Source organism: Nocardia sp. NPDC004260, from assembly GCF_053603155.1.
In genome coordinates this window covers 1-57,082 of sequence record NZ_JBSGEZ010000042.1, presented here as the reverse complement: position 1 = coordinate 57,082, position 57,082 = coordinate 1, and the positions used below count along the sequence as shown (strand labels likewise).

The window sequence follows — 57,082 nt, the reverse complement described above, 5'->3', positions numbered from 1 at the left end:
TGGGCTCGCGGTAGCCGTCGGCGGGCGCGAGGCTGGGTGAGGCGGCGAGCAGGCGCTTGGTGTACGGGTGGTGCGGCGTGGCCAGCAGTTCGGCGGTGGCGCCGCTTTCCACCACCTCGCCGCCGTTGAGCACGACCAGCCGGTCCGCGCGTTCGGCGGCGACGGCCAGATCGTGGGTGATCAGCAGCACCGCCGTGCCGCGCGCCGCGATCTGCTCGGCGAGCCGATCCAGTACCCGGCGCGCGACCGTCGCGTCGAGCGCGCTGGTCGGCTCGTCGGCGATGACCAGGTCCGGTGCGCAGGCCAGCGCCGAGGCGATCAGCACCCGCTGGCGCTGCCCGCCGGAAAGCTCGTGCGGGTACTGGGTGGCCCGTAGTTCGGGCCGGTCCAGTCCGGCGTCGGTCAGCAGCTCGATCGCCCGCGCCCGTGCCGCTTTGCGGTCGGCCAGTCCGTGTACCAGCAGCGATTCGGCCACTTGGTCGCCGATCCGCCGGACGGGGTTCAGCGACAGGCCGGGGTCCTGCGGGACGAAGCCGATGCGCGCTCCCCGCAGCCGCCGCAGCGCGCGTTCGGAGCCGGTGTCGACCACGGCGCCGTCGAAGGTCACGGTGCCACCCGCGATCTCGGCGTTCGCGCCGAGCAGGCCGATCACGGCGTGGGCGAGCGTGGACTTGCCGGAACCGGACTCGCCGACCAGCGCCACCACCTCGCCGCGGGCCACGGTGAGTGACACACCGTCGAGCGCGGTGACCGGGCCGGTGTCCGAGCGATAACGAACCCGCAGGTCCTCGACGTGCAGCAGTGGAGATGCCGGGGCGCTCACGCGCGTTCTCCCTTCCCGATCGCGCGGCCGAGGCGTTGCGCGGCGAGCACGACGGCGATGATGACGAGACCGGGCAGGGTGGTCATCCACCACGCGGTCGCGAGATAGTTGCGGCCCTCGGAGATCAGCGTGCCCCACTCCGGCGTGGGCGGCTTCGCGCCGTAGCCGAGGAAGCTCAGCGCCGACACGGCCAGCACCGCCATGCCGAATTCCACTGCGGCCAAGGCGAGTACGGGCTGGATGGAATTGGGCAGCACGTGCCTGGCCAGCACCGTGTACCAGCGCGCGCCCGCGGCGTGGGCGGCTTCCACGTACACCGCCTGGCGCACCCGCAGCACTTCCGATCGCATCACGCGGGCGAAGTTGGCCACCAGCGAAATGCCCACCGCCAGCGCCACGTTGCGGGTGCCGAAGCCGAGCGCGGTGACCAGCGCGAGCGACAGCAGCAGCGAGGGCACCGACAGCAGCACGTCGACCAGCCGCATGACGATGGCGTCCACCACGCCGCCGATCGCGCCGGACAACAGCCCGAGCAGCGCCCCGGCGACCAGCGCGATGCCCACCGCGGCCAGGGTGGCGGTCAGCGATAGCCCGGCGCCGTGCACCATCCGGGTGTACAGATCGCGCCCGAGATTGTCGGTGCCGAACCAGTGCCGAGCGCTGGGGCTCTGCAACTTCTGCGCGGGCACGCCGGTCAGCGGGTCGCCGCCGGCGAACACCGACGGCGCCAGCGCCCACCCCACGGCGAGCAGCGCGACGGCGCCCGCAACCAGCAATCCGGCGTTGCCGCGCAGAGTCTTCCACCGCACGGCGGGTCGCCGCAGACCGGTCAGCACCGCTGCGCGCTGTTCCTCGGTGACGTCAACCACGAGTCCGCACCCCCTCGGCGAGCGGTGCGCCGGGCACGAGCCCGGCGGTACGAATGACGGGAGCGGGGTCAGGCACGAACGATCGCCTCCTCGGCGGTGTCGGCGGCGGTCTGCTCGGACTCGCCGCGCACACCGCGAGAGCGGGCGGCGATGCGCGGGTCGAGCAGCGGATACAGCAGGTCCACCGCGAGATTCACACTGACGAACACCACCGAGGTGAGCAGCACGATGCCCTGCACCACCGGGATGTCCTGCGCCAGTACCGCGGTCTGGGTCAGCCGCCCGACGCCTTGGCGGGCGAAGACCGTCTCCACCACCACCGATCCGGCGAGCATGTTGCCGACCAGGACCCCCGCGATGGTGAACGCGGGCACACTGGCCGGGCGCAGCACGTGCGTGCGCCGCACCCACCAGCGCGACCCACCCTTGGCCAGGGCCACGTCGACGAACGGCTGACGCCAGGTCGTCTCCAACCCGGCGGTGAGCACTTGTGCGATGACCGCGCCGATCGGCAGGGCCAGGGTGAGTGCGGGCAGCACCGTGCCGGCGAAACCGTGTCCGCCGAATGCCGGAGCCAGCCGCAATTGGAACGAGAACACTTGCAGCAGGAGCAGTCCGGTCCAGAAGGTCGGCACCGAGACGCCGAGCGACGGCAGCGCGACCAAGGCGTTGCGCAGCCACGGCCGCTGGGTCTGGGTGGCCGTGAACGCCAGCGCGACGCCGCCCACGACCGCGAAGAGCAATGCGGTGCCGGTCAATTCGAGCGTGGCGGGTAGCGCGTCACCGATCGCGCCGGTGACCGGCTGCCCGGTCGCGATGGAATGCCCGAGGTCGCCGCGCACGGCGTGCCCGAGCGCGGTCCAATACTGTTCCCACAGCGGCCGATCCAGCCCGTAGCGGGCCTGCATCTCGGCGATGGCGGCCTTGTCCACCGGCGTGCCCGCGCCGCCGGCGTCGGCCGCGATCGAGATCGGGTCGGCGGGCAGCAGGTACAGCACAACGAACGACAGCGTGAACGCCGCCCACAGCACCCAGATCGCCTGCAGTGCCCGCAGGGCCAGATAGCGCGCCATGACTACCGTCCGCTCAGCCAGGTGTCGAAGAACTGCAATCGGGCGGAGGCTTCGAACTTCAGATCGCGCGTGTTCGCGCTCGCGCCGATCGCCTGGGACAGCTCGACGGTCGGGAGCTGCAGTCCGGCGTCGAGCACCTGTTCCTGCGCGGTGCGGATGAGCCCGTTGCGTGTCGCGGCGTCGACGGTGCTGACCTGCCCGTTCAGCGCGTCGTCCAACGCGGGGACGGGGCCGCGCGCGTTGAGATTGCGCCCTTCGAGGCCGAAGGTGGTGCGCAGAATGTCACCGTCGGCGCGGGTGGTGTTGCCGTAGAAGGAATCGAAATCCTTGCTGCTCTGGCGCGCCGTGGCCTCCGCCGAGGACACCAGGTCCAGCTTCAGCTCGACGCCGACCTGCCGCAACTGCTGCTGCACCAGTTCGAGGATCGCCTGGTTGCCCGCGAACACCTGGCTGAACAGCACCGAGAACGACAACCGCTCGCCGTTTTTCGCCCGGACGCCATCCGCGCCGGGCAGCCACCCGGCCTGATCCAGGAGCGTGCGCGACTTCGCCGGGTCGTAGGCCAGACGTGCGGAGAGGTCGGTGTAGCCGGGTGTGGTGCTGGCGAGTGTGCTGGTGGCGGGCTTGAACTGCGGGCCGAGCACCGTGTCGACCAGTTGCTTGCGATCGATGGCGGGCAGCAGGGCCCGGCGCACCGCCGGATCGCGCAACGGACCTCTGGTGACGTTGAGCTGCAAGCCGAACGGCACACCCGGGTTGGCGGTGCTGAGCACCCGGCCACCCGCCGCCTCGATCTGCGGAGCGTCCTGCGGCAGCGCGTCGCTGATCGCGTCCAGCTGCCCGGAGGCGAGACTGCCGGTGCGGACGCCGGATTCGGGCACCACGGTGAACTCGATCTTGTCCAGGTAGGCCTCGCCCCGATGGGCGAACACCGCCGAACCCCAGTGGTAGCCGGTCCGTTTGGCCAGCGTCACCGCGGCGTCCTGGCGGTAGGCCGCGTAGGTGAACGGTCCGCTGCCGATGTTGTCGCCGAGGCAGCGCTGCTCGGCAGGCTTGGCCGTGGTCACGTCGGCCAGGATGCCGAGCGCCGCGGTCGAGGACGCCTGCAGGAACGGTGCGTTGGGCTTGCTGAACTCGACCCGGGCGGTGAGCCGGTCCACGGCAGTGGTCCCGACGTAGCCGGTGAGGTAGCTGCTGCCCAGCGGCGCCTTGCCCGAGCCGATCTTCACGACCGAATCGAACGTGTTGCGCACCGATTCGGCGGTGAGCGGCGTGCCGTCGCTGAAGGTGACGCCGTCGACGAGGTGGAAGGTGAAGACTTTCGCGTCGGGGCTCGTCTCCCAGCTCTGCGCCAGCCACGGCTTCAGCTCGCCGGTGGCCGGGTCCTGGTCGGTCAGCGAATCCACGATTTGCCGGGCGACGTAGAGCGTCTGATTGGTGCCCGCCTGGGCGGGATCCGAGCAGGTCGGCGCCTGGGACAGGCCGTAGCGCAGTACACCGCCCCGCTGGGGCGGGCCCGCGTCGCCGCCGGGCGCGGCCGAATCACTGCCGCAGGCGGCCACGGTGGTGGCCGCGGCGAGCGCGCCGGCCAGCGCGACGATTCGGTGACGGGTTCGGATCACGGGGCAACTCCAGATACTTCGGGTCGGGCGAGTTCCTCGCCCTGGTCGGGGTCGGCGTCGGCGACACCGGTCGCCAACGGTCGGCTGGGAATGCGGCGGCGCAATTCGGGCGCCACCTCGGCCTGGAACAGCTCGAGGCCGTCCAGGTACTGCCGCTCGGGGCGGCCGTCGCGTTCTGCGGACAGGTGGATCACCTCGTGGCCGAGGTGCTCGTGCTGGCGGCCGACCTCGTCGATCACCTGCTCCGGGCTGCCGATCAGCGCCGAACTGCGGGCCACGTAGTCGTCGAGGGTCTCGAACACCACCGGCAGCCCGCGTTCGCGCGCCAGCGCCAGCCGCGCTTCGAAGATCGGCGCGTAGGCCGCGAGCGCCTCCTGCGAGGTGCGCGACACCTGGAATCCGGCGGTGCCCGCGCCGACCAGCGCGTCGGCGGGGTCGTGGCCGTGGAACGTCCAGCGTTCCCGGTAGTGGCGCACCAGCTCGGCATACGGCTCGATCGGGTTGGTGACGTTCGCCGAGAACAGCGGATCACCGTGGCGCGCGGCCAGTTCCACCGATTCGCGGCTGGTGGCGCTGCCGTGCCAGATCCGGATCTTCGGCTGCCACGGCCGCGGCAATGCTTTGGCCTCGCGCAGCGGCGGCCGAAAGCGCCCCGACCAGGTCACGTTGTCACCGGCCCACAGGGCGCGGAACAGTTCGTAGCCTTCGCGATTGCGGTCCCACTGGTCGTCGGGCGTGACGTGGTACAGCTGCGCCTGTGCGGCGCCGTTGCCCTTGCCGATGATCAGCTCGAGCCGCCCGCCGGACAGGTTGTCCAGCGTGGAGTAGTCCTCGAAAGCGCGCACCGGGTCCAGCAGGCTCAGCGTGGTCACCGCGGTGAACAGCGTGATCCGCGAGGTGAGGGCAGCCAGGTGGGACAAGATGACCGGCGGCGCGGCGGACAGGAACGGATCCTCGTGCCGCTCCCCGACGGCGAACCCGTCGTAACCCAGTTCCTCGGCCAGCCGCGCCTGGCCGACGACGTCGCGCAGGCGTTCCCGGGTGCCGGGCAGGCGGCCGGTCCGCGGATCGGGTACCCGGGTGACCAAGGTGAACAGCAGGAACTTCACGCGATCGCTCCCAGCACGGGCAGCCGCTTCTCGAAGGGATGCGGCCCGATCTGCTCCGCGGGCAGGTCCGGGTCGTAGAGCGCGCGGTAACCGGCGGCGAGATAGAGGGCGACCGCTTCGGGCTGACGCGGTCCGGTGGTCAGGTAGATCCGCCGGTAGCCGCGGCGCGCGATCTCGGCTTCCAGCTGCTCGAGTACGAACAGCCCGAGCCCTTGCCTGCGGTGCTCCCGCGAGGTCCAGATCCGCTTCAGCTCCGCGGTGTGCGCGTCGTAGCGCTGGAACGCGCCGCCCGCCACCACTTCTCCGTCGCGGGTGACGACCAGCAGCGCGCCGTGCGGCGGCGCGAACGCGGTGGCGGAGTGCTCGCGCAACGAGGCGTGCACCTCGCCGGGCGTGCGACCGTAGCGGCTGCTGTACTCGAGGGCGAGTTCGGCCAGCAGGGGCGCGGCCAGGGGGTCGTCCTGGGCGACCCGGTGCACGCGCAGCGTCGGGGTCGAGAGCGGTTGTGTCATCGGCTCAGCGCTTCTTCGGCAGGCCGGGCGGGTTGATCCGCGATTCGGCGACCTTCTCGCTCTGCAGGCCCCAACGGTCGATCACCTGCTGATATGTGCCGTGCTCGATGGCGTAGGCGAGCGCGTGCTGCACGGCGGTGATCAGCCCGCTGTCCTTCTTGGTGAGCACGGCGATCTCGCCTTGCAGCGCGTCGCCCGCACCGGAGAAGGTGCCCACGATCCTGGTCTGCTTCGCGGTGGCCGCGTGGTAGATCGCCGTCGGGTTCGGGCCGAGGTAGCCGTCGAGCCGCTGCGAGGCCAGCGCCAGGTAGTAGTCGGTGGTCTGCTGGAAGTAGGCGATGTCGATCGGGGGCAAGCCCTCGGCCCGGTTCTGCTCGTTCCACTTCACCAGCAGCTGCTCCTGGTTGGTGCCGCTGCCGACGCCGATCCGCTTGCCCGCCAGGCTCGTCCGATCCTTGTATTCCAGCTTGCTCTGGATCGGCACCTCCAGCGCGACATTGTCCTTGCGGTAGGTCGCGAAGTCGTACTTCTCCTTGCGTTCCTCGGTGACGGTGACGTTGGAGATGAACGCGTCCACCTCACCGGAGTCCACCCGCACGAAGTTCTGCGACCAATCGGCCACCTGCGCATCGAGTTTCAGGCCGAGGATGTCGGCGACCAGCGAGGCGAAGTCGATCTCCGAGCCGACCACCGTCCTGTCGTCGGTGGCGTAGAACCGCAGCGGCGGCGCTGCCCCGGACGTGCCGGTCACGACCAGCGTGCCGCGGTCGCGGATCGCCTTCGGCACCTCGGCGGCGATGGCATCGACCTTGGCGGTGCGAACGCGGCCGGACTGGGCGGGGGAGAGGTCGAAGGTGACCGAACCGGCGGGCTGCGCGGCGCTGTCCGCCTCGGGGTCGGTGCAGCCGGTGGCCAGCAGCACGACCGCGGTCGCGGCGGCGGTGACCAGGGCGGAGAACTTCATCGGATACCTGTTCGTCAACGGACTCGGGAAAGGAACGCGCGAGTGCGCGGGTGTTCGGGATGGTCGAGAACGACCGAGGGCGGGCCCTGCTCGACGATGACGCCCTCGTCGAGGAACACCACGGTGTCGGCGACCTCACGGGCGAAGCCGATCTCGTGGGTGACGATCACCAGCGCGGTGCCGCCGTGCGCCAGATCGCGGATCACGTCGAGCACTTCGCCGACCAGTTCCGGGTCCAGCGCGGAGGTCGGCTCGTCGAACAGGATCACGCGCGGGCGCAGCGCCAGCGCGCGAGCGATCGCCACCCGCTGCTGCTGCCCGCCCGACAGCCTGCGCGGATACGCGTCCGCCAGGTGTCCGATGCCGACCCGATCCAGCAGCAGGCGTGCCTCGCGCTCCACCTCGGTCCGGTCGCGCCGCTGCGCGGACAGCGGTGCGAGCGTGACGTTGTCGAGCACGGTCAGGTGCGGAAACAGATTGAACTGCTGGAAGACGAAGCCGATCCGGGAGCGCTGCTTGCGCACCGCGTGGTCGGGCAGCGCGTGCAAGCGGTCGCGGCGCAGCCGATATCCGATCAGCTCGCCGTCGATGTGCACGGTGCCCGCGTCCAGCGTCTCCAGATGGTTCACCACGCGCAGCAGGGTCGACTTGCCCGACCCGGATGGGCCGATCACGGCCACCACCTCGCCGGATCGCACGGTGAGATCGATGCCGCGCAACACTTCGTGCGAGCCGAAGGATTTCCGGACGCCGCGGACCTGCACGGCGAGTGTGGCGCTCATCGGGTCGCTCCGCGCGGTGCGGCGGGCCCGGCCTCGGCGACCTCGCGCAGCTTCCGCCACGCGCGTTGCAGCGGCGTCGGCGGCGGCGTGCGGTGCGCGCCCTTGGCGTAGTGGCGTTCGATGTAGTACTGCGCCACCGAGAGCGCCGTGGTGAGCACGATGTACCAGACCGTCGCGACCATCAGCAGCGGCACCACCCGTCCGTTGCGCCCGTAGATGACCTGGACCTGGTAGAACAGCTCGGCGATCGCCATCACCGACACGATCGAGGTGCCCTTGAACAGGCTGATCACCTCGTTGGCCGCGTTCGGCAGGATCGAGCGCATCGCCTGCGGCGCCACCACCGTGCGGAATTGCCGCAGCCGTGGAATCCCCAAGGCGGCGGCGGCTTCCAGCTGACCCGCGTCCACCGAGATGAAACCGGCCCGGATGATCTCGGCCGAATACGCCGCCTGATGCAGCGCCAAGCCGATCACGGCGGCGGTGAAACCGCTGATCACCCCGTTCACCTCGAAGGTGAACAGCGCGGGCCCGAACGGGACGCCGACCGAGAGGGTCCGATACAGGTAGGCGATGTTGAACCAGAACAGCAGCTGCACGATCAGCGGAATCGAGCGGAATGCCCAGATGTAGACCCACGCGATCACCCGCAGCACCGGGTTGTTCGACAGCCGGGCGATCGCGAGCGCGGTGCCGAGCAGAAAGCCCAGCGCCGTGCCCCACGCGGTCAGCTCCAAGGTGACCCGCAGCGCCGACAGCACCGACTCGGCCGTGATGTACCGCGCGAACGTCGGCCAATCCCAGCCGGGATTGGTGGCCAGCCCGTGCACGAACTGGGCGAGCAGGATCAGCGCGACGGCACTGATCACCCAGCGCCAGGGATGCCGGGTCTTTGCGACGGTCGGCGTCGCGCCGGTCTCGGCGGGGGCCGGTGTTCCGGTCGGGTCCGGTTCGATCGGCGCGGCCGCCTCGGGGGCGGCGTCCGGCGCGGTGGACGCGCTCATGACGGGTCCTCGATGATCACTTCGGTTCCTCCATCGGTCCCGGCGGAAGCACCCGCACCCGGTGACCGGGGGGTTGCTGCGACGTCGACGAGCCAGGTCTCTCGGTCGCTCTGGATGGTTGGCGCCGACCCCCTGTCAACGGATGTCAGGGGCGAGCCGAATCATGATGCCCAGTAAGGGAAGCCTGGAACAAGAGAAGTAATCACCGTGAGCGTAGATCTTGTCGACGCCGATTCATCGGATCTTTGTAGTAACCGGGCGTGCGCTGCTCTGCCGACGGCGAGGTGAGTTTCGCCGCTTCGCCGATCCCGGGCGCGTGGCGCCGGACTGGGATGGTCCGATGCAGCATACGGCTATCGCCGACGCTGGGGAACGCCGGTGGGCTACGCGGAGGTCCGTTCCGGGCAAACGGGACTCGCCACGAAATTGCTGTGTGCAATACCGGCTGCTGATTGTGTTTGCCGGAGTACTGTCCCCCTCGATCGTTCCGCCGATGAGGAGGTTTCGTGAACATATTGCGCCGTCTGACCCAGTTGTCCGCTGTCGCGACCAGTTCGATCGCCTTCGTGCTCGCCGGGCCGGGGGCCGCGTTCGCGGCTCCGGATGCCACGATTCCCGCGTTCCCCGAGGACTCCGTGCCGATCGCCGCCCCCGGTGACCTGTTCGGCGCGTATCAAGCCGCGCTCGACGCGTTGCGCGCGCTCGGTATCCAGCCGTTCGCGTACCCGAGCGCGTCGGCGTTCTGCCTCGACAACACCACGGCCGGTCTGGCGCCCGCCGTGGCAGGCGCCATTCCGGGGCCGTGGCCGAAGACCACTGTCCAGATTCCCGGCCAGGACCTCAGCGCCGTCAAGGCCGGGCAGGCCATGTTCACCTTCGTGCCCTACGGGCTCGGTCCGGACGGCCCGAATACCGCGGGAATGCAGGTGAGCTGGCTGAATTTGAATACCGGCCGCAGCGGCACGGCCGCCATGGGGCCGCTGCCAGAGGTCGCGCGTTCGATGGTTCCCGCGGCCGTTCCGCCGGACCAGCGGCCCGTGGCCGAGCAGGCGATCCGGGACTTCCTCGTCGCGTCCCTCCCGATGGGCGGGGTGCGCGCGGTCCCGGTGGACACCGGGAAGGGCACCGTGCTCGCCGCGATGTTCGGCACGGTGCAGAACGGCGCCAAGTCATGCTTCTTCCTGCCGACGGTGGGAATCACCCCGGTGCCGTGAGATTCCGTCACCGCGGCACGGTCGCTCAGGGCAGCGGCCGACCTTTCCAGCGCGCCGTGCCGCGGCGACGGGCCAGGTGTGACCGCACCCACAAAAGCAGATACACCGCCACCGATACCGGGTGCGCGACGGCGGCAGACAGATCCGAAGGTTTCAGCGGGCCCCCGGTTTCGGTCGAGCGGGCCAGCAGTCGCCCGGCGACGGCGGCGAGCCAGCCGATCAGGCCCGCCCGGCGGTGCGCCCCGCGGCCGAACACCGCCACTGCGGGCGGCAGCCAATAGGCAAGGGCGGCAACCAGTCCCACCGCCGCTCCACCCGTTATCGTGCCGTCGTAGGCCGACCAGAGCCAGCGGGAGTAGCCCGCGTCCAATTCCGCGGCGTCGCGATACATCCTGGTGCGGGCCAGCGGTCCCGCGGCCACCAGAACCGTGGAGTGACCGGCTCGACGCAGCGTACGGGCGATGTCGAGGTCCTCGGTGACGCTTCCGGCCACCGCCGTGTGGCCGCCCACCGACCGGTACGCGGCGTTGTCGAACACGAGGAACTGCCCGCACGCCACCGCCGTGGCGGGCCGAAGGCTCCGGTCGGCCGCGGTGACCGGCAGCGTCGAGGCCCACGACCAGCACAGCAGGGGCTGCACCAGCGCCTCCGCCACCGAGCCTGCCACTTGCAGGGGCCACGGGGAGACCAACGCGGCGCGTCGTCCGCGCAGCGCGCCGACCGCTGCCGCGAGCGCCGTCGGGGCCAGTCGCACGTCGGCGTCCAAGAAGATCAGCACCGGCGTCGACACCTCCTCGGCCAGCCGGACGCAGGCGGCGGCTTTTCCGGTCCAGCCGGGGACCGGGTCGGACTCGCTGCGCAGCAGCGTGAAACGCGGGTCGCCGTCGATCGCCGCGCGGGCCGCGGCGCCGGTGTCGTCGGTGGACCCGTCGTCGAGGATGCGTACCGCCATGCGCGGCACGCCCACCTGGGCGCGCAGGTCGCCGATCAGCTCGGGTAGCCGGTCGGCCTCGTCGCGCGCCGGGATACAGACGGTGACCGGTTCGATCACCGTCGTCGGGGTGTTCGTCAACCGCCGCACGGTGATCCGGTTGTACAGCGCGAGGCCCGCGCCGAGCGCGGCGACCGCGGCGGCGAAGGAAGGCAGGATCGAGTTCGCGCGCAACGTCTTCGGCAGGTCGGCACTCACCATGCGGGCCACGCTATCGCGGCACACCGACCTGTCGCTCAGCGATTCTGCGTCACCGAGCGCCACCAGCGGCTGAGAGAGAAGCCGACTTCCGGCGCGCCGGGCGCGGCGGGGTTGCGGTCCATGTACGCCATGGCCGCGACGATGGCGGCCACCGCGAGCGTGATGCCGCCCGCGATGCCCGCCCAGCCCGCGAACGAGCGGGTGTTCGGGTCGGCGTAACTGACCTCGGCGCGCAATGTGGAGACATCACCGGGCGGCAGCTTCCAGGAGACGACGTTGTCGCCCTCGCGGCTGCCGTTGGTCTTGGCGACGCGCGCCGGGAACGCGATGGTGAACTGCACGTCCGAACCGTGCGGCGGCACCGATTTCAGATCGACCCGCCCGCTCAGGCTGACCAGATCGCCGGTGCGCTGGAATTGCAACTGGAACATGCCCTGGGTCTGCTCGGACAGCCCGCCGAGCTGCTGCACCTCGCCGAACGACAGATCCTCGAAGAAGACCTGGCTGCCCGTATATCCGTCCTGGGCGTACGGCTCCACCCGCACCTTGGCGGCCAGCGTCTCGGGCGCCTTCAGCTGCGGACCCTTGTCCCCGGGGTCGGCGGGCACCACGGCGGCGACGATCCGTCCGGACACCCGGTCGTTGGACGAGACCCCCATCGAAACCTGGACCCGCAGGCACGCTGCGAGCATCGGGACCAGCATCGCCGCGAGCAGGACGACCGAAGCGGCACGCAGGGCACGGCGTGGGACCCGCCGCGGCGGACGATCCAAGGTTTCGAGCTTCGTGGTGACGGGACTCGGCTGCACGGGTGACATCGTGCCAGGCCGTCCGCCCGGAATGAAACGCGCCACTCATCGCGCGCGTCGGCGCGCCGAGTGCGGGGAATCACCCCGGGTCAGCGGCGCGCGCGAGCCAGGACGACGAGCAGGGGAACACCGAGCACACCCATACCGGCGAAACCGTATCCGGCCGACGGCAGGAGACCGAGGAACACCGCGTGGGCCAGCGCCGACCCCAGCCAGGTCCACAGGAAAAAGGCCACCGGTACGGCGACCGCGATCGCGCGGCCACCCGGTCGCGGGACCCGTACGGGATCCGGAGCCGCTCGCTCCCAGAGCGCCAGCAAGCAGCCCATCGCGAGCGCGACCGCGAACCAACCCAGGTAGTTGGTCACCGGAATCAGGTCCAGCCCGGGCAGTCCGGAGCGGGTGTCACACCAGGTCCACTGCCCGTCGGTCACCATCTGCGAATCCAGGAACAGATCCCAGCCCACCGCACCCACCGCCGTCGCCACGACCCGCGTGACCGTGCGCTGTGACAACAACCCGGCCACCACCCACACCGGATACATCCCGCCGGTCCAGGCCAGCGGGACGAGCAGCGGCACTGTGAGCAGAGCGGGCCCGAGCCGGTCGGTCGCGTACTCGTAGCAGCCGAACGGTATGCCGGTCGCGGTACCGATCACCTCGGCCGTGAGCCCGAGGCCGGAAACGATGATCAGGAAGCCGACGGCATAGCGGAACCCCCTGGTCGCGGTCGCGTGCGCCAGCGCGGCCGCGGCGGAGAGCAGCACGACCGCGACGGTGACACGGTCGCGCGCACCACCCGCGGCGAGTGGGTAACCGATCTGCGCGACGATCGTCAGCACGACCAAGGCGAGTGGCAGCAGAAAACTCGCCGAGCGGTATCGGGACCGTTCTGCCGCCTCGGGCGGCAGTTCGCCCGAATCCGTCATCGTCGCAGCCACCGCGACAACCTGGGCCGGTTCAGGTCGCGCAGCGCGAGTGCGGCGGCCGTCCGTCCGCTGGCGCCGGAGACGCCGCCGCCGGGATGGGTGGACGCGCCCGTCAGATACAGTCCCGGCGCGCCGGGCACCCGCTGCCCCGCCAGCTCGGGCAGCGGACGCCACAGCATCATCTGGTCCAGCGACATCTCCACGTGCATCACGTTGCCGCCGACGAGCCCGAGTTCGCGCTCCAGGTCCACGGGCGTCTGTACGTGTCTGCGCAGCACCGTTTCCGCGAAACCGGGCGCGTAGGAATCGACTTCGGCGATGATCCGGTCGCCTTCCCGCTGCGCGAGGCCGGCCCAGTCCGCCCCGGAGGCCGGTCGGTACGGGTGCCATTGCGCCCACAGCGATATCTGGTGCTCGCCGGGCGGCGCGATGGTCGGATCCACGGCGCTGAAGCTCATGGCCAGCACGACCGGTCGCGGCGGGAGGTCACCCGCCAGGGCCGCGCCGTGCGCACGACGCAACTGCGCGCGATCGGACACCAGAAATTGCAGGCCGCGGGCGGAGTGATCGATCGGACTGCCGGGATAACGGGGCAGCGCCGAAGCGGCGGCCCGCACCACCATCCCGATCCCGGGACCGACGCGGATGCGCGTGCGCCAGTCGTCGAGCACCGCGCCGTCGAAGCCGCCGTCGCGGAGCAGGTCCAGGGTGGTCAGCACGTGGCAGCCCGCGATCACGGTGCTCGCGCGCAACTCCCGGCCCGAGGCGGTGCGCACCCGCCAGCGGTCCCCATCGCGATGCAGGGCGGACACCGCGTCGCCCGCGGTCACCACCCCGCCGTCGGACCGCAGCCGCGCCACCAGCGCGGTGGTCAGCGCCCCGCTGCCGCCGACCGCTCGCCCCGGTGGCAGCGTGTGCATGAGCGCGGCGAAGCCGACCATCGGCGCCGTGCCCGGCTCCGACATCGGCGGCCCGGACTGCGCGCCGAACCAGGCCAGCGACGCCTTCAACCGTTCGTCCTCGAAGAACGCGTCCAACAGGGCGTCGCCGGATTGCAGGAACTCTCGCGAGAGTGCGCTGCCGCCGTTCTTCGCGTCCAGTCCCCAGAACGACCGCACCAGCCTGCCCGGCGTCGGTGCGCCGCCGAAGGCCCGCATCACCCTGGCGCTGCGCGGACTCCACACCCGGACGAACCGGCGGTAGGCGTCCGCGTCCCGCGGGCCGCAGGCCGCGGCGATGGAGGCGCAGGTCGCATCCAGGTCGCGATGGAACACCAGGGCGGGGCGATCCGCGTGCGCGGGCGTGAAACCCCATGGGTCGCAGTCGATGTACCGCAGGCCGAAACGGTCGAGGTCGAGGTCATCGACGATGCCGGTGTGGCGGATCATGATGTGCGCCGACGAGCCGCGATCGACCCGGTGGCCGGGGAACCGCTCGACCGTCGACACCGCTCCGCCGAGGACCTCGTCGCGTTCGAGCACTTCGACCTCGTGCCCGGCGCGGGCGAGGTAGCACGCGGCCACCAAGGCGTTGTGGCCCGAGCCGACGACGATCACCGTCACGTGATCCTCACAGCGGCAGCCGCCTGCCGAGGATCGCGAACGGCCGGTTGTCGCCCGCGAAGACGAAATTGCGGACCACGTCGGTGAATCCCTGCCTGCGATACAACCGCCAGGCGCGGTTGTCCTCACCGGCGACCTCGGGCGTCGACAGCAGCACCGCCCGCTCGGTGCGGTCGCGCAGCAGCCGTTCCAGCAGCGTGCCGCCGATGCCGCGGCCCTGCGCGGCCGGATGCACATGCAGCTCGGTGAGCTCGAAGTAGTCCGAGAGCAGTTCGCGCGCGGAATGTTCCGGCCACCCCGAACGCCGCATTCCGCTGTGCACCTGCTGATGCCACCATTGGTGCGCGGCGCCGCGATAGCCGTAGGCGATCGCCACGATCGGCGCGTGGCGCAGATCGATCCGGCCGGAGTCGTCGGGCAGCACCGCGGCGACCGCCTGCCAGCCGGGCCGGGTGGTGTGCTCGGTCCACATCGGCGCGCGATGGTTCTCGGTCCCGCGCGGATAGTCCATGGCGGCCACGTAGACCGCCAGCGCGTCGTGCAGCCGGGAGCGCAGGGCCGCCACCGAGAGATCGATGACGGCGGGTGCGGGAGTGTGATTGGGCTTGACGGCGGTCATGGCTCTCGTCGGTCGCGCGGACGCGGAAAGTTGTCGGTGGGCGTCTCTATATTGAAGCTCAATTCAAACGTTCGAATACCTGTTCGGTCCGGGCGGTGCTGGAAAGCGGTGGGGCACGCCGTCTCCAGCGCCGCATACGGGCCAAGGTACGCGAGGGTGGAGGGACGGCGATGTCTGGTCGAGTGGAACATCCGGGCCGGCCCGGCCGGGCCGGCAAGTTGCTGGAGCGCGCGGACGGGTTGCTCATGCAGGCGGCGGGGGAACGAGATCCGCGGGAACGGTTCCGCACCGCCTACCTGGCGGCGCTGCGCGGTGCGGGCGCGGTGATCGCGCTCACGGGCGCCGATGCCGCGCCCAGGGCGCGCTCCCGCAACGCGTGGGTGCTGATGCAGCGCGCCGCGCCCGAATTCGTGATGTGGGCGGACTACTTCAGCGCGCGCTCGGAGATCCGGGCGGCGCTGGAGGCGGGCCTGGACCGGAATGTCGACGAACACGAGGCGGACGAGTTCTCTTCGCGGGTGGCGGCATTCCTTCACGACGTGGAAGATCTCCTCGCGGCATCGGCTCGGTTGCGGCCCGCCCCTGGAGTGACCGGCGGGATGACCGCCTAGTTATCGGCGTGTTGGCCTACCTTCACCTTGGCCCCGGCGATGCGCGGGCTGGTTACGGACCAGGTCCGACTGTGCCCATCAGGCGTACCTTCGCCTTCGCTGCGGCCGTGCGCGGGTTGATGACGGACTGCGTCCGACTGTGTCCTTTCGGCGTACCTTCGCCTTCGCTGCGGCCGTGCGCGGGTTGATGACGGACTGCGTCCGACTGTGTCCTTTCGGCGTACCTTCGCCTTCGCTGCGGCCGTGCGCGGGTTGATGACGGACTGCGTCCGACTGTGTCCTTTCGGCGTACCTTCGCCTTCGCTGCGGCCATGCGCGGGTTGATGACGGACTACGTCCGACTGTGCACATTAGGCGTACCTCCGCCTTCGCTGCGGCCGTGCGCGGGTTGATGACGGACTACGTCCGACTGTGCACATTAGGTGGTCTGGCCCTGATCGAACTCGTATCATTGGTGACAGATGGCCGCCAAGGTCGGCTATCTGTCGTCTACCCGGAGGCGACAGCCACGTCCTAGTGCCGGGGGAGGTACCGTGCCACTCTCCGAGCACGAGCAGCGCATGCTCGAACAGATCGAGAGCGCTCTCTATGCTGAGGATCCCAAGTTCGCCTCGTCCGTCCGCGGCGGACGGCTACGTTCGACCTCGAGTCGTCGCAGACTCCAGGCCGCGGCGTTGTTCGTCCTCGGCCTCTTTCTCCTCGTCGCAGGCATCGCAGCGCCCGTGAAGCCCGGCGGCTTTCCGATCATCAGCCTGATCGGGTTCATCGTGATGTTCGGCGCCGGGGTGCTCCTGCTGCTTGGCACCTCCAAGAGCATCGCCAAGAACGATCGGTCCGGCGGCCAGGCATCCTCCGGCGGCGGGCGAGGGCGCCAGCGCAAGTCCGGCGGTTTCTCCGAGCGTATGGAGGATCGCTTCCGGCGGCGGTTCGAGCAGGAATAGCTCGCCCGTAGCCTGACAACTTCAGCACGACCGGCGACGCCGCACCGCAATGGTGCGGCGTCGCCGGTTCGTGTGTGCGACCGATCACGCCGCGAATGATCTTCGGGTCCGACTTCCGCCTCGCCCCACACCTCCCCACGAACTTCCCCCACTTCGCCCCCTCCGGTGCCACACCAGGGGGTTTGCTGGGTGTTTTCGGGCGTTTGTCGCCTGGGTCGGCGCGTGTCGGCAGAACTCGCGAAAGTTCTCCACGCCGGTGATAGCTGACATGACCTGCGGAATCGTCTGAGTCGGGAGCCAGATCACCGCTTGTTTCGATTGAAAGTGGGGGAAAGTGGGGTAATGTGGAGCGCGCAGTACTGAAGGGCCGACCATCGAGGTGATCGAATAGGGAGGTATCGAGATGTTTCTCGGTACCTACACACCTCGCTTGGACGACAAGGGGCGACTCACGTTGCCTGCGAAGTTTCGAGACGATCTGGCGGGAGGGTTGATGGTCACGAAGGGGCAGGACCACAGCCTTGCCGTGTACCCGAAAGAGGAGTTCACCGCGCTCGCCCGGCGGGCCGCGGCCGCGTCTCGAAGCAACCCGCAGGCCCGTGCGTTCGTCCGGGCACTCGCGGCCGGAACGGACGAGCAACGTCCGGACGCGCAGGGCCGGATCGTGTTGTCCGCCGACCATCGTCGCTACGCCAACCTGGACAGGGATTGCGTGGTGATCGGTTCGGTCGACTTCCTGGAGATTTGGGACAAGCAGGCGTGGGAGTCCTACCTCGCCGAGCACGAGGAGGACTTCTCGCAAGCCAGAGACGAGTCGCTGGGCGGAATCTTCTAGCCGCGGGCGCGCGAGTGCCACGCGGTCTCTGCCCGGACGCGGACCCTGACGTACTTCCCCGACGCCAGGTGCCGAAAGTTCGGTCAGAGACCACGGGGCATTCGTGTCCGTATGGAAAGCACTGTGTAGCAAGGCGACCCGTATGCGGTGCGCGACGACGCGAGGCAGACTCCGGGAGGTCTAGGTGAACCGTGAACAGCGCGGTCCCCGCCATGTTCCGGTTCTGCTGGAGCGAGCCGACGCGCTGCTCGGTCCGGCCTTGGCCGAGCCGGGCGCGGTCTACGTCGACGCGACACTCGGCCTCGGCGGTCACGCCGAGCATTTCCTCAGCACCTACCCGGGCCTCCGTCTCGTCGGGCTCGACCGCGACACCACCGCGTTGAAGCTGGCAGGCGAGCGGCTCGAGCCGTTCGCGGACCGAATCACGTTGGTGCACACACGCTACGACGGCATCGTCGACGCGTTGGCGGAGGCGGGCTTGCCCGCCACCGGTTCGGTCTCCGCGATCCTGATGGACCTGGGCGTCTCCTCCATGCAGTTGGACGAGGCCGACCGCGGTTTCGCGTATTCCGTCGACGCCCCGCTGGACATGCGGATGGACCCGACCACCGGGCCCACCGCCGCCGATGTGCTCAACACCTACAGTCACGGCGATCTGACCCGGGTACTGCGGACCTACGGAGAGGAACGCTTCGCGAGCCGGATCGCCGCCGAGGTGGTCCGGCGTCGGCAGAGCAAACCGTTCCACACCAGCGCCGAGCTGGTGGAGCTGCTGTACGCCACGATTCCCGCGGCGACGCGCCGCACCGGCGGGCATCCGGCCAAGCGCACGTTCCAAGCGCTGCGCGTGGAGGTCAACGGGGAGCTCGACTCCTTGCGAGCCGCGCTGCCCGCCGCGCTCGCCGCGCTGCGCGTGGGCGGCCGCATCGTCGTCATGTCCTACCAATCGCTGGAGGACAAGGTGGTCAAGCACGAGCTCACCGCCCATACCGCGTCCAGGACGCCGGTGGGCCTGCCGGTGGAGCTTCCCGGCATGGGACCGGAGTTCCGGATGCTGACCCGTGGCGCGGAGAAGGCGACCGAGCAGGAGGTCGAGGACAACCCGCGGGCGGCCCCGGTACGCATGCGCGCCGCCGAGCGGATCCAGGAGGCGCGGTGAGCGAGCAGTGCCCGTATCGCGCCGGCCGGGTGCGGATGTCCCGCAGCGGTAGCGGAGGCCGGATGAGACAGCGGAGCGCTGTGCTCGCCCGGCATCCCCGGAGGACAGAGGAGGGGAATCTATGAGCGTGCGGACACGGACCGTCGAAGCGCCGGGCCGGGTCGCCCGGCGGGTCCAAGACGCCGAGCGGGTGAAGTCGGGCGCGGCGCAGCGCGCCTACGCGCGGCGGCGAATGCGCGAAAGTGGTTCGGACAGCGCGTTCCTGCCCACCGTGCGGCGCTCGGCGATGGCGGCGCGCATCCCGTTCGTCACGGCGATCATCGCCCTGCTCGGTTGCGGCCTCGCGCTGACCTTGCTGCTGACCACCCGCGCCGCCGAGGACAGCTATCAGCTCGGCGACGCGCGGGCGACGAACCGGCGGCTGGCCGACGAGCGCGCGGCCCTGCAGCGCGAGGTCGAGGTCGCCGATTCGGCCCCCGAACTGGCCCTGCGGGCGCGCGAACTGGGCATGATCCCAGCCAAGGACCCGGCTCGCCTGCTGGTCGGTCCCGACGGCTCGGTCACGGTGATCGGCAAGCCGGCCCCGGCCGAGGGCACTCCCGTGCCGCCGCTGAACGCCTCGCCTTCCGCGCGGTCGCCGAGAGGTGAGCGGGTGGTGCCGGTCACCACCACGCCCGGTGCTCCGGTGCCGGGTCAGCCGAACACGGGATCGCAGAACAACGCGCAAGTGAACGCGGCGCCCACGGCGGCGAGCCCGGCCCCCACTTCGACGATCAACCCGCCGCAGCCCGGGGTGCCCGCGGCTTCGGCCACACCGCAGGCCAGTGCGCCCCAGCCGCCCGCGGAAGCGTCGCCGCAGCAGGAAGCCGCGCAGGCGCCGGAGGCGGTGCCCGACGGAGCCCCGCAGTGACGCATCCCAGGCCCGCCCCGCGCAGGCGCGGGCCCTCGGCGCCCCGCACCACGGGCGGGCCGCGGCCACCGCGCTCAGCTGTCCCGGACGGCCCGCTCCGGTTGCGCCTCGGCGTCGGACGGGTGGTCATGTTCGTCGCGCTCGCGGTCGTCGCGCTGCAACTGCTGTGGGTGCAGAGCGTCGCCGCGCCGGGACTGTCGGCCCAAGCGGCCAGCCAGCGCACCACCCATCAGCCCGACCCGGCCATCCGCGGGCCGATCACCGACCGCTACGGCAAGGCGCTGGCCTTCACCGTGTCGGCCAAGGCGCTGCATTTCCGGCCGGTCGCCGTCCGGAAGGAACTGGCGGACGCCAAGGCCAAGAACGACAAGGCGCCCGATCCCGATCAGCGGCTGCGCGACATCGCGCGCACCATCCACGAGAAGCTCGGCAAAGACGCGCCCGCGGAAGCGGACCTGCTGGCCAAGCTGAACAGCGACGAGCAGTTCGTGTTCCTCGCCCAAAATGTCGATCCGCGCATCGCGGACGAGATCACCGACAAATATCCGCAGGTGGGCTCCGACCAGCAGAGCCCCCGGGTCTACCCAGGCGGGTCGCTGGCGGCGAATGTCGTCGGCGCTGTCGGTTGGGACGGTCACGGGCAGATCGGGTTGGAGTCGTCGCTCGACTCGGTGCTGGCCGGTACCGACGGATCGCACACCTACGATCGCGGCTCGGACGGCGCGGTCATTCCCGGCAGTTGGCGCGACGAGCAGCCCGCGGTCAACGGGTCCGCCGTGGAGCTCACCCTGGACTCCGATCTGCAGTACTACGTGCAGCAGCAGGTGCAGCAGGCCAAAGACGTCTCCGGTGCGGGTTCCGCTTCGGCCGTCGTCCTGGACGCCAAGACCGGGCAGGTCCTGGCGATGGCCAACGACAACACCTTCAATCCCGACCTGGGACCGCAGAAGTGGGCCAACGCCCAGCTGAGCAACCCGTCGGTCACGGACGTGTTCGAGCCCGGCTCGGTGAACAAGATCGTCACGGCGGCCGCGGCCATCGACTACGGCCTGACCGATCCCGACGAGGTGCACCAGGTGCCCGGCGCGATCCAGATGGCGGGTGTCACGGTGCACGACGCGTGGTCGCACGGCGTCGAGCCCTACACGACCACCGGAATCTTCGGCCGCTCTTCCAATGTGGGCACGCTGATGCTCGCGCAGCGCGTGGGCGAGGATCGCTTCGCCGACATGGCGCACCGGTTCGGGCTCGGGCAGCGCACGGGCATCGGCCTGCCCGGCGAGAGCGCAGGCCTGATGCCGGACCGGGATCAGTGGTCCGGCGGCACCTTCGCCAATCTCCCGATCGGCCAAGGTCTTTCGATGACGACGCTGCAAATGGCCGGGATGTATCAGGCGATCGCCAACGACGGTGTCCGCATTCCGCCGCGGATCGTGCGGGCGAGGATCGCGCCGGACGGCGCCCGCACCGAGGAGACCCAGCCGGACGGCGTGCGGGTGGTGAGCAAGCAGACCGCCGCCACTTTGCGGACGATGTTCCAGGCGGTGGTGCAGCGTGACCCGATGAACGCCAATCAGAACGGCACCGGATGGCCCGCGGCCATCACGGGCTACCAGGTGGCGGGCAAGACCGGTACCGCGCAGAAGGTCGATCGCAATTGCCGGTGCTACTCCACGTCGTCGTTCTGGATCACGTTCGCGGGCATGGTTCCCGCGGAGAATCCTCGGTACGTGATCGGGCTCATGCTCGACGCGCCCGTGCGCAGTTCGGACGGCTCCGGGGGCGGTTCGGTCGCTCCGCTGTTCCACAACATCGCCTCGTGGGCCCTGCAGCGCGACCGCATCCCGCCGTCGGTCCAGCCGTCCAGGCAATTCGTCTTGCAGGCAGGGTGATCGATCCGCTCCGGGGGTGTGCGGTCGGTAGCGAGGACGTCGGATCGGTGTGGAGGAAGCAGCAGGTGAGTGCGGTGTTCGAGGGGCAGAGGCCGACGACGGCCCGCCGTGCGCGCCGCGTCCTCGCCCGGTGGCGTCCGAGTGCCGCGTGGCGCGGTCCGGGCCGGGCGGGCGAACCCGTAGGGTGCGGTGGGCGACCTCCCCGGCGTTGCGACGGGGCGCATGGTCCCGCCGTGACCGGTCGCCGGTAACCTGACACGTCGATCGCCGCCCCCGAAAGGAGCCTGGTTTCTGTGCAGTCCGGTCAACCGCGCGCATTGCGGCCAGAGCATTCGCCGTCAACGCCGCTGGCGTCGCTGGCCGCCGTCATCGGGGCCACGACGAGCGCCGAATCGGACGTGGCGGTCACCGGCATCGAGCAGCGCTCGGATGCCGTGCTGCCAGGTGACCTCTTCGCCGCGCTGCCCGGCGCCCGGGCGCACGGCGCGCGTTTCGCGCGCGACGCCGTCTCCCGCGGCGCGGTCGCGGTACTGACCGACGCGGCGGGCGCGGAACTGGCCGGTCCGCTCGAGGTGCCGGTGCTGGTGCGGGAGAATCCGAGGGCGGTGCTCGGCGAGCTGTCGGCGACGATCTACGGCAATCCATCCGAGCGGCTGCGCATCGTCGGTATCACCGGAACCTCGGGCAAGACCACGACCTCCTACCTGGTGGAGGCGGGCCTGGCCGCCGCGGGGCTGTCCACCGCGCTGATCGGCACGATCGAGACCAGGATCGGCGGCAGGCGAGTGCCCAGCGCGCTCACCACTCCGGAGGCGCCGCAGTTGCACGCGATGTTCGCGCTGATGGTCGAGCAGGGCGTGGACGCGGTGGTGATGGAGGTATCCAGCCACGCGCTGACGCTGGGCCGGGTGGACGGAGTGCGGTTCGCGGTGGGCGCGTTCACCAATCTGTCCCAGGACCACCTCGACTTCCACGCCGACTTCGAGGACTACTTCGCCGCCAAACGCAAGCTGTTCGAACCTGATTCGCCGGTCGCGGCGCGCACCGCCGTCGTCTGCGTGGACGACGAGTGGGGGCGGCGGCTGGCCGCGGGCCTGCCGAACCCGGTCACCGTCTCGACCACCAGGACCGCCGCCTGGAGCGTCACCGGCGCGGTGTCGGCGCACGGCGGCGAACAAGACTTCACCGCGGCCGGTCCGCAGGGCGAAATTCCCGTACGCCTTCGGCTTCCCGGCCACTACAACGTCGCCAACGGCCTGCTCGCGGTGGCGGTGTGCGCCGCGGCGGGCGTCGAGCCGTCGATCGCGGCTCCGGCGCTGGCGACCGTGGACGTGCCCGGCCGCATGCAGCGGGTGGAGCGCGGACAGGACTTCTTGGCGATCGTCGACTACGCGCACAAGCCCGCGGCGTTGGAGTCCGTGATCGCCACGCTGCGTGGTCATCTCGCGGCCGGCACCGCGGGACGGCTGGCGGTGGTGGTCGGCGCGGGCGGCGACCGGGACGCGGCGAAGCGGCCGCTGATGGGCGCCGTAGGCGCGCGGGGCGCCGATCTGCTGATCATCACCGATGACAACCCGCGCACCGAGGATCCGGCGGCCATCCGCGCCGCCCTCGGCTCCGGTGCACTGGAGGTCCCGGAAGCCGAACGCGGCGAGGTGCGGGAGATCGGCGACCGAGCGGAGGCCATCGCCGCGGCGGTGGCGTGGGCGCGCCCCGGTGACGTGGTGCTGATCGCGGGCAAGGGACATGAGGCAGGGCAGGAGATCCAGGGCGTGAAGCACCCGTTCGACGACCGCGACGTACTCGCGGCCGCATTGGAAAGACGCAGTCCGCAAGGTAACCACGCGGAGGACTTGACGGTTTCATGATCGAGATGACACTGCGGGAGATCGCGGAGGTCGTCGGCGGCACGCTGCACGACGTCGCAGACCCGGAGGTGCGAGTGACCGGCGCGGTCGAATTCGACTCGCGCCGAATCGGTTCCGGCGATCTGTTCCTGGCGCTGCCGGGTGAGCGCTCCGACGGCCACGACTACGCGGGCGCGGCCGTCGCCGCGGGCGCGGTGGCGGTGCTGGCGGCGCGGCCGGTGGGCGTGCCCGCCATCGTGGTCACGCCGGGCGGCGGCGACGTGCCGTCGAGTTCGGTTGCGCTCAGCCACGATGCGGACGGATCCGGCGCCGCCGTGCTGACCGCGCTCGCCGCGCTCGCCCGTGCCAGCGTGTCGCGTCTCGCCGCCGACGGCGGGCTCACCGTCGTCGGCGTCACCGGCTCGTCCGGCAAGACCTCCACCAAGGACCTGCTGGCCGCCGTCCTGGCGCCGCTGGGCACGGTGGTGGCCCCGCCCGGGTCGTTCAACAACGAACTCGGCCACCCGTGGACGGCGTTGCGCGCCGACGCGAGCACCCGCTTCCTGGTGCTGGAGCTGTCCGCGCGCGGGCCCGGGCACATCGCGGCGCTGGCCGAGGTGGCGCCGCCGAGCATCGGCGTGGTGCTCAACGTCGGCACCGCGCATCTCGGCGAGTTCGGCAGCCGCGAGGCCATCGCCAAGACCAAGGGCGAGCTGGTGGAGGCGCTGCCGCCCACCGGGCTCGCCGTGCTCAACGCCGACGATCCCCAGGTCGCCGCGATGGCCTCGCGCACGTCGGCGCGGGTGGTGACCGTCGGGCAGGCCGCGACCGCCGACGTGCGGGCCACCGACATCCGGCTCGATGACCAGGCCAGGGCCGCGTTCACCGTGCACACGGCCGCGGGCAGCGCCCAGGTGCGCCTGGCCGTGCACGGCGAGCACCACGTGGGCAACGCGCTGTCGGCGATCGCGGTCGCGCTGGAATGCGGCGCCGATCTGGACACCGCCGTCGCCGCGCTGTCCGACGCCCGCGCCGCGTCCGCCCGCCGGATGGACGTGCGGACCACCGCGGACGGGATCACCGTCGTCAACGACTCCTACAACGCCAATCCGGACTCGGTCCGCGCCGCGCTCAAAGCGCTGGTGAGCATGGCGCGCGCGGCCGAGACGCCGCGGCGCAGCTGGGCGGTGCTCGGCGAGATGGGCGAACTCGGCGAGGAATCCGTCCTCGAGCACGACGCCATCGGGCGGCTCGCGGTGCGGTTGGACGTCAGCCGGGTGGTCGCGGTCGGCACCGGCAGGCCCGCCCGCGCGCTGCACCAGGGCGCGGTGATGGAAGGGTCCTGGGGCGAGGAATCGGTCCTCGTGCCCGACATCGCGGCAGCGATCGCGCTGCTCGAGCAGGAAGTGGCCCCCGGCGACGTGGTGCTGGTCAAGGCATCGAAGTCGGTCGGACTGTGGGAGGTCGCCGAGCATCTGACCGACCCGGGCGCCGTAGCCGCACGCGGCGGCGCGGCGGACAACGGGGTTGGACAGGACACGGAGGCAGCAGGATGAGGCAGATTCTCTTCGCCGCGGCAATCGCGCTGACGGTCTCGATCCTGCTCACCCCGCTGCTGATCCGGTTGTTCGCCAAGCAGGGCTTCGGGCAGGAGATCCGCGTCGACGGTCCCGCCAGCCATCAGGCCAAGCGCGGTACGCCGACGATGGGCGGCGTCGCCATCCTGGTCGGCATGTGGGCCGGTTACCTGGGCTCCCACCTGATCGGCATCGGTTACGACGCCGACGGGCCGTCGGCGTCGGCGTTGCTCGTGCTCGGGCTGGCCACGGCGCTGGGCGCGGTGGGTTTCGTCGACGATTTCATCAAGATCCGCAAGCAGCGCAACCTAGGCCTGACCGCGGCGGGCAAGTATCTCGGCCAGCTGTCCTCGGCCGTGATCTTCGGCATCCTCGCCTTGCAGTTCCGCGGCGGCAGCGGGCTGACGCCCGCCAGCAGGCACCTGTCCTACGTGCGCGACATCAGCACGGTGACCATGGGCGTGGTCGTGTTCCTGGTGTTCGTCTGCTTCGTGGTGGTCGCCTGGTCCAATGCGGTGAACCTCACCGACGGACTCGACGGGCTGGCCGCCGGATCGATGAGCCTGGTGCTGGGCGGATACGTGATCATCACGTTCTGGCAGTACTACCACGCCTGCGAGACCAAGCCCGAGACCGGCTGCTACAACGTGCGCGATCCGCTGGATCTCGCGCTGGTCTGCGCCGCGGGCGCGGCGGCGTGCGTCGGGTTCCTGTGGTGGAACGCCGCACCGGCCAAGATCTTCATGGGCGACACCGGTTCGCTCGCGCTGGGCGGCCTGCTGGCAGGCCTGTCCATCACCACCCGCACCGAGCTGCTGATGATCGTCATCGGCGCGCTGTTCGTCGCCGAGACGGCGTCGGTGGTGCTGCAGGTCGCGGTCTTCCGCACCACGCGCAACCGGCTGTTCAAGATGGCGCCCTTCCACCATCACTTCGAGCTCAGCAAATGGGCCGAGACGACGGTGATCATCAGATTCTGGCTGCTGGCCGCGATGGCCTCCGCCGTCGGGCTCGGGCTGTTCTACAGCGAATACCTCTCCGCGGTCGGGTGAACGAGATGGTCGAACATTCTCCGCGGGCTCTGCGCACCCCAGGGCCCATGCTGGAATTCCTACGCGGACGCGACGTCCTGGTCGCGGGCTGGGGCGTGTCGGGACGTTCGCTGGTGGAACCGCTGCGCGACATCGGCGCGCGTCCGGTGGTGACCGATGGCGGCGCCGCGGCCCTGGCCGAGGCGGCCGGGCTCGGGCTGGACGTGGCCACCACCGCGGAACTGGAGAACGCGGACTGGAGCCGGTTCGCGCTGGTGATCACCAGCCCGGGCTGGCGGCCGGACTCGCCGGTGCTGGCGTCCGCGGTCGCGGAGGGCACGCCGGTGTGGGGCGACGTGGAGTTCTCCTGGTGGGTCGATCAGGCCAGGATCTACGGTCCGGTGCGCAAATGGCTGGTCGTCACCGGCACCAACGGCAAGACCACCACGACCCAGATGACCCACGCGATCCTGCGTGCGGCGGGCATCGCCAGCGTCGCGTGCGGCAACATCGGCCTGCCCATCCTGGACGCGTTGCGGCGCAACCCCGGTCCGCAGGTGCTCGCGGTGGAGCTGTCGTCGTTCCAGCTGCACTGGGCGCCGTCGGTGCGCCCGGAGGCGGGTGTCGTGCTGAACGTGGCCGAGGATCACCTGGATTGGCACGGCGGCCTGGACGCCTACGCCGCGGCCAAGGCCAGGGCGCTGGTCGGCCGGGTCGGCGTGGTCGGCCTGGACGATCCGGTCGCGGCCTCGCTGGCGCGCAAGTCCAAGGCGCGCCGGACCGTCGGGTTCCGGGTGGGTGTGCCCGCCGACGGCGAGCTCGGCGTGGTGGACGGCAAACTGCTCGACCGCGCGTTCACCAAGGCCGCGATCCTGGCCGAGGTCGGCGACATCAGCCCGCCCGGTCCCGCCGGCGTCGCCGACGCACTCGCCGCCTCCGCGTTGACCAGGGCGATCGACGTCGCGCCGCAGTTCGTCCGGGAAGGCTTGATCGAGCACAAGGTCGGTCCGCACCGCGCGGCGTTCGTCCGCGAGCTGTCCGGCGTCGAGTTCGTCGACGACTCCAAGGCCACCAATCCGCACGCCGCGCGCTCCTCGATCCTGGCGCATCCGCAGGTGATCTGGGTGGCCGGTGGCCAGCTCAAGGGCGCGCACGTCGACGACCTCGTCGAGGAGGTCGCCGACCGCCTGGTCGCGGCGGTGCTGATCGGCGCCGACGCACCGGTGCTCGCGGCCGCGTTGGCGCGACACGCGCCCGAGGTCCCCGTCGTCGAGCTGATCGCGGGAGACGATGCAGGGATGGGTGACGAAGCGTCGAGGGCCGCCGCGGCCGACGCCGTCATGGCGCGGGCCGTGCGCGCGGCCGCCGGGTTCGCCCGCCGCGGCGACACCGTGCTGCTGGCTCCCGCCGCCGCGTCGCTGGACATGTTCGCCGATTACACGCACCGGGGTCGCAGTTTCGCCCAGGCGGTGCACGCTCTGGACGACGGTGACCTCGGAACCACCGATATCGGGGGTTTGCGATGACTGCCGACCGGGGCGGGCGGGGTATCGACACCCGCCCCGGTCGGTCGAGTCGCTTTCGCGGACGCGCGAGCATCCTCGGCGTCCGCTGGTTCGCTGTCACAGTGGTGCTACCGGCGCGGACCGCGGGTGTCTCGTGACTTCGGGCAACGGCAGGCGGTGGACCGGTAAGGCGGCCCGGACCTCGGGCGCACGAGAAGCCGGCTCGCCATCCCGGCGTGGCCGCGGCGTAGGGGCGGGTCCCGCTTCGTGGCTGGCACGGCCGCTCGCGTCCTTCCATCTCGTCGTCACCATCGCCACGCTGCTGACGGCCCTCGGACTGGTCATGGTCCTGTCCGCGTCCGGCGTCGTCGAGTACGCCGAGGGCGGGTCGGCCTACTCCCTGTTCATCCAGCAGACGTTGTTCGCGGGGATCGGCGCGGTGCTGTTCTATCTGGCCCTGCGCGTTCCGCTGCGCCTGTTGCGCCAGGCGTCGTTCCCGCTGTTCGCGATCTCGGTGCTGGCGCTGGTGCTCGTGCTCATTCCCGGCATCGGCACCAGCGTGCAGGGCGCGCGCCGCTGGCTGATCCTCGGTCCCGTCTCGGTGCAGCCGTCCGAGGTCGTGAAGGTGACCTTGATCGTCTGGGGCGCGCACTTGCTGGTTTCCCGGCGAGCGATGGGTTCGAGTCTGCGGGACATCCTGGTGCCGCTCGTCCCGGCGGGTGTGCTGGTCTGTCTGTTGATCGTGGTCCAGCCGAATCTCAGCACCACGGTCGCGGTGGGCATCATCCTCGGCGCCTTGCTGTGGTTCGGCGGACTTCCGATCCGGCTGTTCGTGACGATCGCGGTTTCCGGCGTCGTCGCCGCGGGCGTGCTCGCCATGTCCGCCGGTTACCGGTCGAATCGGGTCCGGTCCTTCTTCAACCCGGGTTCCGATCCGCAGGGCAACAACTATCAAGCTCGACAGGCCCTGTATTCCCTTGCCGACGGAGGGATCTGGGGTAGGGGCCTGGGACAGAGCCGGGCCAAGTGGAGCTACCTGCCGAACGCGCACAACGACTTCATCTTCGCGATCATCGGAGAGGAGCTGGGCTTTCTCGGCTGCGCGCTGGTGCTGGGTCTGTTCGCCTTGTTCGTCTACACGGGACTGCGCATCGCCGGCCGGTCGGCGGATCCGTTCCTGCGACTGCTGACCGCCTCCGCGACCACATGGATCGCCGGACAGGCCATGATCAACATCGGGTATGTCGTCGGTCTGCTTCCGGTCACCGGGTTGCAGCTGCCACTGGTGTCCGCCGGTGGCTCGTCGCTCGCGATCACCTTGCTGATGTTCGGGCTGATCGCCAACGCGGCCAGGCACGAACCGGAAGCCGTCGCGGCGCTGCATGCCGGACAGGACGGTCGTTTCAGTAGGCTGTTGCGGTTGCCCAAACCCGAGGTGTACGCGCCGGCTCGGGCGAGCGCCCGCCGTGGCCGGGCCCCGCGGCCGTCCGATCGCGGACCTTCGGCGCTGCCGCAGGGCAGGCGGGGGCGTGCGGAACCGGCGCGCCGCCGCTCGCCGGAGAGTCGCGGCACCAGCTCGGCGCGCGCCACCAGGGCTTGGGAACCCAGTTATCCGGTCAATCACGCAAGAGAACGGGGAAGATCCAGGTGATCTCGGTAATCGTCGCGGGCGGCGGCACGGCGGGCCACATCGAACCGGCACTGGCGGTGGCCGACGCGTTGCGGCGGCTCGACGATTCGATCCGGGTGACGGCGCTGGGCACCGAACGTGGCCTGGAGACCCGCCTGGTTCCCGAGCGCGGCTATCCGCTCGAGCTCATCCCTCCGGTTCCGCTGCCCCGCAAGCCCACCGCCGATCTGCTGCGGTTACCCGGTCGGGTGCGCGCCTCGGTGGCGGCCACCAGGGCGGTCATCGATGCGGTCGAGGCCGACGTGATCATCGGTTTCGGCGGGTACGTGGCGCTTCCGGCGTATCTCGCCGCGGGCGCGGGCGTGTTGCGCCGCAGACGCCCGGTGCCGGTGGTGGTGCACGAGGCCAACGCCAAGGCGGGTATCGCGAACAAGGTCGGCGCTCGCCGCGCCGCTCGGGTGCTCGCGGCGGTCCCGGACTCCGGCCTGGCGGACGCGCGGGTGGTGGGCATTCCGGTGCGCGAATCGATCACCGGATTGGACCGCGCCGCACTGCGGGCCGAGGCGCGGGAACACTTCGGCCTTCCGTCCGAAGGCCCGGTGCTGCTGGTCTTCGGCGGTTCCCAAGGAGCGCGGACACTCAACGACGCGGTCTCGGGCGCCGCGCCCCAGCTGGCCGCCGCGGGCATCTCGGTGCTGCACGCGCACGGGCCCAAGAACACCCTCGACGTGGACGGATCCGCCGCGGACGGCGCTCGCTACGTCGCCGTGCCGTACCTGTCCCGGATGGACCTCGCCTACGCCGCCGCCGACGCGGTGGTCTGCCGATCGGGCGCGATGACGGTCGCGGAGGTCTCGGCGGTCGGGCTGCCCGCGTTCTACGTGCCGCTGCCGCACGGTAACGGGGAACAGGAACTCAACGCTCGGCCCGTGGTGCGCCAGGGCGGTGGCAGAATTGTCCCCGACTCCGAGTTGACGCCGAAGTACGTGATCGATGAGGTGATTCCGCTGCTCATGGACTCCGCACGGCTGACCGAGATGGGCCGGGCCGCCGCAGGCGCCGGGCACCGCGACGCCGCCGACGAGGTGGCGCGGATCGCGCTGGAGGTGGCGCGCCGATGAGCGACACGACCGCGGACCGGGTGGTCCAGGACGCGGGCGCCGAACGGACCGCGCTGCCCCCGGAGCTGGAGCGTGTGCACATGGTCGGCATCGGCGGGGCCGGGATGTCCGGCATCGCGCGGATCCTGCTCGCCCGCGGCGGCGCGGTGTCGGGGTCGGACGCCAAGGAGAGCCGGGGCGTGCTGGCGCTGCGCGCGCGCGGCGCTCAGGTGCGGATCGGGCACGACGCCACCGCTTTGGACCTGCTACCCGGCGGCCCGACCGCGGTGGTCACCACTTACGCCGCCATTCCGAAGACCAATCCGGAACTGGTCGAGGCCAACCGGCGCGATATCCCGGTGCTGCTGCGCCCCACGGTGCTGGCCTCGCTGATGCGAGGGCATCGCACCTTGCTCGTGTCCGGTACGCACGGCAAGACGTCCACCACCTCCATGCTCATCGTGTCGTTGCAGCACTGCGGGTTCGATCCGTCGTTCGCGGTGGGCGGTGAGCTGAACGAGGCGGGCACCAACGCCCACCACGGCACCGGTGACATCTTCGTGGCCGAAGCCGACGAGAGCGACGGATCGCTGCTGCAATACGACCCGGACGTCGCCGTGGTCACCAACATCGAGTCCGATCACCTGGATTTCTTCGGCTCCGACGAGGCCTATGTGCAGGTCTTCGACGACTTCGCCGACCGCCTCGCCGCGGGCGGCCTGCTGGTGGTGTGCCTGGACGATCCGGGCTCGCTGGCACTGGCCGAGCGAGTCGGTGCGCGCTTGGCCGAGCGAAACGTCCAAGTCCTCGGCTACGGCTCCGGCGAACTCGCCGACGCGCCGGTCCCGGTGGGCGCCCGACTGCACAGTTGGGAGCCGCGGGACGTCGGCGGCATCGCGCAATTCCAGCTCACCGACGAGGCCGCGCCGCGCACGCTGCGCCTGTCGGTGCCGGGCAGGCACATGGCGCTCAACGCGCTCGGCGCCCTGCTCGCGGCGCGGGCCACGGGCGCCGACGTCGGCGAGATCATCCAGGGCCTGGAAGGGTTCGGCGGTGTCCATCGCCGGTTCCAATTCGCCGGTCGGGAGAACGGCGTGCGGGTGTTCGACGACTATGCCCACCACCCCACCGAGGTGCGCGCCGTGCTCGGCGCCGCCGCCGAACTGGTCCAGCAGGAGGCCCGCGACGGAGCCCGGTCCAGGCAGGGCCGGGTCATCGTGGTCTTCCAGCCACACCTCTACAGCCGGACCGCGACCTTCGCCCAGGACTTCGGCGCCGCGCTCAGCCTGGCCGACGAGGTCGTCGTGCTCGATGTCTACGGTGCGCGGGAGAAGCCGCTGCCGGGCGTGAACGGAGCGTTGGTCGCGCAATCGGTGACCAAGCCGGTGCACTACCAGCCGGACATGTCCCGGGTCGGGCGCCAGGTCGCGGGGCTGGCGTTGCCGGGCGACGTGGTGATCACCATGGGCGCGGGCGACGTGACGATGCTCGGCGGTCAGATTCTCGACGGATTACGGGCGCGTCCCCAGCACGGACGGTGACCCGGCGTGCGCGGGGTCGGGTCGGCGCGCGCGGCCGGGCGCCGCGCGGGTGATCGGTTCGGCGAGCTCGACTGGCGCCGAATTCGCCTGTGGGGATTGCTGAGCGTGTGCGTCCTTGCGGTGCTCTGTGTGCTCGCCTGGTTCACCCCGGTGCTCTCGGTGGGCACCGTGCGAATCGAGGGGGCGGTGGCGGTGCCCGAACAACAAGTGCGGGATGTGCTCGAAATTCCTTCCGGCCGCTCGATCTTGCGGATCGACACCAATGCCGTGGCGCGCCGGGTGGCGAGTATTCCGAAGGTGCGCACGGCACGGGTGCAGCGGGTGTTTCCGTCCACGGTTCGGGTGACGGTCGTCGAGCGCGCCGCGGTGTTGTTCTACGACAGCAGGGAAGGCGCGCATCTGCTGGACGCAGACGGCGTGGAATTCGCGGTCGAGCCGGCTCCGATCGGCGTGCCGAAGTTGATCACGGATCATCCCGGCGGCGCCGATCCGGTGACCAGGGCGGCGGTCTCGGTGATCGCCATCGTGCCGCCTGCGCTGGCGGTTCAGGTGAGCGAGGTTGTGGCACGGTCTATTTCGGATATTTCGCTGAATCTGAAGGGCGGCCGCACGGTACTCTGGGGCGGGAGCGACGACGCCGAACGAAAGGCGGCGGTCGTGTTGCCGTTGTTGACGCGCCCCGGAACGGTGTTCGATGTGTCGAGTCCCAATCTGGTCACGGTAAAGTGATCCACACCCATTGCGCCCAGGTATTTTTCGGCGGTCCGGGAGTTGTTCCGGCGCCGAGAAGGGAGCCGGGGGGCAACCGTTCACCATACGACGTGTGGAGCGGCGAGACGAGCGGGATCACGCAAGATTCTGGCTCTCGTTTCGGCGCGCCTGCGCGCGTATCGCGTCGGCTGCGAATAGCGTTCCGCACCAGTCGGATACTTGACATAACGCTAACCCTATGGTTCAGCTTTAGGGTTTGCCCGAGCCGCGGTTCGCTCCTCGTAGCGACCCGACCCCCGGACCGGGCCGAAAAGGCGGTGTGCCGAGCATCCGGAAACGACAGGCTTTAGATCGAAGGAAGGCGAGAGCCCATGACGCCCCCGCACAACTACCTTGCGGTGATCAAGGTCGTCGGTATCGGCGGCGGCGGTGTGAATGCCGTCAACCGGATGATCGAGCAGGGACTCAAAGGTGTCGAGTTCATCGCGGTCAACACCGACGCCCAAGCGCTGCTGATGAGCGATGCCGACGTCAAGCTCGACGTCGGCCGCGAGCTGACCCGAGGTCTCGGAGCAGGCGCGGACCCCGAGGTCGGCCGCAAAGCTGCCGAGGACCACAAGGACGAGATCGAAGAGGTGCTCAAGGGCGCCGACATGGTCTTCGTGACGGCGGGTGAGGGCGGCGGCACCGGCACCGGTGGCGCCCCGGTCGTCGCGCAGATCGCGCGCAAGCTCGGCGCGCTCACCATCGGCGTGGTCACCCGCCCGTTCTCCTTCGAGGGCAAGCGGCGCGGGAATCAGGCCGAGGTCGGCATCAATCTGCTGCGCGAGTCGTGCGACACGCTGATCGTCATTCCGAACGACCGGCTGCTGCAGCTCGGCGACGCGGCGGTGAGCCTGATGGACGCGTTCCGCTCCGCCGACGAGGTGCTGCTCAACGGTGTGCAGGGCATCACCGACCTGATCACCACCCCGGGTCTGATCAACGTCGACTTCGCCGATGTCAAGAGCGTGATGTCCGGCGCGGGCAGCGCGCTGATGGGTATCGGCTCGTCGCGCGGCGAGGGCCGCTCGGTGAAAGCGGCCGAGGCGGCGATCAATTCGCCGCTGCTGGAAGCCTCCATGGACGGCGCGCACGGTGTGCTGCTGTCGATCGCGGGCGGGTCCGATCTCGGGCTGTTCGAGATCAACGAGGCGGCTTCGCTGGTGCAGGAGGCCGCGCACATCGAGGCCAACATCATCTTCGGCACCGTTATCGACGATTCGCTCGGCGACGAGGTGCGGGTCACCGTGATCGCGGCGGGCTTCGACGGCGGCGGCCCGGCACGGCGCACCTTCGAGACGTCGGGTCGCAGCACCATCGGCACGGCGCGGTCGGGTGAGATCGGGCAGAGCCGAACCAGCGAGTTGACCGCGCGAAGCAGCGACAGCACGCCGAGCACGTCCGTCACGGGTACGGCGGGCCGCGGCGCGTTGCCGAGCTATCGGGACACCGAACGGCCGCGCACCCTGGGCGAGCCGTCGGTGACGAGCAGCACGCGACCGCACATCACGCCGCCGGATGCCGACGACGATGACGACGACGTGGACGTGCCGTCGTTCATGCGGAGGGGCTAGGCGTACCTCCGCTTTCGCTCCGGCCATGCGCGTGCTGCGTACCTCCGCTTTCGCTCCGGCCATGCGCGTGCTGCGTACCTCCGCTTTCGCTCCGGCCATGCGCGTGCTGCGTACCTCCGCTTTCGCTCCGGCCATGTGCGTGCTGCGTACCTCCGCTTTCGCTCCGGCCATGCGCGTGCTGCGTACCTCCGCCTTCGCTCCGGCCATGCGCGTGCTGAAGACGGACTGCGTCCGGCAGCACCCATCAGGCGCTGGAATCCGGTTCCGGCGCAGGCCGGGACCGAGCTGGAAAGAGCGATCCCGGCTCGCGCCGGTACGCGTCGGAGGGACACGCCGAAGCGGTCCCGAAGCACGACCGTGGACAGGAATTCGGGGGACGCCGGTGCGGGGGCCGGCCGGGCGGGACCGGGCGCCGCGGCGCCCGATACGACGCGACTGATCCCGCCCCGGGGAATATTCGCTCTCTACCTGGGCATTTCGACGCCCTTCGCCGAGCGCCACTACGCTCGTCGCCATGACTATCGCGCCGACCATCACTGTCCGACGGGTCACCACGACCAGGTCCGGAGGCTTCTCGGCGCCGCCCTACGACTCGTTCAATCTTGGCGACCACGTCGGCGACGATCCGACGGCCGTGCGGCGCAACCGCGACCGGCTGGCCGAGGGCATCGGCCTGCCGCCGGAGCGCCTGGTCTGGATGGAACAGATCCACGGCCGCAACGTGGAGATCGTCGACGGGCCGCGCGCCGAACCGGTCCCGGCCACCGACGCGCTCGTGACCACCGTGCCGGGTCTCGCGCTGGTCGTGCTGACCGCCGACTGCGTGCCCATCCTGCTGTCCGACGACGAGGCGGGCGTGATCGCCGCGGTGCACGCGGGGCGGATCGGCGCTCGCATCGGCATCGTGCCGCGGGTGCTCGACGCGATGGTCTCGGTCGGCGCGCGCCTGGATCGGGTCGGCGCGCTGCTCGGGCCCGCCGCCTCCGGCCGTCAGTACGAGGTTCCCGCCGCCATGCGCGCCGACGTCGAAGCGCACCTGCCCGGCAGTGCGACCACCACGGTCCGCGGCACTCCGGGCCTGGATCTGCGCGCGGGCATCTCCCGGCAGCTCACCGAGGCAGGCGTCGGCGCGATCGCGGTGGACCCGCGGTGCACCATCGAGGACCGCACCTTGTTCAGCCATCGCCGTGGCGCGCCGACCGGCCGGATCGGCGGGGTGATCTGGATGGAGGCCGCCGCGTGACCGCGCGAACCGCCCGTCCGGTCGATGCACCGTGCGTCGGGGAGGCGCGCGCATGAGCGCCGAAGCCAGGACCGCGGTGGACGGCGCACTCGCCGCCAGGACCGCCGAGCTGTCGGACAACCTGGCCGGTCTGCTCGCTCGCATCGACGCGGCGTGTCGCGCCGCGGGCCGGGCGCCGGATTCGGTGCGGCTGCTGCCGGTGACGAAATTCTTCCCCGCCTCGGACGTGGCGATCCTGCATCGGCTCGGCCGCCGCGAGTTCGGCGAGTCGCGGGAGCAGGAGGCGGCCGCCAAGGTGGCGGCGTTACGTGAGGAAGACCTCTCCGGAATCCGCTGGCACATGATCGGGCGGTTGCAGCGGAACAAAGCGCGCAGTGTCGCCCGGTGGGCGCACACCGTTCACTCGGTCGACAGCGAACGTCTGGCAACCGCTCTGGACGCCGGTGCGGTGGCTGCGCTGGAGGCGGGCGAACGCACCGAACCACTGCGGGTGTTGCTCCAGGTGAGCCTGGACGACGACCCCGCGCGCGGGGGTGTCACGGCCGCTGATCTTCCCGTGCTCGCGCAACGGATTGCGGACGCTCCGGGATTACGTTTGTCGGGTCTGATGGCCATTCCACCCTTGGGTTCGGAGTCCGATGCCGCATTTGCGCGACTTGCGATGTTGCACACGTTGTTGGTCGCCGATCATCCGGACGCGACAGAGCTTTCCGCGGGAATGTCGGGGGATCTGGAATGCGCGATCGAACATGGTTCGACGGTTGTGCGTGTCGGTACCGCCTTGATGGGTATACGACCGATAACCTCGGGCTAGCAAAGAAACCTCATCAGTCACATTCGACACATATGCTGGGATCTGACGAGGGCTGAGCAAGACTTCAACACCCGGCCGCCACCGGGGCCGAAGGAAGGTCGACCAATGAGCACGCTGCACAAGTTCAAGGCGTACTTCGGCATGGTTCCGCTCGAGGATTACGAAGACGACTACGTCGACGATCGCGCTCCCCGAGGGGTAGACGAGCGCGGCGCTCGCCGGCCCCGGCCCCGTGACTACTCCGACCGCGACGGCTACGTCGATCGCTACGCCGACGATCGGTACGGCGCAAGCCGTTTCGACGACGTCGACTACCCCGAGCCCGCCTACAAGTCGCCCTACAAGGCGGGTTACTCGGTGTCCCGACGCGACGACTACGCCGAGCCCTACGGCGACGACCGCTACGACGCGCCCCGGCGTCCGACCCGGATCGACTCCGCGCCGTCGGGCCGGTTCCGCGCGGGCGGGAGCCCGCCTCCGCTGCGCGGTACGACCCGTGGCGCCCTCGCCGTCGATCCCGACGCCGAGGAGCGCAGGCTGGAGGAGCGCGTGCGTCCCGAGCCCGCCCCGGTGCGGCGGCCCGGGATCTTCGAGGACGGAGGCCCCTTGTCCAAGATCACGACGCTGCGCCCGCGCGACTACAGCGAGGCTCGGATCATCGGTGAACGCTTTCGCGAGGGCAATCCGGTGATCATGGACCTGGTGGATCTGAGCAACGCCGACGCCAAGCGGCTGGTCGACTTCGCCGCGGGCCTGGCCTTCGCGCTGCGCGGATCGTTCGACAAGGTGGCGACAAAAGTGTTCCTGCTCTCACCGGCCGATGTCGACGTATCAGCGGAAGAACGCAGACGCATCGCGGAAACCGGCTTCTACAACCAGAAATAAGCTCGTGATCTGGGGGGTGGAGCAGACCGGTCGCAGGTTGTGCGGCGCGGTCATTTTGCGCGAAGCGATTTTTACGGCAGAGTGAACTCGTGGCCTTGTTCGCGGTGCTGTACTTCGTACTGTTCATCTTCTGGCTGTTGCTGATCAGCCGGGTGATCGTCGAGTTCATCCGTAGCTTTGCCCGAGACTGGCGTCCTACCGGTGTCGTGGTCGTAGTCCTGGAGGTGATCTTCACGATCACCGATCCTCCGGTGAAACTGCTCAGGCGCTTGATACCTCCGGTGTCACTGGGCGGAATTCGCCTGGATCTGTCGATAATGGTCCTGCTTTTCATCGTCTTCATCCTGATGTCGATCGTGGGCAGGCTCGGGCAGCCGGTAGCTCCGGTGTGACAGAATGGGCCGTGAAGACAGCTTGCTAGATCTGCTAGATCTCCAAAAGACGCGTGAAGGGATCCTTCCATGCCGCTGACCCCAGCCGATGTGCACAACGTCGCGTTCAGCAAACCGCCGATCGGGAAGCGCGGCTACAACGAGGATGAAGTCGACGCGTTCCTGGATCTGGTGGAGCAGGAGCTCTCGCGTCTGATCGAGGAGAACGCCGATCTGCGCCAGCGGGTCGCCGAACTCGACGCGGAATTGGCCGACGCCAAGAAGAACCGTGGCCCGGCCGGAGTGAACAGTCCGAAACCGCCGATTCCGCAGGCCCCGCCGCCGCAGCCGGAACCGATCAAGCCCCCGGTTCCCGTCGCCCCGCCCGCGCCGATGCCCGCCGCGCCGGTGGCCAAGGACGCGCCGGGCGCGGACGCGAACCTGCAGGCCGCCAAGGTGCTCAGCCTCGCCCAGGAGATGGCGGATCGGCTGACCAGCGACGCCAAGAGCGAGGCGGAGAGCTTGCTGTCGAATGCCAGGGCGAATTCCGAGCGACTGGTCGGCGACGCCAGGACGCGGTCGGAGGCCATGATCGCCGACGCCCGTCAGAAGTCGGACGCGATGCTGACCGACGCGCAGAGTCGTTCGGACAGCCAGCTGCGGCAGGCCAAGGAGAAGGCCGACGCGCTGCAGGCGGACGCCGAGCGCAAGCACACCGAGATCATGGCGACCATCACCCAGCAGCGCAGTGTGCTGGAGAGCCGGATCGAGCAGCTCAAGACGTTCGAGCGGGAGTACCGGGTGCGGTTGAAGTCGTACCTGGAGTCGCAGCTGGAGGAGCTGGAGAACCGTGGCTCGGCCGTTCCGGTCGACGGCGGCGAAGCCTTCGTGGATGCCAACACGGCGAACAACCTCGCGCCGGCGTCATTCGCCAAGGGCGGCAAGTAGCGCGCCGCGCCCAAGCGCAGCAGTTCGCATACCGTTTAGAGGAACTGTCGAGCCGCCCGGCATGCCTTGGGGGTCACCATGCTCGTCTTGACACTCGTCCTTGCCGCGATCGGCTTCGCCCTGCTCGTGGCCGCGCTCACCACCGGATCGGTGATCTGGGCGTGGGGCTGCATCGTGGTGTGCGTCATCGGCGCGATGCTCTTGTTGGTGAGTGCTTTGTCCATGCGGAGTCCGGAGAGTGATTCCCCGCCGCCTCCTGGTCGTCATGCCAAACGCTGACCTGCCTGACAAAGTGAGTTGACCGCTCCGGCTAGAATCAAACATGAATGCGGCGTCGATCCGGCCATCACCGGGGAGCCTTCGGAAGAACGGCGGCACGGCCTGCGGGCCGGGCGCTCAGTAGAACCGAACGGGTGAGCCCGTCACAGCTCGCGAATGAGAGGTCCGGTGTCGCCACGCCGGACAAGCGGGGTGGTACCGCGGTTTCGGCGCACCGGGCGCCGTCATCGTCCCCGTGCCAACGACTCGGCACGAGGAGACGTATCCGCGATGGCGGACCAGACTTCCAGCAACAGCGCGTACCCGCGCGTCGACCTGAGCGTCGGCAGCGGGGCGTCGTTCCCCGAGATGGAGCGCCGCGTGCTCGACGCGTGGGCGGCCGCCGACACCTTCCGCGCGAGCATCGAAAACCGTTCCGGCGCAGCCGAATTCGTCTTCTATGACGGGCCGCCCTTTGCCAACGGTCTGCCGCATTACGGACATTTGCTCACCGGATACGTCAAAGATCTCGTCCCGCGTTTCCAGACGATGCGCGGCAAGCGGGTCGACCGGCGATTCGGCTGGGACTGTCACGGATTGCCCGCGGAAATCGAAGCCGAAAAGCAGCTCGGTATCACGGACAAATCACAGATCGACGCGATGGGACTCGCGGAATTCAACGCGGCCTGCAAAACATCGGTGCTGCGCTACACCGGGGAATGGCGCGACTACGTGACCCGCCAGGCTCGCTGGGTCGACTTCGACAACGACTACAAGACGCTGGACACCGACTTCATGGAGTCGGTGATGTGGGCGTTCAAATCGCTGTACGACAAAGGGCTCATCTATCAGGGCTTCCGGGTGCTGCCCTACAGCTGGTACGAGCAGACGCCGCTGTCGAATCAGGAAACCCGTCTCGACGACGCCTACAAGATGCGCCAGGACCCGGCGGTCACCGTCGACATGGCGTTGCGCGTGCCCGCGGATCATCCGCTGCACGAACTCGACGGCGCCAACGCGCTGATCTGGACCACGACGCCGTGGACGCTGCCGTCCAACTTGGCGATAGCGGTGCATCCCGACGTGCGCTACGTGCACCTGCGCGCGGCCGACGGAAAACGCTATGTGCTTGCTGCCGAACGGGTTTCGCACTACGCGCGGGAGTTCGGCGCGGAGCCGGAGGTGCTCGCCGAGTTCGACGGCGCGGCGCTGGCGGATCTGTCCTACGCGCCGCCGTTCGACTTCTTCCTCGGTCATCCCCACGCCCACCGCGTGCTCACCGCCGACTACGTGACCACCGACTCCGGCACCGGCATCGTGCATCTCGCACCCGCCTTCGGTGAGGAGGACATGGACGTCGCCTCCGCGCACGGCATCGAGCTGGTGCAGCCGCTGGACCCGGGCGGCAGGTTCACCTCGATGGTTCCGCCGTACGAGGGCCTGATGGTGTTCGACGCGAATCCGGTGATCATCAAGGACCTCAAGGCTGCGGGAAAGCTGTTGCGGCACGAGACGATCGAGCACTCCTACCCGCACAGCTGGCGCTCCGGTCAGCCGCTGATCTACATGGCCGTGCCGTCCTGGTTCGTCGCGGTGACCAAATTCCGCGACCGCATGGTGGAGCTGAACAAACAGATCACCTGGGTGCCCGAGCACATCCGCGACGGCCAGTTCGGCAAGTGGCTGGAAGGCGCGCGCGACTGGAACATCAGCCGCAATCGCTACTGGGGCAGCCCGATCCCCGTGTGGGTATCCGACGATCCGGCCTACCCGCGCGTCGACGTGTACGGCTCGCTGGACGAGCTGGAGCGCGACTTCGGTGTGCGCCCGGCCGATCTGCACCGCCCGATGATCGACGAGCTCACCCGGCCGAATCCCGATGACCCGACGGGCCGCTCGACCATGCGCCGGGTGCCGGAGGTGCTGGACTGCTGGTTCGAGTCCGGCTCGATGCCGTATGCCCAGGTGCACTATCCGTTCGAGAACAAAGAGTGGTTCGACAGCCACTTCCCGGGCGATTTCATCGTCGAGTACAACGGCCAGACCCGCGGCTGGTTCTACACGCTGCACGTGCTGGCGACGGCTCTGTTCGACAGTCCGGCGTTCAAGACCGTCGCGGCGCACGGCATCGTGCTCGGCGACGACGGCCTGAAGATGAGCAAGTCCAAGGGCAATTACCCGGACGTCAACGAGGTGTTCGACCGGGATGGCTCGGACGCGATGCGCTGGTTCCTGATGAGTTCGCCGATCCTGCGCGGCGGCAATCTCATCGTCACCGAGCGCGGCATCCGCGAGGGCGTGAGTCACGCGCTGCGACCGCTGTGGAACGCGTGGACGTTCCTGCAGCTGTACGCGTCGAAGCCCGGTGTGTGGCGCACGGATTCGCCGCACGTGCTGGACCGATACATCCTGGCGAAGCTGGCGCGAACCAGGGATGTCATCACCGAGGCGCTGGATACCTACGACATCGCGGGCGCCTGCGATGAGCTGCGCTCGTTCGCCGACGCGCTGACCAACTGGTACGTGCGGCGCTCCCGCTCGCGATTCTGGAGCGAGGACCGCGACGCGGTGGACACCCTGCACACGGTGCTCGAGGTGGTCACCCGGCTGGCCGCGCCGCTGCTGCCGCTGATCACCGAGGTGATCTGGCGCGGGTTGACCGGCGGTGACTCGGTGCACCTGGCCGACTGGCCGGAGGAGGGCGAGCTGCCGGACGATCCGGAGCTGGTCGCCGCCATGGACGAGGTGCGCCTGGTGTGCTCGACGGTGCTGAGCCTGCGCAAGGCGCAGAACCTGCGGGTACGGCTGCCGCTGGCCGAGGTCACCATCGCCGCGGCCGACGCCGAGCGGCTGGCGCCGTTCGCCGACATCGTCGCCGACGAGGTCAACGTCAAGAAGGTCGACCTGACCACCGACGTGGACGCGCACGGCCGGTTCGAGCTGGTGGTCAACGCCCGCGCCGCGGGGCCGCGGCTGGGCAAGGACGTGCAGGCGGTGATCAAGGCGGTGAAGGCCGGTGACTGGGCCGAGGACGCCGACGGCACGGTCCGTGCGGCCGGAATCGCCCTGCTGCCGGAGGAGTACACCCAGCGTCTCGTCGCGGCCGAGCCCGAGTCGACCGCGGCGCTGCCCGGCAACGCGGGTCTCGTGGTGCTGAATTCGGTGGTCACCGAGGAGCTGGAGGCCGAGGGCTGGGCGCGGGACCTGATCCGCGACCTTCAGGAGACCAGGAAGTCCGCCGGGCTGGACGTGTCCGACCGCATCACCGTGGTCCTGGACGTCCCGGCGGACCGGGCCGCGTGGGCCGAGACGCACCGTGACCTGATCGCGGGGGAGATCCTCGCCACGACGCTGACCTTCGGCGACGCCGGAGCGGAGGCCGCCGATCTGGTCGGCGGAGTGCGGGCGCAGATCGCCAAGGCCTGAGCGCCGGGTTCAGAGCCGGGGCGGGACCGAAAGGTCCCGCCCCGGTTGCTGTTCCGAGCGGCCTTTCGTGCCGTTTGCCGAGCCGATCGACGGCAGCGATCCGAGCCTGCCGAAGTCGATCCGCTCGATGTTCTCGCCGGGGCCGGACAGGTCTGGGCGCGGTCGCTTCGGTCGCCGACGCCCCGGGTCGCTTACCCGGCCGCCGCGTACCGCGCGCGACCCGCTGGCAACCCGATGCGGGGTTCTTCGATCTCAAACCTCGCCTTTACGGCGCAATTCAGTGATTTAGATCACATGCTGAGAATTTGCTGATTCCCGACAATTCACCGATATCCCAGGCACAATCTGCGGTGTCGCTGCTGTTACCCAGGTGATCTCCGGGGCGGCGGTTTCTCTTTTTGGCGTGTCCTACTTGGAATTTGGCCGTGCTGGGAATGTGACCGGCGCGGGTGGCCGCGGCTCCGCATCGGAGGCCGCTGCTGATGCCATGTATTAGCCAGGCTGCCGATCGGCGGCCAGTCAACCGCGCCCATGGAAGGGGCGAGCACGTGCCGAGAAAATCGTTGCACCGCATCGCACTCGGATTCCTGCTCTCGATCATCGCGATCCTCCTGTTCGCCGGACCCACCTGGGCCGACACCGGCAGCGCCTCCGGCAGCGGGCCGGGCAGCGCGTCGTTCGGCTCGGCGGGCAGCGGCAGTTCCTCGTCCGGCAGCGCCAGCGGCTCGGCCGACCTGCCGATACCCAGTGTGTTCGGCGTCGGCGCGCTGGCAGCGGCGACGACGCAGATCGGCAAGCCTTACGAATGGGGTGGGACCGGCCCCGACAGTTGGGACTGCTCGGGCCTCGTGCAGTGGGCGTACCGTCAGGTCGGCGTGAGCCTTCCACGGACCACTTGGCAGCAGGCGAAGGTGGGCGCGCCCGTCCCGCGGGGCTCGCTGTCGCTCGGCGACGTGATCGTGCTGAACAGCGATGGCTCGCACGTCGGTATCTACGCAGGAAACGGCCGGGTGCTCAACGCGTACGGTCAGGGCGTGCCGGTCGGCTTCACGCCGCTGGACGAATTCGACATCTACGCCATCCGTCGCTTCTGAGCGCACCGAGCGCGGTTACTCCGGCGCTGAAACGGCCCCGACCCGAGAATTCGGGTCGGGGCCGTGGTGACTCGGCCGAACGTCATGGGCGCCCGGCCCACCGGTCGGAGCGGTGCCAGCCGCGTGGAACCGGGCCGGTGTGCCGCCGCCGGGAGCCACTGCGGTCACCGTCCGGTGTGCGGGAGCCGCGATATGGCCCGGATGTGCGCTAGTCGCCGAGACCGTCGGCGAGGGTGCGCAGCAGCGGTCCGTACTGCTGATGGGCCAGCGCCGAGGCGAATTGCGCCACCAGGTAGTCGGCCGGGTTACCGGTGTCGTACCACCGGCCGCGGATCACTTGGCCGAAGACCGGACTGTTCGCCGCGTGCACGTTGATCGCGTCGGTGAGGTACACCTCGCCGGTGCGGTGTTCGTACCACGCTTCGGTCTGCCTGCGCAGTTCTTCGATGATGCCGGGGGTGACGACGTAGCCGCCGATCGCGGCGAAGGACGACGGCGCGTCCTTCGGCTTCGGCTTCTCGCGCAGGCCGGTGATGCGCAGCAGGCCGTTGCCGTGGTCGTCGGCGACCACCGGCACGCCGTAGCGCTGCGACTCGGCGGGATCCATCGGCATCAGCGCGAGGACGGGGGCTCCGGTGGCCTCATAGGCGTCGATGAGCTGCTGAGCTCGGGGCACCTCGGCGACGAACACGTCGTCCGGCCACAGCACCAGCATGGGCTCGTCGCCGAGGTTGCGGGCGGCGTTGAGCACCGGGGTGCCGTTGCCGTACGGCCCGTGCTGGTCGAGGTAGGTGATGTGGCCGAGCCGGGACAGCTCGCCGACCTCCTCGACGGCGTCGGCGAAGGCGGTCTTGCCGTCCGCGCGCAGCTGGGCGACCAGCGCGGGATTGGGTCGGAAATGGTCCTGGATCAGTGATTTTCCGCTGCTGACCACGATGGTGATGTCGGTGATGCCCGAAGCGACCAGCTCGCGGACCGTGTGCTCGATCACCGGCTTGTCGCCGACCGGCAGCATCTCCTTGGGGATGGCCTTGGTCAGCGGAAGCAGCCGGGAGCCGATACCGGCGGCCGGGATGACGGCCTTGCGGATATTCATGGGTCCGATCATCACATATCGGACCGTGGGTGAGGCCCCGTCCCCACGGCACGTCGGCGGTTATTTCGAGACCGCCCGGTCCTTGTTCCGGCACGGAAAAGCGCAGATCACAGCCGTCGCGGCGGGGGCAGATGATCGCCGGGGGGCCAGACGGAGGCGGCCCCGATACCGGCAGGTAACCAGCAGCTAGCGCACAGCCACCTGACAGCGTCACCGCCTGCTCCGAACTGTCGGTGGACGGGCGTACATTGCAGCCGTGCGTACCGAGAAGCCGAGCGTCGAGCGCTCGGTCGCGCCCTCGACCGGGGTCGGGACCACCCGCGCCGAAAGCGCGGCGGGTCGGCGGGCGCCGGTGCTCACCGACGCGGACAGCGCCGCTCGTCGCTGGGTTCTGCACATCGACATGGACGCGTTCTTCGCCTCGGTCGAGCAGCTGACCCGGCCGACACTGCGGGGCAGGCCGGTGCTGGTCGGCGGGACCGGCGGGCGCGGCGTCGTCGCCGGAGCCAGTTACGAGGCGCGCGTGTTCGGGGCCCGGTCGGCGATGCCGATGCATCAGGCGCGCCGGTTGGTCGGCGTCACCGCGGTGGTGGTGCCGCCGCGCGGCGCCGTCTACGGCGTGGTGAGCGGGCAGGTCTTCGACGCGTTGCGCAGCCGGATCCCGGTGCTGGAGACGCTGTCGTTCGACGAGGCGTTCGGCGAACCGGCCGAGCTGGCCGGCGCCACGGTCGCCCAGGTGCACGCGTTCTGCGCGGACTTGCGCGCGGTGGTGCGGGAACGGACCGGGTTGACCGCCTCGGTGGGCGCCGGCACCGGAAAACAGCTGGCCAAGATCGCCTCCGGCTTGGCCAAACCCGATGGGATCCGGGTGATCTCGCCGGTCGAGCAGCCGCGACTGCTGGCGGGTCTGCCGGTGCGCAAGCTGTGGGGGATCGGCCCGGTCGCGGAGAGCCGGTTGCGCTCGCTGGGCATCGAGACCGTGGGCGCCTTCGCCGCGCTGCCGGAATCGGAGGCGATGTCGATTCTCGGCGGCAGCGTCGGCGCCGCGCTGCACCGGCTGGCGCGCGGCATCGATGACCGTCCGGTCGCCGAACGCACCGAGGCGAAGCAGATCAGCGCCGAGACTACCTACGAAACCGACATCGTCAGCCTCGAGCAACTGCGTCCGGCCATCGAGGACATGGCCGCCGCGGCGCACCGGCGCCTGACCGGTGACGGGCGCGCCGCGCGCACGGTGGTGCTCAAATTGAAGAAGTCCGATATGAGCATCGTCACCCGCTCCTACACCCTGCCCTACGCCACCGAGGACCTGGCCACTCTCGCCGCCGCCGCGCAGCGGTCGGCGCTCGACCCGCGGGAGCTGGGCCCGATCCGCCTCGTCGGCGTCGGCTACGGCGGTCTGTCGACCGTCCGTCAGGAATCCCTGTTCCCCGAACTGGATCGCGCTCCGGTCGCCGAGATCGCCTCGGTGCCAACGGATCCCGAGCCGACCGCCGCCGACCTCGGCGATGCCGCTGGCATCGCGCCGGTCCTGCCGGTCGCCCTCTGGCATCCCGGCATGGATGTGTCGCATCCCGAGCACGGTCACGGCTGGGTGCAGGGCGCCGGGCTCGGCGTGGTGACCGTCCGCTTCGAAACCCGTTCCACCGGCCCGGGTCCCGCGCGCACCTTCGCCGCCGACGATGCCGCCCTCACCCGTGCCGATCCGCTGGACAGTCTGCTGTGACGGCCGGGCCCGCGGCTCGACATCGCCGGGCCGGACGCGTACGTTCGCTGCCGACGACCATCGCCGGTCCGGTGTGGATCCGGGTGACGCCACCCGGGGCCGGTAGCCTGGGACCTCGTGCAGCGCCGCCGGTTCGGGGGCGGCTGCCATGGTGGAACACGACACGGACCTCTCGAACGCAAAGGACGAGCAGTTGAAGCTTCGTAAGACTGGACGCATCGCGATCGCCGGACTGGCCATCGTCGCCGCGCTTGGCCTGACCGCCTGTGGTGGCGACGACAAGGACAGCAAGCCCGCCGCCAAGACGTCGACCAGCGCCAAGGCGTCGGCGACCGCGAGCGCGAACCTGCCGCCGGTCCCGACCCCCGCGGAGCTGAACACCGCCCTGGCCCGTGCGCTCGACCCGTCGGTGCCCGCCTCCGAGAAGCTGGACAACGTCCAGGGCGCCGAGGCCGATCCGACGCTGCCGGACCGCCTGTCGCAGGCCGCGGCCGGTGCCGACGTGAAGATCGTGGTCACCGACGTCACCTCCTTCGGCGACAGCGTGAACGCGAAGGCCAAGTTCATCCTCAACGGCCAGGAGAACATCGTCGACGTGCCGTTCGTCGCCGACAACGGCAAGTGGAAGATCCAGAAGACCTGGGCCTGCACCATGCTGACCAACCTCGGTCAGCAGTCGGCGGCCTGCAGCTGAGTTCACTCGACGGGCCGGTCGTCGCGTTTCGCGGCGCCGGCCCGTCGTCGCGCGAAATGCGCTGCCGTATTTGGTAGTAGCGCAGGTCAGAGCATGCGCAGAATCGCGTACATCGAGGTGGCGTGCGCGTACAGCTCGCCGTCTTCGGCGCCGATCAGGCGGGCCTCCGCGCTGGCCGTCGTGGTGCCGACATGGATCGCGGTGCCTTCGCAGCGCAGCGTGCGCGTATCGCTGCGCACGGCACGGTGGATGTCGATACCGATCTTGACCGAGGTGGAGCGCGTCCCGCCCGCCAGTCGCGTCAGCACCGCCGAGCCGAGGGCCGCTTCGAGCACCGTCGCCACGAAGCCGCCGTACACCCCGCCCGCCGGGTCGAGCAGTTGGTCTCCCGGCTCGCCCTCGAAAACCACGGTGCCATCGCCGACCTGGGCCAGCCGGAAACCGAGCGTGCTCAGAATCGGCGCACCCGGGAATCGTCCGTCGAGTGTCCCCTGCAAGATCTCCCGTCCGGTCATACCGAGCAGGTCGGGTGTCTTCTCAGCCGGTGGCCGCCCCGGGTCGGTGCGGGCGCGAAGGGGTCTGGGCGCGGTCATACATCGACGCTACGGAGAAGGCGAAGCCCGCAGAAGTGTCGGATCCGACACCTTCGCGACCAATTCCGACGAACTCGAGTCGTCGGAAAGCGGGAAGCTCAGGGTGCGGACCGTGTTTCGCTCGCGTGTGAGCTGGATTCGCTGGTGACATGGCGCGATGTGCGCCGCGCGCGACGGGTTCGTAGCAGGGCGTCGGTGGTGAATATCGCCAGCGCCGCCCAGATGAGGGCGAAACCGGCCCAACGGGAGGCGGGCATCGGCTCGTGCGCGACCGCGACGCCCCAGGCCATCTGGAGCGCGGGGGTGAGGTATTGCAGCAGGCCCATGGTGGACAACGCGACGCGCTGGGCCGCGACGGCGAACAGCAGTAGCGGAACCAGGGTGACCGGTCCAGTGGCCACCATCAGGGCGGTATGCGCGGGGCCGGAGGCGAATTCGCTGTGCCCGGTGACCGCGAGCGCGATCGCGAACGCCAGCGCGAAGGGCGCGGCCACGACGCCCTCGGCGGCGATGCCGCGCAGCGCGTCCAGCGGGATCACCTTTTTCACCAAGCCGTAGGTGGCGAAAGAGCAGGCCAGGGCCAAGGCGATGATCGGCGGTCTGCCGTAGTCGACCGTGAGCACGGCCACCGCGCCCGCGCCGAGCCCAAGGGCGGCCCATTGGGCGCCGGTCAGCCGCTCACGAAAGAGCACCACACCGAACGCGACGGTGACCAGCGGGTTGATGAAATACCCGAGCGCGCACTCCACGACGTGACCCGAGGTGACCCCGTAGACGTACACGCCCCAGTTGAGCGCGATCGCGGCGGAGGCGACGGCCGCCAGCCGCCAGACGCGGCCCTCGATGCCGCGCAGCTCGCGAATCCGGCCGCTGACGGCGAGCACCGCGAGCACGACCACCAGCGTCCAGACGATCCGCTGCGCCACCACTTCACCCGGACTGGCGAACGCCAGCAGCCCGAAGAACGCGGGGAAAAGTCCCCACAAGAAGTACGCGCTCGCTCCGAACGCTACACCGGGGATGGACCTGCTTCGCCGCACGATGACGAACGTAGTTGTCCCGTAGCCTTGCGGTCATGTCGATTACCGTGCAGGCATCGGGCGCGACCGGACTCACCGCGACCGAGGTCGAGCAACGTCGTCACGACGGACTGACCAACGACGTCCCGGATCGCGCGAGCCGTTCGGTTCGCGACATCGTGCGCGCGAACGTCTTCACCAGGATCAACGCCATCCTCGGCGTCCTGTTCGTGCTGGTGCTGGCCACCGGATCGATCATCGACGGCATGTTCGGCCTGCTGATCGTCGCCAACAGCGCGGTCGGCATCATCCAGGAGATCCGCGCCAAGCGCACCCTGGACCAGCTGGCCATCGTCAGCCAGGCCAAGCCGACCGTCCGCCGGGACGGCAGGGCCGTCGAGATCGCGCCGCGCGAGGTGGTGCTCGACGACCTGATCGAGCTCGGTCCCGGCGACCAGATCGTGGTGGACGGCACGGTCGAGGAGTCCGCGCAGCTCGAGGTGGACGAGTCGTTGCTCACCGGCGAGGCGGACTCGATCGAGAAGGCGGTCGGCGCCACGGTGATGTCGGGTAGTTATGTGGTGTCCGGGTCCGGCGCCTACCGCGCCACCAAGGTCGGCCGGGACGCCTACGCGGCGCGGCTGGCCGAGGAGGCGAGCAAGTTCACGCTGGTGCACTCCGAACTGCGCAGCGGCATCGACAAGATCCTGAAGTTCATCACCTACCTGCTGATTCCCGCCGGACTGCTGAGCATCTACAACCAGCTGGTCTCCAGCAAGGAGTCGTGGCGGCCCGCGCTCACCGGCATGGTGGCCGCGCTGGTGCCGATGGTGCCCGAGGGGCTGGTGCTGATGACGTCGATCGCGTTCGCGGTCGGCGTGGTGCGGCTGGGCAGGCGCCAGTGCCTGGTGCAGGAGTTGCCCGCGATCGAGGGGCTGGCCCGCGTCGACGTGGTCTGCGCGGACAAGACCGGCACGCTGACCGAGAACGGCATGCGGCTGTCGGACCTGAAGACGCTGGACACCTTCGACGACACCGAGGTACGCACCGCGCTGGCCGCGCTCGCGGCCGACGACCCGCGCCCGAATGCGAGCGTGCAGGCGATCGCCGAGGCTCTGCCGGACGGTCCCGGCTGGCAGCGCACCGCCGTCGCGCCGTTCTCCTCCGCCAAGAAGTGGAGCGGTTGCTCCTACGGCGAGCACGGCGACTGGCTGCTCGGCGCGCCGGACGTGCTGCTCGACCCGGGATCCGCGGACGCGCGGGTCGCGGAGGAACTCGGCGCATCCGGTCTGCGCGTGCTGTTGCTTGCGCGCGGCGACCGTCCGGTGGACGCTGCGGACGCCCCAGGGGGCGTGCGACCCGCCGCCTTGGTCGTGCTGGAGCAGAAGGTCCGGCCCGATGCGCGCGACACACTCGACTACTTCGCGAGCCAGAGCGTCTCGATCAAGGTCATCTCCGGCGACAACGCGGTGTCGGTCGGCGCGGTGGCCTCCTCGCTCGATCTGCCGGGCGGTGACCACCCGATCGACGCGCGGGAGCTGCCGCGGGACGGCGAGGAATTGGCCGCCGTGCTGGACGGCAACACCACCTTCGGCCGGGTACGCCCGGATCAGAAGCGCGCCATGGTGTCGGCGTTGCAGTCGCGCGGGCACACGGTGGCCATGACCGGCGACGGTGTGAACGACGTACTCGCCTTGAAGGATTCGGACATCGGCGTGGCGATGGGCTCGGGCAGTCCGGCGACCAGGGCGGTGGCGCAGATCGTGCTGCTGGACAACAAGTTCGCCACGCTGCCGTACGTGGTCGGCGAGGGACGCCGGGTGATCGGCAACATCGAGCGGGTCTCGAATCTGTTCCTCACCAAGACCGTGTATTCCGTGCTGCTCGCCTTCCTGGTCGGCATGGCCGGTATCGGCTCACAGATCTTCGACTACGAGCCCATCGGCTACCCGTTCCTGCCGCGCCACGTCACGATCGCGGCCTGGTTCACCATCGGCATTCCGGCGTTCATCCTTTCGCTCGCGCCCAACAACGAGCGTGCCCGCACGGGTTTCGTGGGGCGCGTCATGCGGTTGGCCATCCCGTCGGGCGTGGTGATCGGCGCGGCCACCTTCGTCTCGTACCTGATCGCCTACGCCGGGCCGCACGCCACCGAGGAGCAGAAGGTCCAGGCGGGCACCACTGCGCTCATCACATTGATCATGATCGCGGTGTGGGTGCTCGCCATCGTCGCGCGGCCGTACGTGTGGTGGAAGGTGATGCTGATCGCGGTGTCGGTGGCGGCGTACGTGTTCCTGTTCACCGTTCCGTTCACCCGCGAGTTCTTCAAACTCGACCCCTCCAACCTCGCGCTCACCGGCGCGGCGGTGGTGTGCGGCGTGGTCGGGATCGTGCTCGTCGAGGCGGCCTGGTGGGTGAGCGCGGCGCTGCGCGGCGAGAAGCGGCAACTGCTGCCCAGCTCGCCCGGCGGAGCCGGCTGACAGACTGGACGCCTGACTCGCCGCGCCACGAGAAGCCTTGTGCGAAGCGGCCATTCAGACTTGGAGTACCTTCTGGAGATTATGGAGGTACTGCTGCACCAGATCGACGCGTTCGCCGACGCACCGTTCTCGGGCAACCCGGCCGCGGTGATGCCGCTCCCGTCGTGGCTGCCGGATGCGTTGCTGCAACAGCTGGCCGAGGAGAACAACCTCGCCGAGACCGCGTTCTATACCTCGCGGTTACCTCCAGAGGCGGGCGTGCCGCCGGGCGAGTGGCCCGCCTTCCACCTCCGGTGGTTCACCCCGAGGGTGGAGGTCGCGCTCTGCGGGCACGCCACTCTCGCCAGCGCCGCGCAGATCCTGGCCGACATGCACCCCGGTGAGGACCGGGTGAGCTTCTACACGCGCAGCGGCTGGCTGCACGTCGACCGCACCGATGACGACGAGTTCGTCCTCGACCTGCCTGCCGTGCCGAGCATTCCGGTGCAGCCCGATCCGGCGCTCGTCGCGGCGCTCGGGGTGCGTCCGGTGGGCGCGTATTCCGGCACCGACGAGGTGATCGTCGTGGCGACCGAACAGGAGGTGCGCGATGCCGCGCCCGTGCTGGCGGCGTTCCCCGCGCTGCCGCGCGCCGCGATCGTCACCGCGCCCGGCGATTCGGTCGACTTCGTCTCCCGGGTCTTCGCCCCGGCCGTGGGCGTCCCGGAGGACCCGGTGACCGGGTCCGCGCACGCGCAGCTGGTTCCGCTGTGGAGCGAGCGGCTCGGCCGCACCGAACTGCACGCCAGGCAGCTGTCCCGCCGCGGCGGAAGCTTGCGCTGCGAACTGACCGGCGACCGCGTGCTGTTGTTCGGACGGTGCCGCCGCTACCTCGACGGCGTCGTCACCCTGCCGGACTAGCTCCGGCCGCTCACGGCTCCGGAACCGGTCCGTCGTCGGGGCCGGGCAGGACGACGTCGCGGTGGTCGGGCAGCAGCGGGGCCACCGCGAAGCTTCCCGCCACCGCGTCGGCGGGCAGTGCCTGGACCGCGCGGATACCGTTGTGCCCGGCCAGGTTTCGCAGTCGCGCCGGGGTGCCACGCACGACGAGCCCGACGACGCAGCCGCAGCCGCTGCGCAGTCGTGCGGCCGAGAACGCGACCACGCGGGCGGAGCGGTCGTCGGTGGGGCGGGGAAGCAGCCAGGCCGCGTACGACGCCGAATCCACTGCCGCCTGAACACCTTCCGGTACCGGCACGGCCACCAGCGGCGTCTGCACGCCGGGCGCGGGCACCCGGTAGAGCACCTGCGCGATCCGCAATCCGTCGGTGTGTTGCGGAATCTCGCCGGGCGCCATGGGTTCGGCGAACGACACCAGCGCCCAGCGCGGTTCGTCGCCGCCCGCGTTCAGCGAGTCACGAGACCGGGCGAGGTAATCCGCGACCTGCTCGCCGTGGTCGGGTCCGAGCCGGTCGGTGGACACCGGGGCGAGGTACGGCGGTTGCAGCGCGCCGAGGGCGAAGATCAGCGCGATCAGCGCGACGGCCGCCGCGCCGAGCAAGATCCCGCGCCACGGCGGCACCCGCGGGTCAGGCATCGCGCAGGACGTCGAGCGCGTGTTTCAGGTCGTCCGGATATTCGCTGGTGATCTCCAGGTAGCGGCCGTCGGCGGGGTGCTGGAACCCCAGCGACCGGGCGTGCAGCCACTGCCGTTGCAGCCCGAGCCGCTCGGCCAGGCGCGGGTCGGCGCCGTAGGTGAGATCACCGCAGCACGGGTGGCGGATCGCGGAGAAATGCACGCGGATCTGATGGGTACGGCCGGTCTCCAGGTGGATGTCGAGGAGGCTGGCCGAATGGAACGCCTCGACCGTGTCGTAGTGCGTGACGCTGGGACGACCGTCGGCGGTGACGGCGAACTTCCAGTCGTTGCCGCGGGCCCGCCCGATCGGGGCGTCGATGGTGCCGCTGCTGGGGTCCGGATGCCCCTGCACCAGGGCGTGATACCGCTTGTCGACGGTGCGCTGCTTGAACGCGCGCTTGAGCACCGTGTACGCGTGCTCGGACTGTGCGACCACCATCACGCCGGAGGTGCCGACGTCCAGGCGGTGCACGATGCCCTGCCGCTCGTGGGCGCCCGAGGTGGAGATGCGGTATCCGGCGGCGGCGAGTCCGCCGACGACGGTCGGGCCGCTCCAGCCGACGCCGGTGTGCGCGGCCACGCCGACCGGCTTGTCGACCGCGACGATGTCGTCGTCGGCGTAGAGGATCTTCATGCCTTCCACCGGTTCGGCCTCGATGGTCAGCTCCCGCTTCGGCTCCGGGAAGACCACCTCCAGCCAGGCTCCCGCGGTGAGCCGGTCGGATTTGCCCGCGGCGACGCCGTCGAGCTGCACCGAGCCCTCCTCGGCCAGCGTGGCCACCGCGGTGCGGGACAGGCCGAGCAGACGGGACAGGCCCGCGTCGACGCGCATGCCGTCGAGCCCGTCGGGGACGGGCATGGTCCTGGTCTCCCTCATGCCGCGCTGCCCTCGCTCGCGCCGGTCTTGCCGTGGCCCACCCGGGTGCCGTTCGGTTCGAAGCCGAACACGGTGAGCACGACCAGCAGGATCGCGCCGCACACGATGGCCGAGTCCGCGACGTTGAACACCGGCCACCAGCCGATCGCGACGAAATCCACCACGTGCCCCTGCAGCGGGCCGGGCGCGCGGAACAGCCGGTCGCCCAGATTGCCGACCGCGCCGCCGAGCACCATGCCGAGCCCGATCGCCCACCACAGCGAGCGCAGGGTGCGGCCGATGCGCACCACGCCGATAACGACGGCGGCGGCCACCAGGGTCAGCAGCCAGGTCATGCCGGTGGCCATGGAGAACGCCGCGCCGGGATTGCGCACCAGGCTCAGGCGCGCGACGTCGCCGATGATCGGTACCGGATCACCCGGCGTCAGTTTCGCGACCGCGAGGGTCTTGGTGAGCAGATCCAGGCCGAGCACGACGGCGGCGAGGACGAGTAGCGTACGCAGCCGCTGCGGCGGAGCCGGCTCGGTCGTCGGGTAGGCGGTGTTCGCTGGGTTTTCCTCGGGCGGCCGGTCGTCACTCACACCGACCATCATCTCTCGAGCGGAATCGAGTCCGGTGCGCGCGTCCGATTGCCCCGGCCCGCGCTCGCGGCGTTCGCGTGCCACGCCGATCGGTTCGCGGTCGAATGTCCCAGCTGACACTCAGGAATCGGTCGTACCCTGTTGCTCGTGACGGTGTTGTCTTCCCCCCGCCTGGCACGAAGCGCGAGCCTAGCCCGGAGCGCGCGCTCGGGCGTGCTGCTCATGGTGCTCGCGCTCGGGCTCTCGGCCTTCGGGGTCGGTTGCGGCGACGGCGCCGAGTCGAGCGGTGAGGCCGACGGAACGGAGCCGCTCGGCATCGGCAAGGAAGTGACCGTGCCGATTCCGGCCGCGGTGACCACGGTCGAATCGGCCGGTGCCGAGCCCCGAGCGATGCTTCGGCCGGAGTATCCGGCGGGCACCGTGCAGCGGGTCACGCTGTACACGGCCCATCACATCCAGCAGCAGATCGATGGGCAGCCCAAGCCCGACTTCTCCACCCCGGCGCTGACCATTCCGATGACCGCGGAGACCACCGTGGAGGGCATCGATCTCACCCTTGGCTCGGTCACCTCGCCCGATCCCACGCTGGCCAAAGCGCTCACCAAGATCGGCGGCTCGCACGCGGGCTTCGACCTCAGCGATCTGGGCGCGATCACCGCACTGCGGCTCGAGCCGGCGCCGGACACGTCCAACACCGCGCGCGCCGCGCTGGAGCAGGCGTTCTACCAGGCCGTCTACCGTTCGATCGCGTTTCCCGACCAGCCCGTCGGCGAGGGCGCGGTCTGGACGGTGCGCCAGGAGGTCAGCGGCGGCGTCCTGCTCGACCAGGTGACCACCGCGACGCTGAGCAAACGCGACGGTGACCGGCTCACCATCGAGCTGCACGTCACCCAGAAGCCGAAGTCGCCGGTGTGGAACCTGCCCAACAACGCGGGCACGCTGGACATCGACGACTACGTCATGCAGGGCGCGGGCACCATCACGGTGGATCTCGGCTTGCCGCTGCCGGTGGCCGGGTCGATCACCGTCGGCGGGCACCAGGCCTACCGCGATCCGCACAGCGACAGCACGCTGCAGCAGGCGATCGAGACGCAGGTGTCGTGGACCGAATGATCCGTGCGTGCGGACTGCTGGCCGCGGTCGCGCCCCTCGTCGTCGCCACCGGATGCGGCTCGGGGGACCACGCCGCTCCAGGACAGCCCGAGCTTCCCGCGCTCGGGCCGGTCGTGGCCGCGGCCCCGGTGACCGCCGCCCCCGAGACCGATTCCGCTCGGCTGCGCGGGCTGTTGCTCGCCGACAGCGATCTGCCCGCCGGTTTCACCGCGCTCGCGCCGCCCGCCGACACCGGCGGAGGCGCTACCGGCGCCTCGCCGACGAATCCGGCCGAATGCGTGAAAGTGCTCGCGCCGCTCGGTGCGCAACGCTCCGGCGCGCTCGCGCGGGCGTCCACGCAGTACACCGGGCCGAATTTCGCCAGCATCGATATAGACGCGGCCAGTTATCCACCGGACACGGTCGCGGCCGCTTTCTCGGAAGTGCAGGAAATCCTGCGTCGCTGCGCGCACTATGCCGGGGCCGACGGCTCCGACATTCCGATGGACTACCGCGTCGGCGGGCTCGTCCAGCCGCCCGCGGGCGATGCCTCCGCGCCCTTCCAAGTGCGCACCACCAGTGACGACCTGACCCTCCGCTCGTCCGTCGCGATCGTTCAGGTGGGAAGCACCTTGGTGCAGGTCGCGGTGACCGCGCCGGAGGCGGTGGACCCGGGTGTGCTCAGCGCGCTGACCGCGGCCCAGGTGCGCAGGCTGCAGGGCGTCGCCGGACCATGATTTCCGGCGATCCGGCCGAATCGCGCCCGTCGCCGGAATAGGCTCGGCATGATCCGACACAACGCCTCGACCGGAGGTTTCCCATGTCTGATGTCAAACCCGTACCCGATGGATATCCGGTGGTGTCGCCCGGACTCGCGGTCGACGGCGCCGCGGCGGCGATCGATTTCTACAAAAACATTTTCGGTGCGACCGAGCGTATGCGGATGCCCGGTCCGGACGGCAGAATCGCGCATTGTGAGCTGATGTTCGGCAATTCCGTCGTCATGCTCGGCGATTCGGCGCCCGATATGGACTTCCTCGACCCGAAGACGGTCGGCGGCACCCCCGTCAACCTCTATGTGTACGTCGAGGACGCCGACGCCGCTTTCGCCGCCGCGTTGTCCGCGGGCGCCAAGGAACTCACGCCGATGACCGACCAGTTCTACGGCGATCGCAGTGGCGCCTTCGAGGATCCGTGGGGGCACCGATGGACGGTGGCCACCCACGTGGAGGATGTGCCGCCCGACGAGATGGACCGCCGGATGGCCGAGCGGTTCGGCGGTTCCTGATCCCGGCGGGTCTGCTCATTCGGCGACGACCGAATCCCCGGTGACCCGGATGCCTTTCGGGGCGAGTGGTTTGCTCGCCGGGCCGTGGGCCACCGAGCCGTCCAGCGCGAACTTGCTGCCGTGGCAGGCACAGTTGATGGTGCCGCCGGACACCGTCGCGACCTTGCACCCCGCGTGCGTGCACACCGAGGAGAGCCCGACGAAGGTGCCCGCGCTGGGTTGGGTCACCACGGTGTCGCCCACGATCACGCCGCCGCCGACGGGGATGTCGGCCGTCTTGGCGAGCGCGTTCGCGGGACTGTTCGCATCGACGGGCCGGCCTGTCTGCGCGGCGGTGGCGTCATGCGGCGCGGGAGCGTCGTCGCCCCTGCCATAGGCGGTGCAGGCGGTGACCGCCGCCGCGGCGGCGACGCCCGCACCGGCGACGACCACACTGCGGCGGGTGCGGAGTTGTTCGTGGAATGTCATGTCGGTCGCATCTCCCTCGAAGGCGCGGCCGGCCTTGCGCCGGTTCCGCTTCGCCTTGTTCACGGAGAGAGTGATCAGGCGGTTCAATCCATGATCCGATCCGATTCGATCCGTATGACGGAGCGGCGGACCCGGACCCCCTCATCTGTTTGTGGCCGGGTCCGCCGTTCCTTGTGGTTACCCGCGGGCGATCGATTCGAACACCTTCGGGTCGACGAGGGTGGAGGTGTCGCCGAGTTCGCGTCCTTCGGCGACGTCGCGTAGGAGGCGGCGCATGATTTTGCCGCTGCGGGTTTTGGGGAGTTCGGGGACGATGTGGATTTCGCGGGGTTTGGCGATGGGGCTGATTTCGCGGGCGACTTCGGTTTTGAGGTCGTCGATGAGGGTGTCGGTGGGTTGGGCTTCGGCGGTGAGGATGACGAAGGCGACGATGCCTTGGCCGGTGGTGGGGTCGGTGGCGCCGACGACGGCGGCTTCGGCGACGGTGTGGTGTCCGACGAGGGCGGATTCGACTTCGGCGGT

General features: G+C 70.0%; 53 protein-coding genes and 1 riboswitch (1 of these 54 cut by a window edge). Of the genes, 30 read left to right on the top strand and 23 right to left on the bottom strand.

Features of this window, described 5'->3' with window-relative positions; genetic code table 11:
- The 9 genes from ACWEO7_RS23635 to ACWEO7_RS23595 form a co-directional block, all read right to left on the bottom strand.
- Positions 1-823 carry the 5' portion of a dipeptide ABC transporter ATP-binding protein gene (locus tag ACWEO7_RS23635; protein WP_452426149.1) on the bottom strand. It extends 800 nt beyond the left edge of the window, so 823 of the gene's 1,623 nt are visible here — the first part of the coding sequence; the start codon lies at positions 821-823; the stop codon falls past the left edge of the window.
- Positions 820-1,617: an ABC transporter permease gene (locus ACWEO7_RS23630; RefSeq protein ID WP_452426180.1), complete on the bottom strand. Its 798-nt coding sequence runs from the start codon at positions 1,615-1,617 to the stop codon at positions 820-822. Before ACWEO7_RS23630 ends, ACWEO7_RS23635 begins: the two co-directional genes overlap by 4 nt.
- A gap of 143 nt (positions 1,618-1,760) precedes the next feature.
- Entirely contained in the window at positions 1,761-2,765 is a 1,005-nt protein-coding gene (locus tag ACWEO7_RS23625; RefSeq protein WP_452426147.1) for an ABC transporter permease, read from the bottom strand.
- A gap of 2 nt (positions 2,766-2,767) precedes the next feature.
- Positions 2,768-4,387, bottom strand: a complete 1,620-nt coding sequence (locus ACWEO7_RS23620; protein WP_452426145.1) for an ABC transporter substrate-binding protein — start codon at positions 4,385-4,387, stop codon at positions 2,768-2,770.
- On the bottom strand, positions 4,384-5,496 hold the full coding sequence (locus ACWEO7_RS23615; protein WP_452426143.1) for an LLM class flavin-dependent oxidoreductase: 1,113 nt from the start codon (positions 5,494-5,496) through the stop codon (positions 4,384-4,386). Before ACWEO7_RS23615 ends, ACWEO7_RS23620 begins: the two co-directional genes overlap by 4 nt.
- Positions 5,493-6,008 carry a GNAT family N-acetyltransferase gene (locus ACWEO7_RS23610; RefSeq protein WP_452426141.1) on the bottom strand — a complete coding sequence of 172 codons (516 nt, stop codon included), beginning with the start codon at positions 6,006-6,008 and terminating at the stop codon, positions 5,493-5,495. Before ACWEO7_RS23610 ends, ACWEO7_RS23615 begins: the two co-directional genes overlap by 4 nt.
- A 4-nt stretch (positions 6,009-6,012) precedes the next feature.
- The gene (locus ACWEO7_RS23605; protein ID WP_452426139.1) at positions 6,013-6,972 is read right to left on the bottom strand and encodes an ABC transporter substrate-binding protein; all 960 of its coding nucleotides are present in this window, start codon (positions 6,970-6,972) and stop codon (positions 6,013-6,015) included.
- A gap of 14 nt (positions 6,973-6,986) precedes the next feature.
- Positions 6,987-7,754: an amino acid ABC transporter ATP-binding protein gene (locus ACWEO7_RS23600; protein WP_452426137.1), complete on the bottom strand. Its 768-nt coding sequence runs from the start codon at positions 7,752-7,754 to the stop codon at positions 6,987-6,989.
- Positions 7,751-8,758 (bottom strand): amino acid ABC transporter permease, encoded by a 1,008-nt coding sequence (locus tag ACWEO7_RS23595; RefSeq protein WP_452426135.1) that lies wholly within the window; start codon positions 8,756-8,758, stop codon positions 7,751-7,753. Before ACWEO7_RS23595 ends, ACWEO7_RS23600 begins: the two co-directional genes overlap by 4 nt.
- 27 nt (positions 8,759-8,785) lie before the next feature.
- Positions 8,786-8,879: riboswitch (SAM riboswitch) on the bottom strand.
- Between the two features lie 385 nt (positions 8,880-9,264).
- Between ACWEO7_RS23595 and ACWEO7_RS23590 the strand changes: the two genes are divergently transcribed.
- On the top strand, positions 9,265-9,972 hold the full coding sequence (locus ACWEO7_RS23590; protein ID WP_452426133.1) for a hypothetical protein: 708 nt from the start codon (positions 9,265-9,267) through the stop codon (positions 9,970-9,972).
- A 25-nt stretch (positions 9,973-9,997) separates the two neighbouring features.
- On the opposite strand, the gene ACWEO7_RS23585 is transcribed toward ACWEO7_RS23590, so the two are convergent.
- The 5 genes from ACWEO7_RS23585 to ACWEO7_RS23565 form a co-directional block, all read right to left on the bottom strand.
- Positions 9,998-11,164: a glycosyltransferase gene (locus tag ACWEO7_RS23585; protein WP_452426131.1), complete on the bottom strand. Its 1,167-nt coding sequence runs from the start codon at positions 11,162-11,164 to the stop codon at positions 9,998-10,000.
- A 35-nt stretch (positions 11,165-11,199) separates the two neighbouring features.
- Entirely contained in the window at positions 11,200-11,982 is a 783-nt protein-coding gene (locus ACWEO7_RS23580) for an LppM family (lipo)protein (RefSeq protein ID WP_450024558.1), read from the bottom strand.
- A gap of 80 nt (positions 11,983-12,062) precedes the next feature.
- Complete coding sequence (locus tag ACWEO7_RS23575) at positions 12,063-12,902, bottom strand: carotenoid biosynthesis protein (protein ID WP_452426129.1); 840 nt, start codon at positions 12,900-12,902, stop codon at positions 12,063-12,065.
- The gene (locus ACWEO7_RS23570; RefSeq protein ID WP_452426128.1) at positions 12,899-14,464 is read right to left on the bottom strand and encodes a phytoene desaturase family protein; all 1,566 of its coding nucleotides are present in this window, start codon (positions 14,462-14,464) and stop codon (positions 12,899-12,901) included. The genes ACWEO7_RS23575 and ACWEO7_RS23570 overlap by 4 nt, the downstream gene beginning before the upstream one ends.
- 7 nt (positions 14,465-14,471) lie before the next feature.
- Positions 14,472-15,083 carry a GNAT family N-acetyltransferase gene (locus tag ACWEO7_RS23565; protein ID WP_355079632.1) on the bottom strand — a complete coding sequence of 204 codons (612 nt, stop codon included), beginning with the start codon at positions 15,081-15,083 and terminating at the stop codon, positions 14,472-14,474.
- A 170-nt stretch (positions 15,084-15,253) separates the two neighbouring features.
- Between ACWEO7_RS23565 and ACWEO7_RS23560 the strand changes: the two genes are divergently transcribed.
- The 20 genes from ACWEO7_RS23560 (at position 15,254) to wag31 (ending at position 38,250) form a co-directional block, all read left to right on the top strand.
- The gene (locus ACWEO7_RS23560; RefSeq protein WP_039797092.1) at positions 15,254-15,694 is read left to right on the top strand and encodes an SAV_6107 family HEPN domain-containing protein; all 441 of its coding nucleotides are present in this window, start codon (positions 15,254-15,256) and stop codon (positions 15,692-15,694) included.
- A gap of 533 nt (positions 15,695-16,227) precedes the next feature.
- Positions 16,228-16,635 carry a DUF3040 domain-containing protein gene (locus ACWEO7_RS23555; protein ID WP_039797093.1) on the top strand — a complete coding sequence of 136 codons (408 nt, stop codon included), beginning with the start codon at positions 16,228-16,230 and terminating at the stop codon, positions 16,633-16,635.
- Positions 16,636-17,038: 403 nt separating this feature from the next.
- Positions 17,039-17,470 carry a division/cell wall cluster transcriptional repressor MraZ gene (gene mraZ, locus ACWEO7_RS23550; RefSeq protein ID WP_355079635.1) on the top strand — a complete coding sequence of 144 codons (432 nt, stop codon included), beginning with the start codon at positions 17,039-17,041 and terminating at the stop codon, positions 17,468-17,470.
- A gap of 184 nt (positions 17,471-17,654) precedes the next feature.
- Positions 17,655-18,629, top strand: coding sequence for a 16S rRNA (cytosine(1402)-N(4))-methyltransferase RsmH (rsmH, locus tag ACWEO7_RS23545; protein WP_452426125.1), 975 nt, complete (start codon positions 17,655-17,657; stop codon positions 18,627-18,629).
- 121 nt (positions 18,630-18,750) lie between these two features.
- Positions 18,751-19,539, top strand: a complete 789-nt coding sequence (locus ACWEO7_RS23540) for a hypothetical protein (RefSeq protein ID WP_452426124.1) — start codon at positions 18,751-18,753, stop codon at positions 19,537-19,539.
- The gene (locus ACWEO7_RS23535; RefSeq protein WP_452426122.1) at positions 19,536-21,431 is read left to right on the top strand and encodes a peptidoglycan D,D-transpeptidase FtsI family protein; all 1,896 of its coding nucleotides are present in this window, start codon (positions 19,536-19,538) and stop codon (positions 21,429-21,431) included. The genes ACWEO7_RS23540 and ACWEO7_RS23535 overlap by 4 nt, the downstream gene beginning before the upstream one ends.
- Positions 21,432-21,724: 293 nt before the next feature.
- Positions 21,725-23,299, top strand: coding sequence for a UDP-N-acetylmuramoyl-L-alanyl-D-glutamate--2,6-diaminopimelate ligase (locus tag ACWEO7_RS23530; RefSeq protein WP_450026542.1), 1,575 nt, complete (start codon positions 21,725-21,727; stop codon positions 23,297-23,299).
- Entirely contained in the window at positions 23,296-24,834 is a 1,539-nt protein-coding gene (locus ACWEO7_RS23525; RefSeq protein ID WP_452426120.1) for a UDP-N-acetylmuramoyl-tripeptide--D-alanyl-D-alanine ligase, read from the top strand. Before ACWEO7_RS23530 ends, ACWEO7_RS23525 begins: the two co-directional genes overlap by 4 nt.
- Positions 24,831-25,907: a phospho-N-acetylmuramoyl-pentapeptide-transferase gene (mraY, locus tag ACWEO7_RS23520; RefSeq protein WP_039797126.1), complete on the top strand. Its 1,077-nt coding sequence runs from the start codon at positions 24,831-24,833 to the stop codon at positions 25,905-25,907. The genes ACWEO7_RS23525 and mraY overlap by 4 nt, the downstream gene beginning before the upstream one ends.
- Before the next feature lie 47 nt (positions 25,908-25,954).
- Positions 25,955-27,412, top strand: coding sequence for a UDP-N-acetylmuramoyl-L-alanine--D-glutamate ligase (gene murD, locus ACWEO7_RS23515; RefSeq protein ID WP_452426178.1), 1,458 nt, complete (start codon positions 25,955-25,957; stop codon positions 27,410-27,412).
- 133 nt (positions 27,413-27,545) lie between these two features.
- Positions 27,546-29,042: a putative lipid II flippase FtsW gene (gene ftsW / locus ACWEO7_RS23510; RefSeq protein WP_452426119.1), complete on the top strand. Its 1,497-nt coding sequence runs from the start codon at positions 27,546-27,548 to the stop codon at positions 29,040-29,042.
- Complete coding sequence (murG, locus tag ACWEO7_RS23505) at positions 29,039-30,142, top strand: undecaprenyldiphospho-muramoylpentapeptide beta-N-acetylglucosaminyltransferase (protein WP_452426117.1); 1,104 nt, start codon at positions 29,039-29,041, stop codon at positions 30,140-30,142. Before ftsW ends, murG begins: the two co-directional genes overlap by 4 nt.
- Positions 30,139-31,662: a UDP-N-acetylmuramate--L-alanine ligase gene (gene murC / locus ACWEO7_RS23500; RefSeq protein WP_356965195.1), complete on the top strand. Its 1,524-nt coding sequence runs from the start codon at positions 30,139-30,141 to the stop codon at positions 31,660-31,662. Before murG ends, murC begins: the two co-directional genes overlap by 4 nt.
- 6 nt (positions 31,663-31,668) lie before the next feature.
- Entirely contained in the window at positions 31,669-32,391 is a 723-nt protein-coding gene (locus tag ACWEO7_RS23495) for a cell division protein FtsQ/DivIB (protein WP_450023761.1), read from the top strand.
- A 353-nt stretch (positions 32,392-32,744) separates the two neighbouring features.
- Positions 32,745-33,989: a cell division protein FtsZ gene (ftsZ, locus tag ACWEO7_RS23490; protein ID WP_452426115.1), complete on the top strand. Its 1,245-nt coding sequence runs from the start codon at positions 32,745-32,747 to the stop codon at positions 33,987-33,989.
- A gap of 514 nt (positions 33,990-34,503) precedes the next feature.
- Positions 34,504-35,232: a peptidoglycan editing factor PgeF gene (gene pgeF, locus ACWEO7_RS23485; RefSeq protein ID WP_356965199.1), complete on the top strand. Its 729-nt coding sequence runs from the start codon at positions 34,504-34,506 to the stop codon at positions 35,230-35,232.
- Between the two features lie 52 nt (positions 35,233-35,284).
- Positions 35,285-36,046, top strand: coding sequence for a YggS family pyridoxal phosphate-dependent enzyme (locus tag ACWEO7_RS23480; RefSeq protein WP_452426113.1), 762 nt, complete (start codon positions 35,285-35,287; stop codon positions 36,044-36,046).
- Positions 36,047-36,151: 105 nt separating this feature from the next.
- A complete protein-coding gene (locus tag ACWEO7_RS23475; RefSeq protein WP_450023769.1) occupies positions 36,152-36,931 on the top strand; it encodes a cell division protein SepF in 780 nt (259 codons plus the stop codon).
- 89 nt (positions 36,932-37,020) lie between these two features.
- Complete coding sequence (locus tag ACWEO7_RS23470; protein ID WP_039797136.1) at positions 37,021-37,323, top strand: YggT family protein; 303 nt, start codon at positions 37,021-37,023, stop codon at positions 37,321-37,323.
- Positions 37,324-37,392: 69 nt separating this feature from the next.
- On the top strand, positions 37,393-38,250 hold the full coding sequence (wag31, locus tag ACWEO7_RS23465) for a DivIVA-like cell division protein Wag31 (protein ID WP_452426111.1): 858 nt from the start codon (positions 37,393-37,395) through the stop codon (positions 38,248-38,250).
- A gap of 35 nt (positions 38,251-38,285) precedes the next feature.
- On the opposite strand, the gene ACWEO7_RS23460 is transcribed toward wag31, so the two are convergent.
- On the bottom strand, positions 38,286-38,474 hold the full coding sequence (locus tag ACWEO7_RS23460) for a hypothetical protein (protein WP_450023771.1): 189 nt from the start codon (positions 38,472-38,474) through the stop codon (positions 38,286-38,288).
- 325 nt (positions 38,475-38,799) lie between these two features.
- On the opposite strand from ACWEO7_RS23460, the gene ileS reads away from it, so the two are divergent.
- Together ileS and ACWEO7_RS23450 are read left to right on the top strand one after the other, a co-directional pair.
- Positions 38,800-41,934 (top strand): isoleucine--tRNA ligase, encoded by a 3,135-nt coding sequence (gene ileS / locus ACWEO7_RS23455; protein ID WP_452426109.1) that lies wholly within the window; start codon positions 38,800-38,802, stop codon positions 41,932-41,934.
- Positions 41,935-42,482: 548 nt separating this feature from the next.
- Positions 42,483-43,028: an NlpC/P60 family protein gene (locus ACWEO7_RS23450; protein ID WP_450023775.1), complete on the top strand. Its 546-nt coding sequence runs from the start codon at positions 42,483-42,485 to the stop codon at positions 43,026-43,028.
- 208 nt (positions 43,029-43,236) lie between these two features.
- Here the strand turns inward: ACWEO7_RS23450 and ACWEO7_RS23445 are convergent, their stop codons facing one another.
- Positions 43,237-44,124 carry a UTP--glucose-1-phosphate uridylyltransferase gene (locus ACWEO7_RS23445; protein WP_450023777.1) on the bottom strand — a complete coding sequence of 296 codons (888 nt, stop codon included), beginning with the start codon at positions 44,122-44,124 and terminating at the stop codon, positions 43,237-43,239.
- Positions 44,125-44,527: 403 nt separating this feature from the next.
- Here ACWEO7_RS23445 and ACWEO7_RS23440 point away from each other — a divergent pair, with 403 nt between their 5' ends.
- Together ACWEO7_RS23440 and ACWEO7_RS23435 are read left to right on the top strand one after the other, a co-directional pair.
- Positions 44,528-45,850, top strand: coding sequence for a DNA polymerase IV (locus tag ACWEO7_RS23440; protein ID WP_452426176.1), 1,323 nt, complete (start codon positions 44,528-44,530; stop codon positions 45,848-45,850).
- A 193-nt stretch (positions 45,851-46,043) separates the two neighbouring features.
- Positions 46,044-46,544, top strand: a complete 501-nt coding sequence (locus tag ACWEO7_RS23435; protein ID WP_355079667.1) for a hypothetical protein — start codon at positions 46,044-46,046, stop codon at positions 46,542-46,544.
- 86 nt (positions 46,545-46,630) lie between these two features.
- Here ACWEO7_RS23435 and ACWEO7_RS23430 read toward each other — a convergent pair whose 3' ends face one another.
- On the bottom strand, positions 46,631-47,137 hold the full coding sequence (locus tag ACWEO7_RS23430) for a PaaI family thioesterase (RefSeq protein WP_452426108.1): 507 nt from the start codon (positions 47,135-47,137) through the stop codon (positions 46,631-46,633).
- Between the two features lie 98 nt (positions 47,138-47,235).
- Positions 47,236-48,180 (bottom strand): EamA family transporter RarD, encoded by a 945-nt coding sequence (gene rarD, locus ACWEO7_RS23425; protein ID WP_452426175.1) that lies wholly within the window; start codon positions 48,178-48,180, stop codon positions 47,236-47,238.
- A gap of 32 nt (positions 48,181-48,212) precedes the next feature.
- Between rarD and ACWEO7_RS23420 the strand changes: the two genes are divergently transcribed.
- Complete coding sequence (locus ACWEO7_RS23420; protein WP_452426106.1) at positions 48,213-50,636, top strand: HAD-IC family P-type ATPase; 2,424 nt, start codon at positions 48,213-48,215, stop codon at positions 50,634-50,636.
- An 81-nt stretch (positions 50,637-50,717) separates the two neighbouring features.
- The gene (locus ACWEO7_RS23415) at positions 50,718-51,536 is read left to right on the top strand and encodes a PhzF family phenazine biosynthesis protein (protein ID WP_355079675.1); all 819 of its coding nucleotides are present in this window, start codon (positions 50,718-50,720) and stop codon (positions 51,534-51,536) included.
- Between the two features lie 10 nt (positions 51,537-51,546).
- Here the strand turns inward: ACWEO7_RS23415 and ACWEO7_RS23410 are convergent, their stop codons facing one another.
- From ACWEO7_RS23410 to lspA, 3 genes are read right to left on the bottom strand one after another with little or no spacing between them, the layout of a single operon-like run.
- Complete coding sequence (locus ACWEO7_RS23410; RefSeq protein ID WP_452426104.1) at positions 51,547-52,212, bottom strand: hypothetical protein; 666 nt, start codon at positions 52,210-52,212, stop codon at positions 51,547-51,549.
- Entirely contained in the window at positions 52,205-53,131 is a 927-nt protein-coding gene (locus tag ACWEO7_RS23405) for an RluA family pseudouridine synthase (protein WP_450023788.1), read from the bottom strand. The genes ACWEO7_RS23410 and ACWEO7_RS23405 overlap by 8 nt, the downstream gene beginning before the upstream one ends.
- On the bottom strand, positions 53,128-53,724 hold the full coding sequence (lspA, locus tag ACWEO7_RS23400; RefSeq protein WP_452426173.1) for a signal peptidase II: 597 nt from the start codon (positions 53,722-53,724) through the stop codon (positions 53,128-53,130). The genes ACWEO7_RS23405 and lspA overlap by 4 nt, the downstream gene beginning before the upstream one ends.
- A gap of 210 nt (positions 53,725-53,934) precedes the next feature.
- On the opposite strand from lspA, the gene ACWEO7_RS23395 reads away from it, so the two are divergent.
- The 3 genes from ACWEO7_RS23395 (at position 53,935) to ACWEO7_RS23385 (ending at position 56,092) form a co-directional block, all read left to right on the top strand.
- Positions 53,935-54,825 (top strand): hypothetical protein, encoded by an 891-nt coding sequence (locus ACWEO7_RS23395; RefSeq protein ID WP_452426171.1) that lies wholly within the window; start codon positions 53,935-53,937, stop codon positions 54,823-54,825.
- Positions 54,822-55,541: a hypothetical protein gene (locus tag ACWEO7_RS23390; protein WP_452426169.1), complete on the top strand. Its 720-nt coding sequence runs from the start codon at positions 54,822-54,824 to the stop codon at positions 55,539-55,541. Before ACWEO7_RS23395 ends, ACWEO7_RS23390 begins: the two co-directional genes overlap by 4 nt.
- Positions 55,542-55,624: 83 nt before the next feature.
- A complete protein-coding gene (locus ACWEO7_RS23385; protein WP_450023790.1) occupies positions 55,625-56,092 on the top strand; it encodes a VOC family protein in 468 nt (155 codons plus the stop codon).
- 15 nt (positions 56,093-56,107) lie between these two features.
- Here the strand turns inward: ACWEO7_RS23385 and ACWEO7_RS23380 are convergent, their stop codons facing one another.
- Together ACWEO7_RS23380 and ACWEO7_RS23375 are read right to left on the bottom strand one after the other, a co-directional pair.
- Positions 56,108-56,560: a QcrA and Rieske domain-containing protein gene (locus ACWEO7_RS23380; protein WP_452426102.1), complete on the bottom strand. Its 453-nt coding sequence runs from the start codon at positions 56,558-56,560 to the stop codon at positions 56,108-56,110.
- A 177-nt stretch (positions 56,561-56,737) separates the two neighbouring features.
- Positions 56,738-57,082 (bottom strand): AMP-binding enzyme (locus ACWEO7_RS23375; protein WP_452426100.1); only part of this gene is annotated, 345 nt, incomplete at its 5' end.

Excerpts from the sequence above, each read along its gene's own strand:
- mraZ (WP_355079635.1), top strand. The coding sequence starts at position 17,039 with ATGTTTCTCGGTACCTACACACCTCGCTTGGACGACAAGGGGCGACTC.
- murC (WP_356965195.1), top strand. The coding sequence starts at position 30,139 with ATGAGCGACACGACCGCGGACCGGGTGGTCCAGGACGCGGGCGCCGAA.
- ACWEO7_RS23565 (WP_355079632.1), bottom strand. The coding sequence starts at position 15,083 with ATGACCGCCGTCAAGCCCAATCACACTCCCGCACCCGCCGTCATCGAT.
- ACWEO7_RS23475 (WP_450023769.1), top strand. The coding sequence starts at position 36,152 with ATGAGCACGCTGCACAAGTTCAAGGCGTACTTCGGCATGGTTCCGCTC.
- lspA (WP_452426173.1), bottom strand. The coding sequence starts at position 53,724 with ATGATGGTCGGTGTGAGTGACGACCGGCCGCCCGAGGAAAACCCAGCG.
- mraY (WP_039797126.1), top strand. The coding sequence starts at position 24,831 with ATGAGGCAGATTCTCTTCGCCGCGGCAATCGCGCTGACGGTCTCGATC.
- pgeF (WP_356965199.1), top strand. The coding sequence starts at position 34,504 with ATGACTATCGCGCCGACCATCACTGTCCGACGGGTCACCACGACCAGG.
- ACWEO7_RS23540 (WP_452426124.1), top strand. The coding sequence starts at position 18,751 with ATGAGCGTGCGGACACGGACCGTCGAAGCGCCGGGCCGGGTCGCCCGG.
- ACWEO7_RS23440 (WP_452426176.1), top strand. The coding sequence starts at position 44,528 with ATGGACGCGTTCTTCGCCTCGGTCGAGCAGCTGACCCGGCCGACACTG.
- murD (WP_452426178.1), top strand. The coding sequence starts at position 25,955 with ATGCTGGAATTCCTACGCGGACGCGACGTCCTGGTCGCGGGCTGGGGC.
- ACWEO7_RS23380 (WP_452426102.1), bottom strand. The coding sequence starts at position 56,560 with ATGACATTCCACGAACAACTCCGCACCCGCCGCAGTGTGGTCGTCGCC.
- ACWEO7_RS23560 (WP_039797092.1), top strand. The coding sequence starts at position 15,254 with ATGTCTGGTCGAGTGGAACATCCGGGCCGGCCCGGCCGGGCCGGCAAG.
- ACWEO7_RS23605 (WP_452426139.1), bottom strand. The coding sequence starts at position 6,972 with ATGAAGTTCTCCGCCCTGGTCACCGCCGCCGCGACCGCGGTCGTGCTG.
- ACWEO7_RS23385 (WP_450023790.1), top strand. The coding sequence starts at position 55,625 with ATGTCTGATGTCAAACCCGTACCCGATGGATATCCGGTGGTGTCGCCC.
- ACWEO7_RS23415 (WP_355079675.1), top strand. The coding sequence starts at position 50,718 with ATGGAGGTACTGCTGCACCAGATCGACGCGTTCGCCGACGCACCGTTC.
- ACWEO7_RS23610 (WP_452426141.1), bottom strand. The coding sequence starts at position 6,008 with ATGACACAACCGCTCTCGACCCCGACGCTGCGCGTGCACCGGGTCGCC.
- ACWEO7_RS23600 (WP_452426137.1), bottom strand. The coding sequence starts at position 7,754 with ATGAGCGCCACACTCGCCGTGCAGGTCCGCGGCGTCCGGAAATCCTTC.
- ACWEO7_RS23525 (WP_452426120.1), top strand. The coding sequence starts at position 23,296 with ATGATCGAGATGACACTGCGGGAGATCGCGGAGGTCGTCGGCGGCACG.
- wag31 (WP_452426111.1), top strand. The coding sequence starts at position 37,393 with ATGCCGCTGACCCCAGCCGATGTGCACAACGTCGCGTTCAGCAAACCG.
- ACWEO7_RS23390 (WP_452426169.1), top strand. The coding sequence starts at position 54,822 with ATGATCCGTGCGTGCGGACTGCTGGCCGCGGTCGCGCCCCTCGTCGTC.
- ACWEO7_RS23445 (WP_450023777.1), bottom strand. The coding sequence starts at position 44,124 with ATGAATATCCGCAAGGCCGTCATCCCGGCCGCCGGTATCGGCTCCCGG.
- ACWEO7_RS23395 (WP_452426171.1), top strand. The coding sequence starts at position 53,935 with ATGGTGCTCGCGCTCGGGCTCTCGGCCTTCGGGGTCGGTTGCGGCGAC.
- ACWEO7_RS23585 (WP_452426131.1), bottom strand. The coding sequence starts at position 11,164 with ATGGTGAGTGCCGACCTGCCGAAGACGTTGCGCGCGAACTCGATCCTG.
- ACWEO7_RS23430 (WP_452426108.1), bottom strand. The coding sequence starts at position 47,137 with ATGACCGCGCCCAGACCCCTTCGCGCCCGCACCGACCCGGGGCGGCCA.
- ACWEO7_RS23580 (WP_450024558.1), bottom strand. The coding sequence starts at position 11,982 with ATGTCACCCGTGCAGCCGAGTCCCGTCACCACGAAGCTCGAAACCTTG.
- ftsZ (WP_452426115.1), top strand. The coding sequence starts at position 32,745 with ATGACGCCCCCGCACAACTACCTTGCGGTGATCAAGGTCGTCGGTATC.
- ACWEO7_RS23405 (WP_450023788.1), bottom strand. The coding sequence starts at position 53,131 with ATGAGGGAGACCAGGACCATGCCCGTCCCCGACGGGCTCGACGGCATG.
- ACWEO7_RS23625 (WP_452426147.1), bottom strand. The coding sequence starts at position 2,765 with ATGGCGCGCTATCTGGCCCTGCGGGCACTGCAGGCGATCTGGGTGCTG.
- ileS (WP_452426109.1), top strand. The coding sequence starts at position 38,800 with ATGGCGGACCAGACTTCCAGCAACAGCGCGTACCCGCGCGTCGACCTG.
- ACWEO7_RS23460 (WP_450023771.1), bottom strand. The coding sequence starts at position 38,474 with ATGGACAAAGCACTCACCAACAAGAGCATCGCGCCGATGACGCACACC.
- ACWEO7_RS23480 (WP_452426113.1), top strand. The coding sequence starts at position 35,285 with ATGAGCGCCGAAGCCAGGACCGCGGTGGACGGCGCACTCGCCGCCAGG.
- ACWEO7_RS23575 (WP_452426129.1), bottom strand. The coding sequence starts at position 12,902 with ATGACGGATTCGGGCGAACTGCCGCCCGAGGCGGCAGAACGGTCCCGA.
- ACWEO7_RS23595 (WP_452426135.1), bottom strand. The coding sequence starts at position 8,758 with ATGAGCGCGTCCACCGCGCCGGACGCCGCCCCCGAGGCGGCCGCGCCG.
- ACWEO7_RS23420 (WP_452426106.1), top strand. The coding sequence starts at position 48,213 with ATGTCGATTACCGTGCAGGCATCGGGCGCGACCGGACTCACCGCGACC.
- ACWEO7_RS23410 (WP_452426104.1), bottom strand. The coding sequence starts at position 52,212 with ATGCCTGACCCGCGGGTGCCGCCGTGGCGCGGGATCTTGCTCGGCGCG.